At 45.0% G+C, this 49,669-nt stretch carries 33 protein-coding genes, 4 tRNA genes and 2 pseudogenes; 21 read left to right on the top strand and 18 right to left on the bottom strand.

The window, feature by feature from the left end; all coding sequences use genetic code 11:
* Window positions 1–33: 33 nt before the first annotated feature.
* Window positions 34–234, bottom strand: a pseudogene (locus tag AAA952_RS20365) (magnesium chelatase domain-containing protein); the annotation flags it as partial.
* A gap of 217 nt (window positions 235–451) precedes the next feature.
* Here AAA952_RS20365 and AAA952_RS20360 point away from each other — a divergent pair.
* The 4 genes from AAA952_RS20360 to AAA952_RS20345 all read left to right on the top strand — a co-directional run bounded on the left by AAA952_RS20360 (window position 452) and on the right by AAA952_RS20345 (window position 7,179).
* Window positions 452–1,570, top strand: a complete 1,119-nt coding sequence (locus AAA952_RS20360; protein ID WP_338259228.1) for a DUF1963 domain-containing protein — start codon at window positions 452–454, stop codon at window positions 1,568–1,570.
* A gap of 678 nt (window positions 1,571–2,248) precedes the next feature.
* Entirely contained in the window at window positions 2,249–3,277 is a 1,029-nt protein-coding gene (locus AAA952_RS20355) for an ABC transporter substrate-binding protein (protein ID WP_263177015.1), read from the top strand.
* A 45-nt stretch (window positions 3,278–3,322) separates the two neighbouring features.
* On the top strand, window positions 3,323–5,107 hold the full coding sequence (locus AAA952_RS20350; protein WP_338259236.1) for a GGDEF domain-containing protein: 1,785 nt from the start codon (window positions 3,323–3,325) through the stop codon (window positions 5,105–5,107).
* 755 nt (window positions 5,108–5,862) lie between these two features.
* Window positions 5,863–7,179: a hemolysin family protein gene (locus AAA952_RS20345; RefSeq protein WP_105250472.1), complete on the top strand. Its 1,317-nt coding sequence runs from the start codon at window positions 5,863–5,865 to the stop codon at window positions 7,177–7,179.
* Window positions 7,180–7,372: 193 nt separating this feature from the next.
* Here AAA952_RS20345 and ilvY read toward each other — a convergent pair whose 3' ends face one another.
* Window positions 7,373–8,245 (bottom strand): HTH-type transcriptional activator IlvY, encoded by an 873-nt coding sequence (gene ilvY / locus AAA952_RS20340; protein WP_105250471.1) that lies wholly within the window; start codon window positions 8,243–8,245, stop codon window positions 7,373–7,375.
* Between the two features lie 231 nt (window positions 8,246–8,476).
* Here ilvY and ilvC point away from each other — a divergent pair, with 231 nt between their 5' ends.
* From ilvC to AAA952_RS20290, 10 genes are all read left to right on the top strand, one after another.
* On the top strand, window positions 8,477–9,955 hold the full coding sequence (gene ilvC / locus AAA952_RS20335; RefSeq protein WP_338259223.1) for a ketol-acid reductoisomerase: 1,479 nt from the start codon (window positions 8,477–8,479) through the stop codon (window positions 9,953–9,955).
* Between the two features lie 676 nt (window positions 9,956–10,631).
* Window positions 10,632–12,305 carry an acetolactate synthase 2 catalytic subunit gene (gene ilvG / locus AAA952_RS20330; RefSeq protein WP_338259221.1) on the top strand — a complete coding sequence of 558 codons (1,674 nt, stop codon included), beginning with the start codon at window positions 10,632–10,634 and terminating at the stop codon, window positions 12,303–12,305.
* Complete coding sequence (gene ilvM / locus AAA952_RS20325; protein ID WP_006083459.1) at window positions 12,302–12,559, top strand: acetolactate synthase 2 small subunit; 258 nt, start codon at window positions 12,302–12,304, stop codon at window positions 12,557–12,559. Before ilvG ends, ilvM begins: the two co-directional genes overlap by 4 nt.
* 57 nt (window positions 12,560–12,616) lie before the next feature.
* A complete protein-coding gene (gene ilvD, locus AAA952_RS20320; RefSeq protein ID WP_338259218.1) occupies window positions 12,617–14,476 on the top strand; it encodes a dihydroxy-acid dehydratase in 1,860 nt (619 codons plus the stop codon).
* A 17-nt stretch (window positions 14,477–14,493) separates the two neighbouring features.
* Window positions 14,494–16,095, top strand: a complete 1,602-nt coding sequence (gene ilvA / locus AAA952_RS20315) for a threonine ammonia-lyase, biosynthetic (protein WP_338259234.1) — start codon at window positions 14,494–14,496, stop codon at window positions 16,093–16,095.
* Between the two features lie 207 nt (window positions 16,096–16,302).
* Window positions 16,303–17,436 carry a pyridoxal-phosphate-dependent aminotransferase family protein gene (locus AAA952_RS20310; protein ID WP_338259232.1) on the top strand — a complete coding sequence of 378 codons (1,134 nt, stop codon included), beginning with the start codon at window positions 16,303–16,305 and terminating at the stop codon, window positions 17,434–17,436.
* A gap of 1 nt (window position 17,437) precedes the next feature.
* A complete protein-coding gene (locus AAA952_RS20305) occupies window positions 17,438–17,698 on the top strand; it encodes a hypothetical protein (protein WP_263178861.1) in 261 nt (86 codons plus the stop codon).
* A 500-nt stretch (window positions 17,699–18,198) separates the two neighbouring features.
* Window positions 18,199–18,819 (top strand): imm11 family protein, encoded by a 621-nt coding sequence (locus AAA952_RS20300; RefSeq protein WP_338259213.1) that lies wholly within the window; start codon window positions 18,199–18,201, stop codon window positions 18,817–18,819.
* A gap of 47 nt (window positions 18,820–18,866) precedes the next feature.
* Window positions 18,867–19,385, top strand: a complete 519-nt coding sequence (locus tag AAA952_RS20295) for a DUF4303 domain-containing protein (protein WP_219251764.1) — start codon at window positions 18,867–18,869, stop codon at window positions 19,383–19,385.
* A 483-nt stretch (window positions 19,386–19,868) separates the two neighbouring features.
* The gene (locus tag AAA952_RS20290) at window positions 19,869–20,732 is read left to right on the top strand and encodes a Tim44 domain-containing protein (RefSeq protein ID WP_338259207.1); all 864 of its coding nucleotides are present in this window, start codon (window positions 19,869–19,871) and stop codon (window positions 20,730–20,732) included.
* Window positions 20,733–20,974: 242 nt separating this feature from the next.
* Here AAA952_RS20290 and AAA952_RS20285 read toward each other — a convergent pair whose 3' ends face one another.
* Window positions 20,975–22,339 carry a sodium-dependent transporter gene (locus tag AAA952_RS20285; RefSeq protein WP_338259205.1) on the bottom strand — a complete coding sequence of 455 codons (1,365 nt, stop codon included), beginning with the start codon at window positions 22,337–22,339 and terminating at the stop codon, window positions 20,975–20,977.
* Between the two features lie 340 nt (window positions 22,340–22,679).
* Entirely contained in the window at window positions 22,680–23,180 is a 501-nt protein-coding gene (locus tag AAA952_RS20280; RefSeq protein ID WP_113940869.1) for an Lrp/AsnC family transcriptional regulator, read from the bottom strand.
* A 189-nt stretch (window positions 23,181–23,369) separates the two neighbouring features.
* Here AAA952_RS20280 and AAA952_RS20275 point away from each other — a divergent pair, with 189 nt between their 5' ends.
* Window positions 23,370–24,095, top strand: a complete 726-nt coding sequence (locus AAA952_RS20275; RefSeq protein ID WP_338259203.1) for a substrate-binding periplasmic protein — start codon at window positions 23,370–23,372, stop codon at window positions 24,093–24,095.
* An 83-nt stretch (window positions 24,096–24,178) separates the two neighbouring features.
* Here AAA952_RS20275 and AAA952_RS20270 read toward each other — a convergent pair whose 3' ends face one another.
* The 3 genes from AAA952_RS20270 to AAA952_RS20260 form a co-directional block, all read right to left on the bottom strand.
* Window positions 24,179–24,988 carry a phosphatase PAP2 family protein gene (locus AAA952_RS20270; protein ID WP_173913158.1) on the bottom strand — a complete coding sequence of 270 codons (810 nt, stop codon included), beginning with the start codon at window positions 24,986–24,988 and terminating at the stop codon, window positions 24,179–24,181.
* 93 nt (window positions 24,989–25,081) lie between these two features.
* On the bottom strand, window positions 25,082–26,560 hold the full coding sequence (gene creD, locus AAA952_RS20265; protein ID WP_113940863.1) for a cell envelope integrity protein CreD: 1,479 nt from the start codon (window positions 26,558–26,560) through the stop codon (window positions 25,082–25,084).
* Window positions 26,561–26,736: 176 nt separating this feature from the next.
* Entirely contained in the window at window positions 26,737–27,267 is a 531-nt protein-coding gene (locus AAA952_RS20260; RefSeq protein ID WP_263168438.1) for a hypothetical protein, read from the bottom strand.
* Window positions 27,268–27,518: 251 nt separating this feature from the next.
* Between AAA952_RS20260 and AAA952_RS20255 the strand changes: the two genes are divergently transcribed.
* Complete coding sequence (locus AAA952_RS20255) at window positions 27,519–28,691, top strand: winged helix-turn-helix domain-containing protein (protein ID WP_338259198.1); 1,173 nt, start codon at window positions 27,519–27,521, stop codon at window positions 28,689–28,691.
* Here the strand turns inward: AAA952_RS20255 and AAA952_RS20250 are convergent.
* The 3 genes from AAA952_RS20250 to ubiK form a co-directional block, all read right to left on the bottom strand.
* Window positions 28,688–29,035: a hypothetical protein gene (locus AAA952_RS20250; RefSeq protein WP_338259195.1), complete on the bottom strand. Its 348-nt coding sequence runs from the start codon at window positions 29,033–29,035 to the stop codon at window positions 28,688–28,690. The genes AAA952_RS20255 and AAA952_RS20250 overlap by 4 nt on opposite strands.
* A 36-nt stretch (window positions 29,036–29,071) precedes the next feature.
* The gene (locus tag AAA952_RS20245; RefSeq protein WP_338259192.1) at window positions 29,072–29,437 is read right to left on the bottom strand and encodes a hypothetical protein; all 366 of its coding nucleotides are present in this window, start codon (window positions 29,435–29,437) and stop codon (window positions 29,072–29,074) included.
* A 93-nt stretch (window positions 29,438–29,530) separates the two neighbouring features.
* Window positions 29,531–29,785, bottom strand: a complete 255-nt coding sequence (gene ubiK / locus AAA952_RS20240; RefSeq protein ID WP_006083441.1) for a ubiquinone biosynthesis accessory factor UbiK — start codon at window positions 29,783–29,785, stop codon at window positions 29,531–29,533.
* Between the two features lie 234 nt (window positions 29,786–30,019).
* On the opposite strand from ubiK, the gene rep reads away from it, so the two are divergent.
* A complete protein-coding gene (gene rep, locus AAA952_RS20235; protein WP_212600651.1) occupies window positions 30,020–32,032 on the top strand; it encodes a DNA helicase Rep in 2,013 nt (670 codons plus the stop codon).
* A gap of 47 nt (window positions 32,033–32,079) precedes the next feature.
* Here rep and AAA952_RS20230 read toward each other — a convergent pair whose 3' ends face one another.
* A complete protein-coding gene (locus AAA952_RS20230; RefSeq protein WP_338259187.1) occupies window positions 32,080–34,728 on the bottom strand; it encodes a sensor domain-containing phosphodiesterase in 2,649 nt (882 codons plus the stop codon).
* A 206-nt stretch (window positions 34,729–34,934) separates the two neighbouring features.
* Between AAA952_RS20230 and AAA952_RS20225 the strand changes: the two genes are divergently transcribed.
* The 4 genes from AAA952_RS20225 to AAA952_RS20210 all read left to right on the top strand — a co-directional run bounded on the left by AAA952_RS20225 (window position 34,935) and on the right by AAA952_RS20210 (window position 35,482).
* A tRNA-Arg gene (locus AAA952_RS20225) sits at window positions 34,935–35,011 on the top strand.
* 53 nt (window positions 35,012–35,064) lie between these two features.
* A tRNA-His gene (locus AAA952_RS20220) sits at window positions 35,065–35,140 on the top strand.
* Window positions 35,141–35,172: 32 nt separating this feature from the next.
* A tRNA-Pro gene (locus tag AAA952_RS20215) sits at window positions 35,173–35,249 on the top strand.
* A gap of 156 nt (window positions 35,250–35,405) precedes the next feature.
* Window positions 35,406–35,482: transfer RNA gene (locus tag AAA952_RS20210), tRNA-Pro, on the top strand.
* 258 nt (window positions 35,483–35,740) lie between these two features.
* Here AAA952_RS20210 and AAA952_RS20205 read toward each other — a convergent pair.
* From AAA952_RS20205 to AAA952_RS20170, 7 genes and pseudogenes are all read right to left on the bottom strand, one after another.
* Complete coding sequence (locus tag AAA952_RS20205; RefSeq protein WP_105250451.1) at window positions 35,741–37,660, bottom strand: bifunctional diguanylate cyclase/phosphodiesterase; 1,920 nt, start codon at window positions 37,658–37,660, stop codon at window positions 35,741–35,743.
* Window positions 37,661–37,668: 8 nt separating this feature from the next.
* On the bottom strand, window positions 37,669–38,376 hold the full coding sequence (locus AAA952_RS20200) for a transglutaminase-like cysteine peptidase (RefSeq protein WP_287480805.1): 708 nt from the start codon (window positions 38,374–38,376) through the stop codon (window positions 37,669–37,671).
* 19 nt (window positions 38,377–38,395) lie between these two features.
* Window positions 38,396–39,004: an OmpA family protein gene (locus AAA952_RS20195; RefSeq protein WP_105250449.1), complete on the bottom strand. Its 609-nt coding sequence runs from the start codon at window positions 39,002–39,004 to the stop codon at window positions 38,396–38,398.
* Complete coding sequence (locus tag AAA952_RS20190; protein WP_338259178.1) at window positions 39,001–40,422, bottom strand: TolC family outer membrane protein; 1,422 nt, start codon at window positions 40,420–40,422, stop codon at window positions 39,001–39,003. Before AAA952_RS20190 ends, AAA952_RS20195 begins: the two co-directional genes overlap by 4 nt.
* 29 nt (window positions 40,423–40,451) lie before the next feature.
* On the bottom strand, window positions 40,452–41,834 hold the full coding sequence (locus AAA952_RS20185) for an HlyD family type I secretion periplasmic adaptor subunit (protein WP_168825932.1): 1,383 nt from the start codon (window positions 41,832–41,834) through the stop codon (window positions 40,452–40,454).
* Window positions 41,831–44,008 carry a type I secretion system permease/ATPase gene (locus tag AAA952_RS20180; RefSeq protein WP_338259175.1) on the bottom strand — a complete coding sequence of 726 codons (2,178 nt, stop codon included), beginning with the start codon at window positions 44,006–44,008 and terminating at the stop codon, window positions 41,831–41,833. The genes AAA952_RS20185 and AAA952_RS20180 overlap by 4 nt, the downstream gene beginning before the upstream one ends.
* A gap of 91 nt (window positions 44,009–44,099) precedes the next feature.
* A pseudogene (locus tag AAA952_RS20170) lies at window positions 44,100–49,669 on the bottom strand (choice-of-anchor K domain-containing protein); the annotation flags it as partial.

Below are 49,669 nucleotides of genomic sequence, written 5' to 3'. Positions count from 1 at the left end.
TAGATTTATCTGAGTTGTACACTAATCACGATATATGGTTATCCGCCGCATCGGAAACTCGAATCCCGCATTGATCAAGGCACTGCGTACTCGCTCACGGGCTTCTTTTACCGAAGCTTCGGGTAAGCCTACAAGATTAAATGCTGGTAAGCCGTTGCTGAGATGTACTTCAACTGTGACTTGTGGAGCTTCGACCCCACAACTGGCTCGGGTATTGACACAGGCTATCGCCATAAACAAATCCTTTTGTTGTTCATTTCGCGCAGAATTTGAGTGTAGCAGTAATTAATGGGAGGGGTTTCCTATCGCCTAGGTCGTTGCCCTTCTCATTAGCAAGCCGTTGACTCCGGCTTTGCTAATCGTGTGATAGGTTTGGCAATTTACCTTATTTGAAGATGGCAAATAGTTGATAGAAATGATAAAAAGCAAACATTGGAGTCGTGAGGTAAATATGGATATGTTGTTAGCAGAAAATTCCCCCATTCGTCAGCAGCTGCTCGAGCAAAAGCTGGTGCAGTTTAAAGACCCGCATCTTGCCCATACGTTATCTACGTTTATTCGCAGTAGTGTCGATCTCTATCCCAGTGCAATCGAAGACTATGCCCAGTTAGGTAACAGCCGACTGGGTGGATTGCCTGATTTGCCTGTCGGCATGGATTATCCGGTGACTTTGGTCGGAAGGGAGGAGATGCTGGATGCTTACGCTGAGGAATTCGACCACACTCGCGAGTATATCGAGGAGCATTACTGTTGGTCGCAAGATTCGGATTGGGACGAGGCTGCGCAAGCCTTCCGTGTGCCTATGCAATTTATCGCACAGCTCAACTGCAGCGACCTGAAGGCGTTTCAATCTTATTTGCCTCGAGAAGGGCGATTGTTGTTCTTTTTGGAGCGCTGGCGATTCTCGGAAATGCTTCGCGGCCATGTCTATTATGTCGCTGAGGATCAACAACTGAACTCTGGAAAAGCGATTGCCGAACCTAAGTTCGACGATGCGGTATGTGCAAACTATGAGTATGAAGAGGCTTATCAACTTCAGGGAATTGCCAGCATTAAGATGATAGCCCCTGACATGATTAATAGTGACAACCCGCATTTAGTAAAGTTAGCCAAGGCACGTTTACAAGCGCTACCAGAACCGCAACAAGCTATGGTGCTGGAGGCCCTAGCGGTTGTGGATGACGAATTGGCATCTGAGTGGCAAGATCAGCTCTACTTCTTTGACCTGATGAAAATGAATAAGCAGGGGTTAATTCCCGGGCAGATTTTCACTCAAGCGCAGTGGGCGGCACTACCTGAATGGCAGTCATCCAACCTGCAGGAATTGCTCGTTCCCGAGCAGCCGCTGCCCTATTTCGATGGGATAGCCAGCATTAATGGCCATGGTGGTAGCCGCTATAAAGCACCCGAACTCCGCGCCGCAGCTGAATTAGGCGGCAATGCCGAAGATTATCTAGTACTGTTCAAAGTCGTCTACAGTGAGCATTCTATGCAGTTGAATTTTATTATCCACCAAGCGGATTTAGCGCTAGGCAAATTCGATCGCATTTACTGCATTTATGATTATTAGCGTATTGAAAGGTTGGCTACTGCCAACCTTTTTGTTTGGCGATGCGGGCTACACAGCAATAGGAGTACATCGAGACGATTGAAGGTGTATGTTGCGACCGATTAAAAGAAGAGTCACAAGCACAATTTAGTGCCTTTGAATGAATATGAGTTATAAATGATTGATTCTAGGAGAAATGATTACGACTGAATAGATTGAGCACTTGATGATTATATTTAATTATTTCAATCAGTTAATAGAGATTAGTCAACCTATGCCATTATATGAGGGCATCGTTGCACAGTCTCAGTTGGTTGACCCTCCACTGAAAATCATGGTACCCCTCACGACCTTGATTCAACTTGACCGCCAGGCTGCATTAACGTCTGAGTTCTAACTTGTATTCCTTTTAAGTCCCCGTCATTTTCTCCGTGGTTAGGTCGCAAGACTGACCATAAGGCCGCCACTTACATTCTGCTACTGAGCCACTCGAACTCCTTATACAGACAGGGTGTCGGAATAAATAGTCAGCATATAAAGTATACTTTGTATCATTTTGTGGTTTAATCGAAACATCTGCTGCCGATTTTAGCAACATTTTGGGCGGCGATGCGGTAACAAGGTTGTGAATCGATAATAATAAAGTGACCTCTTGTGAAGGATGACATTTGAGGGAACATGGTCGAGGAGAACTTGCCTATGCGTTCGTGGATGTTAGCGTGTGTGTTTATCTGTACTGCGGGTTTTGGTGGGGCAGCATGGGCAAAACTCGATGTGGTTTTCTTTAATCCTGGGGCTGTCGATGACAGTTTTTGGGGAGATGTCGACCAATTGATGTTGGCGGCATCGACGACACTCGATATTAAACTCGATATCATTCATTCCGATCGCAATCACTTCAAGATGATCACTCAACTCGATGAGTTGTTAGCTTCTGCAAAAGCGTTACCTAATTACGTTATTCTGGTTAATGAAAAACAATCCGCGATAAAAATGCTGCAGGCGCTTTATCCTCACCCTGTCTATGTGCAATTGATTTTAAATGATATTTCCCCTGGTGAGCGTGATGCCTTGCTGCAAGATCCCCATTGGCAAGAATATCTGTTACCCGCCATTATTCCCGATAATTACGCTATTGGTTCGGCGACCGCTAAGGCCTTAATGGATGACTTAGAGGGAAAGGCGGCTAAAGTTCTGTTGATTTCGGGCGATAAATCGACGCCTGCTTCAGTGCTACGTACCCAAGGTGCCAGTGATTATTTCTTTATGCAGGCCAATGCTACTCTGACTCAAACGGTTTATGGCCAGTGGAGCGACGCTGTGGCTTATGGTCAAGCGTTAACCCTGCTGAATCGTTATCCCGATCTGAATGTGATTTGGACCGCCAGTGATCGTATGGCGATTGGGGTGCTTAAAGCATTGAAGGAAAAAGGCTTAGTCTCAGGTAAGGATGTATTTGTCAGTACGATCAATACGTCACCTGAGATTTTACAGCTTTGTCGCCAGCACTCTGTGAGTGTTATTGGTGGCGGGCATTTTTTGGTTGGCGCTTTAGGTTTGGTCGAATTGCAATATTATCAGCAGCATAAAAAATATCTCCCCTATGACAATGTTGCCTTGTTCGGTATTTTGCAACCCGATTCGGCATTTTATCAAATGTTAGTTGCTCGAGATTGGCCACAGATTTTCCAGTCTCAGATTTTGAATAAGTTGCCCCTCAAGGCGTAATAACAGGTGTACATGAAGCATCGTAATCATTCTATTAGCCACAAGATGACGCTGATTATTATTGGGGTGAGCTCGTTTTTTGCTGTGTTAACTATGCTGGTACAGTTGATTTGGAACTATCAGGATAGTATCGATAATGCGACTTCGGATATCCGCGAGTATTCAGAATCTATTTTGCCAAGCGTGGCTAAGTCACTGTGGGACGTCGACCGTAGCTTGTTATCGGATTTGCTCTCTGGACTGGGGATGATGCCATTAGTGTCGAGTGTACATTTAGACAGTATCGATGGCGTCACTATGCATCTGGGTAAACCTTTGTTAACCGATGACGAGTCGCAAACTCTATTTCACTATCCTGTGACCTATCAAGAGCAGTCGATAGCGACTTTGACCGTAGGGTTAGATACCAATCGGCTTTACTACGAGCTGTGGCGGCAGTTGATTTTTATCGTGCTTGGTAATGGGTTAAAGACCCTATTGATGATTTATTTGATTTTGACCTTAGTGCGACTCATGGTGACAGATAGATTGTCGGCACTGGAAGATTTCACTAATAAAATCAATCTTAACTCGTTAAAAAAGTTATCTGTGCCCGAGACGGTAACCGCAAGACCCGATGAAATAGCCCATGTGGCATTCTCACTTAAAGGTATGTATCAAAGGATACGTAATGATTTAGCCATCAATAAACGTCAGCAACGTGCACTGCAACAACAGCAGCATTTATTGTCTGACTTAGTCAAAGAACGAACTAAAGAATTAGATTGGCAGTCGCAGTCGAATCAATTGTTGGCCGAGATTTCGTTGCAATTTTTGAGCATAGATACCTGCAATGTGGATAAAACCTTAACTGAGGTATGCCACAAAATAGGTCAGTTATTTGATGTTGAAAGGGTGAGTCTTCTCGAATTCCATCAGCAGCATGCCTATTACCGCAGCTTTTGGACCAGTGACTTACACGCAAATAAGGTCCAAGTGATTTCGGTAGATAATATTGCTCAACTGGCTAAAAAATTCGAGACGGAATCGACCTTAGTGATTGAGGATCTTGAGGCGTTAAAGGCTTTTTCACCACAGGAATATGAGGTAATGAAATCCGTGGGGATATGTTCGATTGCCGCCTTTGCGATTAAAAATGCTGGGGAGTTATTGGGATTGCTCTCGCTGTCGACTGTGTCGCGGCCATTAAATTGGAACGCCCAGAAAAAGAATATGTTGACCCAATTCGCCTCCGCATTGAACGAGTTACTGCTACGCGAACAGAAAGAGCGTCAGATGATAGTGCTACAACAAGCGCTGGTTGCCGCGAATAGCCAATTAAAGGTGATGGCTGAAACCGATGAGTTAACTGGCTTAGCTAATAGACGACCCTTTACCGAAAGATTAGCTACTGTGCTACAAGCTAACACTCCAGCGGGATTGTTAATGTTGGATATCGATTATTTCAAATCCTACAACGACACTTATGGTCATCTTGAAGGCGATACAGTGCTCAAGCGGGTGGCAGATGCCTTAGCACAGTGCGATATCCTGCCGAACAATGCTCTATTGGCTCGCATTGGTGGTGAAGAGTTTGCTTTGGTCGTCGAGCAGGTCACGCCAGCACAGTTAACGGCTATTGCTACGCAACTGTGTTATCTCGTTGAGCAACTCAATATTCCCCATCAAGTATCTCCCTTGGCTGTGGTGACGATCAGTATTGGCAGCGTGTTTTTGCCATTAGATAAGATCTCGGGATTTAAGATGGCAGACGTATTACGCCGCGCCGATGTTTGCCTCTATCGCGCTAAGGATAAAGGTCGCAATAGAGTCGAGGTTGAAGTGATTTAATGGGAGCCGGTTGAAGGTGATGTTACTCTTTCGCCAAGATATCCCAACGCGTTGCTGGATTGGCTACTGAGCTTCAAGAGTCTAGGCTCTATGCTGCAAAATTGGAGACATATTAGGTTTGCATCACTACGCCACAGACGCCCTCAATCATGCTAACTAATTGATAACATTTATATGAAACATAGCGGTAGATAAGTCGCTAAGATAAAAATTACTCAAGGTGAGGTAATATTAGGCGGCAGATGAGATATAATCTGTCGCCTATTGTCGATTTAGCGATGCACTCTGAGTGACATCCATGCTGCCATTCTGGACGTATTTTACGTAACGCAACTAAGCAAAGCCACGACTGCATAGTCAATTCTATTGGCTTAAATGTACGTTCTAGCAGCTCAATATCAAAGCCACCGCGCTCGGATGTCTAATGCCATCGAGTCGAGTAAAATAATTAAATGCTGTATATTCAGTCGCTTCGACATAAAACATTACTTAAATGATGCAAGTGCATTAGCGCTATGCGTGTGCTGCGAGAGCGGAGTCACGCATAACTCGTGAATTTGCAGATATACTGAGTGCACCCTAATGATTGTCATCTAAGCGCTCATTCATCTCAGGGGTGAAAGTGGTCAATACAATCTTGTTGTGCAGCGACCAGACAAAGCAAACTTTGCTCAAATACAATGAATTCAACTGACTCGCGAGCAATAAGGCGCGGGTTGGTCCTAGTTAGTCCAGTGTTAAATGAAAGGTGTTACATGAGTCTCTTTGATAACGTGATGATTATATTGTGTCTAATCGGCGCGAGTTGTTTTTTCTCTATGTCAGAAATTGCACTTGCCGCTTCACGTAAAATTCGTTTACGTCAGTTAGCCGATGAGGGCGATGCACGAGCAGAAAAAGTGCTGCAGTTACAAGCCGTTCCCGGTAGCTTTTTTACGGTAGTACAAATTGGTCTTAATGCCGTTGCCATCATGGGCGGTATTGTGGGTGAGTCGGCATTTCGGCCTTACTTCTATCAGTTGCTTTCCCCTTTAGTTGCCGAGCCTTGGCTGAGCCAATTGAGCTTTGTTTTATCCTTCATAACGGTAACCAGCGCCTTTATTTTAGTCGCCGATTTAATGCCAAAACGCATTGCCATGGCGATGCCTGAGCCTGTCGCTTTAGCTGTTGTCGGGCCTATGTCTTTCTGTATTGTGCTATTACGCCCATTAGTATGGTTTTTCAATGGCATGGCGAGTGGTATCTTTAAACTGCTGCAGATCCCAACTGTGCGTAACGATGCTATCACCTCCGACGACATTTATGCCGTCATGAATGCCGGTGCCGAAGCTGGGGTGCTAGATCGCGGTGAGCAACAGATGATGGAAAATGTGTTTGAAATGCAAACCGTTTCTGTGACTTCGGCCATGACGGCCCGTGAAAGCTTAGTGTACTTTTTACTGCAAGACAGTGAAGAAGATATCAAGCGTAAAATTTCTGAAGATCCCCATACTAAGTTCCTCGTCTGCGATGGTCAGTTGGATATGATCAAAGGCTTCGTGGATGCGAAAGAATTGCTGATACGTGTGATTAACGGTGAGAATATCATCTTAAAAGGCAGTAACTTAATCCATACTTCGCTGATCATTCCCGATACGCTGAGCCTGTCAGAAGCGATGGAATACTTTAAAAATAGTCGCGCCGATTTTGCCGTGGTCATGAACGAATACGCCTTAGTGGTGGGGATTGTGACTACTAACGATCTACAGCGCGCCGTAATGGGGGCTTGGTCATTGCACGAGAGCGAAGAGCAGATCATCGCCCGCGATAGTAACTCTTGGTTAGTCGACGGTGTGACGCCTATTACCGACGTAATGCGCGCCTTTGGTATTGAGGAGTTTCCGCATAATCAGAACTACGAAACCATTGCTGGTTTTATGATGTATATGCTGCGTAAAATCCCTAAGCGTACGGATTTCGTGAACTATGCGGGCTATAAATTTGAGGTGGTCGATATCGATTCGTACAAGGTCGATCAGCTATTGGTGACTCGTATCGATCCTATTGATAAGCTCAACTCGCCGGATGTGTAATCCTGTCATCTTGTGTTGATTGCCTTGCGATAGAAATCCTGTGGCAATAGTTCGTTAGCACCAATTTGATAGCAACTGTTTGATAGTGAAGCGGTTCTCTTTAGCTAAGTTTTTAGTTTTTTGAGAGCCGTTTTAGCTTTATATCTCGTTGAAACTCTTCACTCGCACTTTTATTTTGTATTACTTTCCCCGTTTAAATCACATCCAAAAACGCATTAACGATGGGATCATCAAGTCGTTTCACTTTGCAGCAGCAACCTAGCTCGAACGGTGGAATCGCCACTGGCGACGAGAGTAGCTGAATGCGATCTCGCACTGGACTGTTATTGATCACCACTTCGGGGCTCATGCTCACGCCACAACCTAACGCTACCATAGAGGCGATCGCTTCTTGGCCCGAAACTTGGGCGTAAATATTAGGGCTGATGCCCATTTGTTTGAACCAGTTATCGGCGCGGCGCCGTCCTGGGCCGTGATCTGGGATGATAAAGGGCACGCTCGACCAATCTATAGGCGTTTGACTCACTTGTTGCTGTACTGCACAGCGGATCGTCGGTGCGATAATCGACAGCGGCACATCGTCGATTTTGGCAAAGTGTAAGCTGCTGGGAAACGGATCGGGCAGGGCGGCGATGGCGATATCGGCGCGATTCTGCTGCACTTCTGCTAGCGCGTTGGCTGCATCTCCCGTGGTTAAAGCAATCTCGACGAAGGGATGCTCTTGGCGGAATAGATCCAATAAACCCGGTAAATGACTGTAGGCGGCAGTGACCGAGCAATACAGATTTAACCGACCGCGCAGCACGTCCTGCTTGAGATCGATACTGTGCTTGAGTGTGCTCCAATGGTTCAAAGTCTGCTCGGCGAATCGCTTAAACTCGTGTCCCGCGTGGGTTAAGGTCACGCTGCGATTATCTCGCTCTAACAGCTTAGCGTTCACTTCTTCTTCTAATCTTTGCAGGGCTCGGCTTAAGGTCGATGGGCTCACATGCATCTGCTCCGCGGTCTTGGCGAAGTGCAAACTGTCACATAAGTGCAGGTACAATTTGAGGGTACGAATATCCATAACTTATCCTGTTTAGCCTGAGCTTGAGTGCTGCATATTGCCGCCGATGTTGCTGCCAGTGTTACTGAGCGTTATTGTGGTTGACGTTGCGCATAATGCAATATGAAGTTCCGAATATATCATTTTAAGCAATGATAAGCATGGGTTATAGTGATTTCAATCACAACCAAGTCGTAACATTATGTTAGTTTGGTTGCGTCCAAAATTTCTGACTTATAGGTGGTATATCAGATGGCTAACTATTTTAACTCTCTGAATTTACGTCAACAATTAGCACAGCTTGGCCAATGTCGTTTCATGGATCGTTCTGAGTTTAGCGACGGCTGTAACTACATCAAAGATTGGAATATTGTTATTTTAGGCTGTGGTGCTCAAGGTCTTAACCAAGGCTTGAACATGCGTGATTCGGGTCTGAATATCTCTTTTGCCCTGCGTCCTGAAGCGATTGAACAGAAACGTGCCTCATGGCAAAAAGCAACCGATAACGGTTTCCGTGTCGGTACCTTTGAAGAATTAATCCCTGCGGCGGATCTGGTCCTTAACCTGACGCCGGACAAACAGCATTCAAACGTGGTTAACGCGGTCATGCCATTGATGAAGCAAGGTTCTACCTTGTCTTACTCACACGGCTTCAACATAGTTGAAGAGGGCATGCAAGTTCGTCCCGATATCACTGTGGTGATGGTTGCGCCTAAGTGCCCTGGCACTGAAGTGCGTGAAGAATACAAACGTGGTTTTGGTGTGCCTACCCTTATCGCGGTTCACCCAGAAAACGATCCAAACGGTGACGGTTTAGACATTGCTAAAGCCTATGCTAGCGCAACGGGTGGAGACAGAGCCGGTGTTTTACTGTCGTCTTTCATCGCAGAAGTGAAGTCGGATCTGATGGGCGAGCAGACCATTCTGTGCGGTATGTTGCAGACGGGTGCCATCTTAGGTTACGAGAAAATGATCGCCGATGGCGTTGAGCCAGGCTACGCGGCCAAGCTTATCCAGCAAGGTTGGGAAACGGTCACTGAAGCGCTGAAACACGGCGGCATCACTAACATGATGGACCGTTTATCTAATCCTGCCAAGATTAAAGCATTTGAAATTGCAGAAGATTTAAAAGAAATTCTGCAACCATTATTTGAAAAGCACATGGATGACATCATCAGCGGTGAATTCTCACGCACTATGATGGAAGATTGGGCGAACGATGATGCGAACTTGCTGCGTTGGAGAGCGGAAACTGGCGAAACAGGTTTCGAAAATGCGCCCGTATCGAGTGAGCATATCGACGAACAAACCTATTTCGACAAAGGTATTTTCCTTGTCGCTATGATCAAAGCGGGTGTGGAACTGGCGTTCGATACCATGGTGTCTGCGGGTATTGTGGAAGAGTCGGCTTATTACGAATCACTGCACGAAACCCCACTTATCGCTAACACGATTGCTCGTAAGCGTTTGTACGAAATGAACGTAGTGATTTCAGACACCGCCGAATACGGTTGCTATCTGTTCAATCACGCCGCCGTACCTATGCTGCGCGACTATGTTAATGCCATGTCATCTGAGTATTTAGGTGCTGGCCTGAAAGACAGCGCAACCGGTGTCGACAACCTAACGCTCATCGCTGTTAACGAAGCGATTCGTGAAACGGCAGTGGAATATGTTGGTGCTGAGCTTCGCGGTTACATGACAGATATGAAGAGCATTGTTGAGGCTTAATTGATTGTTAGTTAAGCCCAGCATTGGGGGAGAGGGCTGAGACTCAAAGGACTTGGGTCTCAGCTCAGTTCCCAAGCAAGCTCAAGATAGTGAAACGCGCATCTTGAGCTTGTTTAGTTATAAATCAGTTTAGTGAGAAACAAATTTTTTCCTGTTCAGTGGGTTGTCGAGCGGGCAAAAACGACACAGTTAGTGAGTCTATTGTTCAGTAGGTGAATCGCGCCGACTGAGGCTCAACAGTTAACGTTTTACTTTGTTGTTTTGCATTGTCTCGGCAGGGAAGCTGAATTTTTTTTGACAAAAGATATTTTTTATTGTGTTTGGCCGTTGCTTTATGGTAAAGCTAATAGCTCGCGCTAGGGCAAAGTCCAAAGCGATACTAACTTTCATTCAATACCCAAATTTTAGAAACACCGATTAGGAATCCATATTGATGTTTAGCCAAGCTGCCAAGCTCATTCTCGTGATTATTACCGTCGTGATTATTAAATCACAGCGGGGGCGGCGCATGGCAAACTGATAGACCTAAAAGGTTAAAAGTTTCGAAAGAACCCCCCGCTCCGAAAGGACCGGGGGGTTCTTCGTTTCAGGGCCTAGAGCAAGGTTCTAAGCTTCGAAAGAGTAAAAAATTAGCGTCGATTTTCGGCAATTCAGGACTAACGTAGCGAGAGATAATATGGAACCAGGGCAGATGATCAGAGGCGCAGACGCGGTAATCAAAGTGTTAGCAGCACATGGAGTCACCACAGTGTTTGGTTATCCAGGTGGTGCCATTATGCCAATATACGATGCCCTCTATGGAAGCCCTGTTGAACATCTGCTCAGCCGTCACGAACAAGGCGCCGCCTTTGCCGCCGTAGGATACGCAAGAGCTAGCGGTAAAACCGGCGTGTGCTTTGCGACATCAGGCCCTGGCGCGACTAACCTTATCACCTCACTTGCCGATGCGTTGCTAGATTCAGTGCCTATCGTGGCTATCACAGGCCAAGTCTCCACCGCCGTTATCGGCACTGATGCGTTTCAAGAAATCGATGTACTGGGCATGTCACTGAGCTGCACTAAGCACAGCTTTATGGTGACAAACATCAACGACCTGATCCCAACCTTGTATCAAGCTTTTGAGATCGCCGCATCCGGCCGCCCTGGCCCTGTGTTGGTCGATATCCCGAAGGATATCCAACTTGCTCACCTTGAATACCGTACGCCTTTGCTGGCCGTCATGAACGAACCACAAGCCGAGATGAGTGATATCGAGGCCGCCCGTGCGCTGTTGGCTGAGGCTAAACAGCCTATGTTGTATGTCGGCGGTGGTGTAGGCATGGCGGGCGCGGTCGATCAACTGCGTGAGTTTATCAAAATAACGGGTATACCTTCGGTCGCGACCTTGAAAGGGCTTGGCAGTATCGCCCACGGCACGCCCGGTTACTTAGGCATGTTAGGCATGCATGGTGGCAAGGCGGCTAACTTAGCGGTACAGGATTGTGATTTGCTGATCGTGGTGGGCGCCCGTTTCGACGACAGAGTCACCGGCCGTTTAGCGAGCTTTGCCGACAAGGCCAAAGTGATCCATTTAGACATAGACGCCGCTGAGCTGGGCAAGTTACGTATGCCAGAGGTGGCAATCGCCGGTGACTTACGCCAAATCCTCCCCGCCTTAGCCATGTCGATGAACATCACGCCTTGGCAGGCCGAGGTGGAGCATTTATCCCGTAAGCATCAATGGGATTATCAACACCCCGGCAGTTTGATTTACGCCCCTGCGCTGCTGCGCCGTTTAGCCAATAAGTTACCCGAGGACAATGTTGTTTGTTGCGATGTGGGCCAGCACCAAATGTGGGTGGCCCAGCATATGTGGTTCCGCCGTCCAGAGGATCACCTGTCCAGCGCGGGCTTAGGCACTATGGGCTTTGGCTTACCCGCCGCGATTGGTGCGCAAGTGGCCCGTCCCGATGCGACTGTGGTGACTGTCTCTGGCGATGGTTCTTTTATGATGAATGTGCAGGAGCTGACCACCATCAAACGCCGTAAGCTACCAGTGAAAATCGTGCTGGTTGATAACCAAAAGCTTGGCATGGTGAAGCAGTGGCAACAGCTATTTTTTGAAGAGCGCTACAGTGAAACGGATTTATCCGATAACCCTGATTTTGTCTTATTGGCCTCCGCTTTTGATATTCCCGGCCGCACGATTTTTTCTTCCGACGAAGTGGAAGAAGCCTTAACCGAAATGTTAGCGGCTAAGGGCCCGTATTTGTTACACGTTGCAATCGACGATGCTTTTAACGTTTGGCCACTGGTGCCCCCCGGCGCATCAAACAGCGATATGATGGACGAAATGGAGAAACAAACATGATCCACTCTCTGGAATTAACGGTTCAACAACGCCCCGAAGTGCTTGAGCGTGTTTTGCGCGTGACTCGCCATCGTGGTTTTACGATTACCCAAATGCAGATGCGTATGAATGACGACGCTAGCCTGTCGCTGGATATGGAGGTCGATAGCGAACGTGCCATCGAACTGTTAAGTAATCAGCTGAATAAACTGATTGATGTGACCCAGTGTAAGGTATTGTTACCGCTGAGCTTGCAACAAACGGCTAATGCTTAAGCATTAGACATGTGAATTAAGAATACGATTTTCGATTTGAGATAAAGGATACAGTCAATGCCAAAGTTACGATCAGCTACCAGTACCGAAGGCCGCAATATGGCGGGTGCACGTGCGTTATGGCGCGCCACAGGGGTGAAAGATAATGATTTTGGTAAGCCAATTATCGCTATTGCTAACTCCTTTACTCAGTTTGTACCGGGTCATGTGCACTTAAAAGACATGGGCTCACTGGTGGCGAGCGTCATCGAAGAAGCGGGCGGTATCGCTAAAGAATTCAACACAATTGCCGTCGATGACGGTATCGCCATGGGCCACGGCGGCATGCTTTACAGTCTGCCATCGCGTGAACTTATCGCCGACAGTGTGGAATACATGGTTAACGCCCACTGCGCCGATGCGTTAGTGTGTATCTCCAACTGCGACAAGATCACTCCCGGTATGTTGATGGCGGCGCTGCGCCTCAATATTCCCGTCGTGTTTGTCTCTGGCGGACCGATGGAAGCGGGTAAAACTAAGCTGTCGGATAAACTCATCAAGCTCGATTTAGTCGATGCTATGGTGGCAGGTGCCGACTCGAACGTGAGCGATGAAGACAGTGCTAAAATCGAGCGTAGCGCGTGCCCAACCTGCGGTTCTTGCTCGGGCATGTTTACCGCCAACTCAATGAACTGTTTAACCGAAGCGCTAGGATTATCGCTGCCGGGTAACGGCTCTATGTTGGCAACCCACGCCGATCGCCGCGAGCTGTTTTTGGAAGCGGGGCGCCGCGTGATGGCGCTGGCAAAACGTTATTATCATCAAGATGATGAATCGGCATTACCACGTAATATCGCGAATTTCAAAGCCTTTGAAAATGCCATGACCTTAGATATCGCCATGGGCGGTTCATCTAATACCGTATTGCATTTATTGGCCGCCGCGCAGGAAGCCGATGTTGATTTTACCATGGCGGATATTGACCGTATGTCGCGCCTTGTGCCGCACCTTTGTAAGGTTGCGCCATCGACGCCTAAATACCATATGGAAGACGTGCACCGTGCGGGTGGGGTGATGGGGATTTTAGGTGAGCTAGACAGAGCCGGATTGCTGCATACCGATGTGTTCCATGTGGCGGCCGATGAAGGTGGCAATTTGAAGTCTGTATTGGCGAAATACGATGTGATGCAGACGGAAGATGAAAAAGTAAAACATTTCTTTATGGCGGGACCTGCGGGGATTCCGACCACTAAAGCCTTTAGCCAAGATTGTCGCTGGCCGTCACTGGATAATGACAGACAAGAAGGCTGTATCCGTAGCCGTGAGTTTGCCTTTAGCCAAGAGGGCGGGCTTGCCGTATTGTCGGGCAACGTGGCCGAAAACGGCTGTATCGTTAAAACTGCGGGCGTAGATGAATCTAATCTGACCTTCATCGGCTCGGCGCGCGTTTATGAAAGCCAAGATGATGCAGTGGCGGGCATTTTAGGCGGTGAAGTGGTGTCGGGCGACGTGGTTGTTATCCGTTACGAAGGCCCGAAAGGCGGCCCGGGTATGCAAGAAATGTTGTACCCAACCAGTTACTTAAAATCACGCGGGCTAGGCAAGGCCTGCGCGCTGATCACCGACGGTCGTTTCTCCGGTGGCACTTCAGGTTTATCGATTGGCCACGTCTCACCCGAAGCGGCAGCTGGCGGCACTATCGCCTTGATTGAAAATGGCGATCGCATCGAAATTGATATACCCAAGCGCAGCATCAAGCTGGCGTTAAGCGATGCTGAACTCAATGCTCGCCGCGAAAAAATGCACAGTCTTGGCCCAATGGCGTGGAAACCTATTGGTCGCCAGCGTTATGTGTCACTCGCGCTTAAGGCCTACGCCATGCTCGCCACCAGTGCCGACAAGGGCGCGGTGCGCGATCGCAGTAAACTGGAGGACTAATTATGTTTACTGCATCTATGTTGCCACTTGCATCGCAAACTCAGGCGGATTTAGCCCATTTTCAGTTGGCACAAAGCTATCTGCAAAAAATCCTGTTGTCATCTGTGTATGACATAGCGAAAGTGACGCCGCTTTCCAGCATGAACAAGTTATCGGCGCGTTTAGGTTGTCAGGTATTTTTGAAGCGCGAAGATATGCAGCCAGTGCATTCATTCAAGTTACGCGGTGCCTATAACCGTATCGCCCAGCTGACGAAAGAAGAATGCCAGCGCGGCGTGGTGTGTGCTTCGGCAGGCAATCATGCTCAGGGTGTGGCGATGTCGGCGGCGAGTCGCGGTGTGGATGCTGTGATTGTGATGCCCGAGACGACGCCCGATATTAAAGTCGATGCGGTGCGCCGTTTAGGTGGCAACGTGGTATTGCACGGCCAAGCCTTCGATCAAGCCAATGGTTTTGCGATGGCGATGGCCAAAGAAGAGGGCCGAGTCTATATCGCGCCTTTCGACGATGAAGCTGTGATCGCAGGCCAAGGCACTATCGCCCAAGAGATGTTGCAGCAGCAGCGCGATCTTGAAGTGGTATTTGTGCCCGTGGGCGGTGGCGGTTTAATCGCGGGTATCGCAGCCTATTACAAGGCGGTGATGCCGCAGGTGAAAATTGTCGGCGTCGAGCCAGAAGATGCCGCTTGTTTAAAGGCGGCGATGGAAGCGGGCGAGCCGGTGACGCTGGCGCAAGTCGGTTTATTTGCCGATGGCGTGGCGGTTAAACGTATCGGCACTGAGCCGTTTCGAGTCGCGAAACTTTATGTCGATGAAGTAGTGACTGTCACTTCGGATGAAATCTGCGCTGCGGTGAAAGATATCTTCGAAGACACCCGTGCGATCGCCGAACCCGCAGGGGCCTTGTCCTTAGCTGGGCTTAAAAAATATATCAGCGCTAATGCCAATGGTGATTGCGGCAATGGTGAAAAGGTCGCGGCGATTTTAAGTGGCGCGAATGTGAATTTTCACAGTCTGCGTTATGTGTCGGAGCGCTGCGAACTCGGCGAGCAGAAAGAAGCTGTACTGGCGGTAAAAGTCCCTGAGCGTCCGGGAAGTTTCTTAACATTCTGTGAGTTGCTTGATAAGCGGGTGATGACAGAGTTTAACTATCGTTTCAGCAGTCGTGATCTTGCCGTGGTGTTTGCAGGCATTCGCTTAAGCCGAGGCCAAGGTGAGCTAGAACAAATAATTGCCACCTTAGAGGCTAATGGTTTTGAAGTGCAGGATTTATCCGGTGATGAAACCGCGAAATTGCATGTGCGTTATATGGTCGGTGGTCATCCACCAGAGCCTTTAGAGGAGCGTTTGTTTAGCTTTGAGTTTCCTGAACATCCCGGTGCGCTGCTGAAGTTTTTAACTACCTTGCAGAGTAAATGGAACATTAGTCTGTTCCATTATCGTAACCACGGCGCGGCCTTTGGCCGAGTGCTGGCGGGATTTGAAGTACCCGCGAGTGATGCCTTGCCGTTCCAACAGTTTTTAACTGAGTTGGGTTTTGTCTATCAAGAGGAAACTCAAAGTCCTGCCTATCAGCTGTTTTTAAATGCGGGTAACGGCAACAAGGCGTTACAACCTTAGCGCACCATGCGCGTGATAGTTATGTTAGTCATAACTAAGGCTAAAGGAGGAGCGCACAGGCGCTCCTTTTTGTGGTAGTTTTGTAGACTTAATACTCTAGCCGCCGATTAATACGTCACAGTTAAGTCGCTTACTTAATCCGCTGACGATTGGCTAACGAATAATAACTAGACTTCGACCTACACCTACACGCATTAAGGAGACATGATGTTACCAGCACCGCGTTTTACCGCTTTTAATCCTCCTCGCCGTATTTTAATGGGCCCTGGCCCGTCGGATGTTTATCCCGAAGTGCTTGCGGCGCAGTCCAGACCTACGGTTGGCCACTTAGATCCGCTGTTTGTGGGCATGATGGATGAGCTTAAGAGTCTGATCCAATACGCCTTCCAAACTAAAAACGAAATGACCATGGCGGTATCAGCGCCGGGCAGTGCGGGCATGGAAACCTGTTTCGTTAACTTAGTCGAGCCGGGTGAGAAGGTGATTGTCTGTCGTAACGGTGTGTTTAGTGAGCGTATGCGCCAAAACGTCGAGCGTATGGGCGCCATTGCCGTGCTGGTGGACAATGAGTGGGGCACACCTGTTGATCCTGCAGCGGTTGAAGCGGCACTGAAAGCCAATCCCGATGCCAAGTTTTTAGCTTTTGTGCACGCCGAAACCTCAACTGGCGCGCTGTCCGATGCTAAGACCTTGTGCGCATTAGCCAAAACCTATGGTTGCTTGAGTATAGTTGATGCGGTTACTTCCCTTGGCGGCGTCGAATTAAGAGTCGATGAATGGGGCATAGATGCCATTTATTCCGGCAGTCAAAAGTGCCTTTCCTGTGTACCGGGTTTATCGCCCGTGTCTTTCTCGCCTGCAGCCGTCGAAAAACTCAAGAATCGCAAGACCCCAGTGCAAAGTTGGTTCCTCGATCAAAGCTTAGTGATGGCCTATTGGACCAGCGCGGGCGGCAAACGTAGTTACCATCACACTGCGCCAGTGAATACGCTTTATGCACTTCATGAATCGCTGCGTATGTTGGCGGCCGAAGGCTTAGAGAATGCGTGGCAACGCCATCACGAGATGCACTTAGTGCTGCGTGCTGGGCTGGAAAAGTTAGGGCTAAATTTTGTGGTGGCCGAAGATTCGCGCTTGCCACAACTCAATGCCATTTATATCCCCGAAGGCGTTGATGATGCCGCTGTGCGGACTCGTTTGCTTAAAGATTATAACCTCGAAATTGGCGCCGGCCTTGGCGCCCTTGCGGGCAAAGCATGGCGCATCGGCCTTATGGGCTTCGGTGCTCGCCGCGAGAATGTCGCCTTATGCCTCAAGGCATTAGAAGAAGTGTTGAACTAATATGCCAAGATTACGCTTTGCCCTTTGCGGCCTAATGATCGCTTTGCTCAGTGCCTGTTCTGTGAACAATACCAGCAATGCGTCCTGCGATTTTGTGCGCGGAACCAACAATAATCAAAGTATGCGTGAGGCGAGCGGCCACGATACTGGCAGCGCCGATGAGCGACAAAAAGATGTCGGTATCGGCTTCTTGAATGTCATCTTCGGCGGCATCAGTCGAGCACTTTCTTCCGATAAGTCATCGGATGGAAAGTGTTTGTAACTTAGTTAGTTTTAGTGGTTTTGATTAAACGAAAATCCCCGAAATGCGGGGATTTTTTAATTTTGTTAATAAAGTCGCTTTTGGCAGCAGGTAATATTGATTTAGCACTGTCATTCCAGTGACTCGCCGACTTTAGTTTAAAAAATAAGTTGACCCTATCGGCCCTACGGCGGTATCTGCTGTATATGGCTAGATTTATAACAAGCATAGAATGTCGCGAACACATGGATGTGAATGAGCGACCATGCCGCCAATGGTCACTTCCACGACAGTGCTTAATCCCGTTAAACCCTTGGTATACCTGATAGTCTGTTATTTATAATTATGCATTCCGAGAATTTAATACCAAGAATTTAATAATGGTGGTTCGTTAAGCTTTTTTGACTTGCGAGGAAATATTATTGCTGGCAACAGAGTAAAACGATGTTTAAAATAAATTCAAGTTTGCGCTAATGCTTTCTTAGGGACATTAAACTTTAACCTATTACAGGGTAGTTATTTTGAGTACAAATCTACAGCCATTTTTTATTGTCCAATCAGATCCTGATGGTAAGGGAATACCGTATTTTATGGATAAACATTGGACTCCTGAGCTACCTGACTATGAGTTTTATGACTCACCACCATGTGAGGGTGATTTTTTAACTGCTTATTCTCTTAAAGCAAAAACATATCAACTGAATGGTGATTATTTGGTTGATGAAAATTTAGTTTCTAATGAAATGTTATACTTGTGTGAAAAATTAAATGTTAAGTGTATTCGTATTCCTGTCGATATTAACCTGCATCGAGGAGTTCGGCCGCAGAAAAAGTATTTTTTATTTTTTCCACTAAGTTATTTATCTATCTTAGATAAGAATGAGTCCATTTATACTATTTCGATTGACTTAGATTCTGGGAAATTGAACACGCAAGAGGAACGTGGGTTAAAGAAGACATATTATGAGTCTATAGATAAATTTAAAATAAAGAATAATATTCGTGAACATTTATTCTTTTGTAACGAGATAGCGGCTTCTGTATGTTCTATTCAGTTTAAAAATGAGTACGAAGCTCTTGGTTTAACGGGTGTGAGTTTTAAGGAGATAAATGATAATTATCAGTATTCTGCATGGAGCTGAGTGCATCATAAAATGAAAATATTGAAGCTAAGTACAAGGAGTGAATAATGGACTGGATTGAGTTAGAAGAAAAATGCTTTGAAATTACATACGATACAATCAAGATGTTATTGTTAGAAAATAAAGATGAGGCATTCTATGCGGTATCTCTTTACACTGACAGTAGTGCCATGTCAGCATCATTAAGTGCTAGCTCTGAGGGTAAGCTTAAAAGCATTCTCGCTGCTGAAGAAGATCAAAGCATAGAGTGTGAAAATTACTATAGATGGGCAGTATCTGAGTGGTTTTATGACGGATATAATGCGGGAGCCTTCTCCAAAATAAGTAAGATGCTTCGAGAGGACTCATCTCGAGAAATAAACTTTGCAAAGTTTAAAAATAAACTAATTCAGACATTATCAAACGTACTGGTCAGAATAAAAAGAGAACTGCCTATTGAGCTAAATTCGACAGTGTGTTTTGTTTCAATTACTGACGACGATGAGTCTGAGGAAATAGAAAACTCTTCTGCAAAATTAATAAACGATGCACCACTTTCAATGGCATTTATTTTAAGGTTTGACTAATTAATCGTACAGATTTATCTATAAAAATAGAAACATAATCATCTTTTTTAAAAAGATGAAAAAATAGGACAAACGCATATTTTCTTCATGGCGATTATTCTAAATCTTGATTCAAAAGATATGACTGCTGAGATGGTTATCCCTATCTGGGGATTGGACTTCGGTTTGGGTCGTTCTGGCTATCAGAATGTACGGTAGTTTATGGGATTAAGCACTGGCATGTAAGTGACCGTTGGCGGCCTGGACGCTCTTTCACGTCCTGTGTTCGCGGCATTCGCACTTCCGTGTGCAGCAGATGACGCCGTCGAGCCCGCATGGATGACTTATTTTTAAACCAAAGTTGGCGCGTCACTGGAATGACAGTGCTAATCGCAACTCACTAAATATACACAGGACAATCAGCCTTCGCTTTTTGCTAATTGACATATAATGTCATCCCGCTATTATGGCAGCACCTCAGATTACACGAACAAGATCCTATAAATGAAAAAGTTATTTATTATGCTGGCGATGATTTTTGCGGTTAGCTTAGTTACTAGCCCAGTCGTTGAAGCGAAAAAATTCGGCGGTAGTAAATCTATCGGCAAAAGCCATCAAACGGCTCCGGCTCAACCAGCGGCGACCAACACACCGACTACGGCGCCAGCGGGAGCACCGGGCAAAAAAGGTATGATGGGCGGCATGTTAGGCGGTTTATTAGCAGGTGGCTTATTGGCTGCGCTGTTTATGGGCGGTGGTTTTGAAAATATTCAAATCATGGATATTTTGATTATCGGTTTGCTGGCATTCGTGCTATTCAAAATCGTCCGTACTGTGATGGCCTCAAAAGCGGGTGCGCAGCCAAGACCAGCCTATGCGGGTGCTGGCCAACCCAATCCGAATATGCAGCGTCAACAGACTGAACAAACAGGTTTTGCCACCAATGCAAACAGCGGCACCAATGGTTTTGGCCAAGCGACAAGCGCAGTTCCTTTTGATTTGCCAGCCGGTTTTGATTTACCCGGCTTTTTGGAAGGTGCTCGTAGTCACTACAAAACCTTGCAATTGGCGTGGAATGAAAACGACTTAAGCAAAATCCAAGAGTATGTTTCTATTGATCTTTACAATGAACTCAGCAACCAACGTCGCGAGTTAGTTGGCGATCAGCACACAGAAGTGATGTTTTTGGATGCAGAACTTGTCCGCGCCACACACAATGCAAATCTTGCGGAAGTGAGTGTTAAATTTAGCGGCCGCTATCGCGATACCGTTGAAGGCGTAGAAGAGGACATTAAGGAAATCTGGCATTTAGAGCGTAACGTAACACAAGCCAATTCACCTTGGTTAATTGTGGGTATCGAACAGTAATCAGCTCAGTGTTTAAAGCAGCCTTAATCTCTTAAGGCTGCTGTTTACATCCCCTTTCGTTTCAATCCAGCCTTCCCTAACAGTTCAATGTCATCGATAGATTGAAAAAATCCGGCTGTCATCGCATTCACTATTGGCGGCAGCAAGACTTTGCTGATTATTTGAAAATAGTTAATTAGTGCATCAATTGCTAAATAAAAAATCCCCGCCATTAGCGTGTATTTTGTTATTTGTTCAAAGGGTTATACAAATTGTCTGATGGCTATGGCGATAATCAGCACTGGGCAAACATACTTTACATACCTTGGCCAAATGCGCCAAAAAAGTCCTGTGCTATCGACACCTTTTTGCCCACTAATTGCCTTGAGCAGCTGGGTTTGGCGCCAAATCCAACCTAAGTAAACCGCAATACCGAGGGCGACCAGCGGCTGGGCGATTTGGGTGGTCAGCATTATAGTGAAACTAAATAGCGTCTCAAAAAATACCGCCAGTAATAAGGATAATGAGGTCAACAATAGGCCGATGATCAAGGTGGCGCGTTGACGGCTGAGTCCGAACTTTTGCATCACATAACTCGTCGGCACTTCGGCGATGGATATGGCCGAGGTTAAACCCGCGATGATCAGCAGAACAAAGAAAATCACGCTGATGATAAGGTTAGCTGTGTCACCTAAGGTGGAAAATAACGCGGGTAAGACAGTAAACACCAATGCATCCGAATCGAGTAACTTGCCCTCAGCATTAAAAATCTGCACGCCATTGTGCTGGGCCACATACATGGCTGGGATAATCAAGAAGGCGGCGAGAAAGGCGATGCCGCTGTCGGTAAAGGCAACCCAGACGCTCAGTTTAGCAATATTCTCTTTTTGGCTCAGATAACTGCCGTACACCATCATGGCACCTGTGCCTATGGTAAGGGAGAAGAAGGTTTGTCCGAGCGCGCTGATCAAGGTATCTGGCGCCAGCGCCTTGGTAAAGTTAGGTGTGAGTAGCGCGCTTATCCCTTCGCTCGCACCATTTAGGGTGAAGATATACGCCACGCCCGCGATCAGCATGATCAGTAATAACGGCATTAAGCGTTTCGACCATTTTTCTATGCCTTCTTGCACGCCTTGCAGTAATACCAGAAAAACCAGCGTGCTGAAGATCAGTGTAAACACCAGATTACGTGACAGCGAAAAATCCACTAGCCAAGCGGCGGTATCATTCGAGCCAAAGGCAGTGGCGATAGGCACGATGGCAAAGCTGACAAACCAGCCGGAGAGAATGCTGTAGAAGGTATAAATCAATCCCGCTGTCACTATGGAAAGCAAACCTATGGTCTTGCCTAAACCGCGGGTGAGCGAGTTGAAGCCGAGTTTGCCCATGGCATCGGCGGGGTTAGTTTGCCCGTGGCGGCCTATCATGAGTTCAGCCATCAGCATGGGAATGCCTAGGATGAAAATCAGCACTAGGTACACAAGTAGAAAGGCGCCGCCACCATGGGTGGCCGCTTGGGTGGGGAATCCCCAAATATTACCGACGCCAACGGCGCTACCTGCGGCCGCCATGATAAAACCTAAGCGTGAGCTGAAGTGGTTAGTTGAACTTGTATTGGCCGATTGCATTGTGCCTCCCGTAAAAAGAAGGCGTATCTTAGGCGGATAAATTAGGATTTCAACGCAATTTTAGTGCGTTAATTTGGTGTTAATTGGCAATAATTTATCGGTTTTTGGCTATAAGTTAATGTTGTGTGCTGCCTATCTGTTTTGTGCGAGATTTTATTGCTATCAGGTGCGGCGGATGGTCGAGATTTGGCGAATCATTGCGATGATAAAAATTCATTGAATTGTGATCTTATGGTCAAAAAATACCGTATGGCAGATGTCTAACCGCTATTTTGTGCTATGACTGTTACTTGTGCCGATGTCTTGTTTGTGGTGTTTGCTGTGACTGTTGAGTGTTGGCTTATGCTTGAATGTTGACGTGCCCTAAGGGAATGGCCGTGTGGTCCTTAACCTTTTTGAGGACAAAGCTGGAATGCACCCCTGCGATATGCACGTTGGTCGTGAGTTTATCTAACAGGAAAGTGCGAAAGTGCGTCATATCTTGTACTAGCACTTTAAGTTGGTAGTCGGCCTCTGAGCCAGTGATCAGCGCGCATTCTTGGACTTCTTCGTAGGCGAGTGCATTGGTTTCAAATTGATTGAGAATCGCCGGCGTATGTTTCTCCATTCGAACATGGATATACGCGGTCAAATGCAGGTTGAACTTATCCGCCGACAGACGCGTTGCATAATCGGCAATATAACCCGCTTCTTCTAAGGCTTTAACACGGCGCGAGCAAGGAGATGGCGATAGTCCGACTTTATTGGCCAGTTCGAGATTCGATAATCTGCCGTGGGTTTGCAGTAAGCGCAGAATTGTTAAATCGAGTTGATCGAGTTTGTAGGGGTGAGTGTCTGTCATCGAAAGCTTAGGGTTAACTGAGTCAGCCCCTAGTTTGCCAGTCTTAGCGGACTTTGCCAAAAATCTTGATCAAATGAGACATTTTAAGGTTGTGACAGTGATAACGGATAGAGATTTTGGGAGTCGCGCGGTTTGGAACTCCCGTTATTTACCGCTATTGTTATGATACTAATAAGAGTGAGACACTGTATGCGTTTGATTTTGTTGCTAATCTGCTTATTCATATTACCGACTTATGCATTTTCTGCATCGTTAACCATTGGTAGCGCTCTAAATCGACCGCCTTATATTATCGAAGATGCTGAATCAGGGCTTGAGATCGATATTATTAAGGCCGCGTTTAAGGAAATGGGGCAGCCAGTCAACTTCAAATTCTACTCTCGTAAACGCCAAGTTTTATATTTCAATAAAGATCGATTAGATGCTGTAATGACGATGAACCCTGCAAATGGCGTTGATGGTTATTGGTCCAATGATTATGTTGAATATACCAATGTGGCGATCAGTTTGGCCGAGCAACATCTTGAAATAACACGTATTGTGGATCTTAAAAAGTACAGTGTCGCCGCTTTTGAAAATGCTCGCTTCTTACTTGGCCCTGAGTTTAATGCCGTAGCGCAACAGACTATTTATCGTGAAGTCGATAGCCAATTAAGCCAGAACCGTATGTTGTACTTAGGTCGCATTAATACTGTGATTGCCGATCGTTATATATTCGCTCAACTGAATAAGTTCGTTGAGGATGATGTTGATACCCAGCAAGCATTAAGCTACCACTTTATTTTCCCCCCAACATCCTATCGAATGGTGTTCCACAACTCAGTGGCGCGGGATACTTTCAATCAAGGGCTCACTAGAATTAAGGCCAATGGGATTTATCAGGCCCTAGTGGCAAAATACTTAGGCAGTGCTTAGCAATGCCTAAGTATTTAACTTCATAGTGTTTGAAGCTGTCGTATTCGAGTCGACAGCCAAATCGAGACGCTGAATTCACAGTGTTAGCGCTCAGATCCTTTAGCAAACGCATGGGAGAGTGGACGCAACTTACTGACAAAGAACACGCTACATCCGCTGATGATGGCGGCTAAAAAGGTTGAAAACAGCACATCCTGAGGCCAATGCATGCCAAGCAGCATACGGCTTAATCCCATCAAAAATCCCCAGCTCCATAACGCCATGACTAAGCTAGGTAATCCAGCAAGTAGCAAATAGTAGCTGGCGGTAAGCACTAGCGTTACAGCAAAAATGGTATGTCCCGAAGGAAAAGAATAGCCGATTTCATCTTCCCAATGCTGATGGATCCGTGAGTCGAGTTTCAAGGCGGGTTCTGCAGCGATCAAGCCATCGAGTGCATTGGCAATTGTCTTTGAACGTGACTGTTTATCCAATTGATAAAAGGCATCGAGTGAAAGCGGTTCATGCTTAGGCAGTGCTTGTTCTGCTAGAAAAACGAGATTAGGTCTGGGTTCTTTAAAATAGGATTTGAGGGTGTGGCTTAAGCCTAAACTGATAACTTGGCTGAGGCTGATGGCAAAAAATAAACTTATAAAGAGTGGTTTAGGCATATGACGATAGGCGATCGCCAATACAAACAAGACTGTTGCGACGCCATAGGGCGCAGTGCCAGTCATGGTAATCCAATATAAGGTTTTGGCTAAGGTAGAGTGCAGATCGATCAGTGGAAACAGCTGATTCTGTGTCAGTAATAGTAAGCCCGGAATGGTTGCCAACAGTATCCAAGCTAAACCTAAACGGCGTAAAAGATAGACGCTATGGGTCAAAATATAAGCCTCTTCATAAAACGCCATAGGCTACAACGCGGCAATGGTTTTGCCAATAAAAAAATCCCGACAGCAAAAGATGGCGCTGTCGGGGGTCTTCAAGGGTGGAGCGGTAGGGCGCTATTGCGCCGTGTTCTTAGGGTGATGCCTAGTCACGAACATCAAAATTAACAGTACGACTAACAGTAAACCTGAACCCATCAATAGGGCGTAATCTTCCAGTTGCAGTATTGAGTACAGCACTGCATATAAACTCACCAGCATAATGCCCACTAACGCACCGCGCTTAATACTTGCTGTGGCACTCCCTACATAAGCCGATACCGACAGCACGGGAATACAAGCGGCAATTAAATAGGCATGCAAGAAGGCTAGATGCTCAGATAGCGAGAGTAGTAGCAAATAGAACAAGGCCATGGCGCTGCCGACTAACACATATTGAATCGTGCTGAGGCTGGTTTTTTGTCCGATTTCGAAGATAAACAACATGATAAAAGTCAGCACGATAAACAGTAGGCCGTATTTTACCGAGCGATCAATCTTGCCGTAGTGAGTCACTGGTTCGAATAAAATCGCATTGGCCGACACTTCAGTGAGAGTCGATTGATTACTCTTAATAAACTCTTGTGGATAGTTACGGGTTAAGTGGCTGATATTCCAACTTGCAGTAAAGCCTTGCGCGTTGATGTCCCGTTCAGCGGGTAATAATCCCTTAAAGCTTGGATGCGGCCAGTCGGCGCGAATATTGATTAGCGTTTGCTCGCCTAGTGGCAATGCGCTGATAGACTGAGAGCCGCGTAGTGTCATGGCAAAATCCACACTAAAATCACTCGCTTCGCTGACTTGGATCTTTTGATTAAAGCCTTTTTCTAAACCGCCAGTGGTTAACCCCGTGCCCGACATCAGTGATCCAGAGAGTAATGTCGATTCACCGGTGATTTCAATTTTTTCTACTTTATCAATTGCTTGATTCGATGACACCCCAAAGACTAACCGGGCATTTTTGTTATCGAAGGCGATAAGGTTAGGAATATCATAACGGTTAAGGCTGAAGTCGGCCTGACCTTGTAGAGCTGCGTTATACACCAGCGATTGATAAATGCCACGGGTGCGAAAATCATGTTTTAGGTCTAAGTCGAGGGTGAGCTTTTTCGGTAGGATCACTAGCTCATCTTGATAGGTACGCTTCACTTCATGGCGAGTTTTACCGTCGTTACTGACTTCTTCTTGCAACACAAAATAGCTGTAAGGGATCACTAGCGCAGGACCTGAGAGGGTTTGCTGCTCACCCCATGAACGGCCGATTTCATCGACAACGCTGTGGTAAAGGGCTTGGCGATCAGAAGTCATATCCATAATGATCCCCAGCGGGATCAACGCGAGGATTGAGAGTATGCCAATGGTTAAGGCTTTTAATAAGGTGGTGTTTTTTAATGCAGTTCCCTTTGCGGTGGCTGCTGCCCACGGTTCTTGTGCTGACATATCGATTCCTTGACTTCGATTAAATTTTTTGAGGAGTGCGCGCACCACTAAATAGGCTGCGCTACCAAATAAGGCCAAACTAAGTAGGGTGAGTACCCAGAAAATAATGCTGAACATTGAATTTCATTCCCTATGAAATACGACCGAGACTTATCCGCTAAGATTGTGCAGAGTTAACTCGGTATCACGGCGGGTATTAAAACAGATTTTCTTACAAAAGTTGTGGGCAAGTTGCTGATCAATAGTGGCAAAATTATGGCAATTACCGCTAAACCCATACTCATTATGCAAGTTTATAAATCTGATAGTGGGGTGTCTTTGCCAAATTTGGGGTGTTTTTTCTCGTAGTCATTTTCTTTTTTAATATGCTTGAGCAGTGCTTCGAAGCTTTGTTTAAAGACGTCAAGTTCTGCGGAATAGACTACGGCATGGTGGGAAAACCAGTGGTGTTTTTCTCGATCACGGTTACTGTAATCAGGCCAAATACGTAGCTCATACTCATCACCCATGACGACAATGACATAGGCAATGGCGCCATTGCTAAAGATGATACATTGGGGCAGGTACACCAGCTCTTCGCCTTTAAATAACTCATACTCTATCGCTTCGGTGCGCCAACTCACTATCGGTAGCGGCGCCTTGATAGAGCAACCAATCGACTGATGCTGATTAAACAGTACGGCGTTAATGTCATCCATTGAAAAGGGCTGGTGATCGCCATTTTTAGCAGCAAGTGAATACAAGATATTCATCAAAAATGGCAGCTTAGTGCCATTACCCGTTTTGCGGCCGCAGAGTTGTGCTTGGCGATAGTAGATATTCATCATCAATCCTTAATGAAGAGCCTATGCCAGATAGGCTCTATTTCGAGTCGTGAAACTAACGGGCAGGTAAACCGATAGCCGTTAAGGTATAAATGGCTTATGTTATCCGAAGATACTGCCTAGTGAGTAGACTTGTGCGTACATTTCACAAACCTACTCGTTGAATAGTGTGATAAATGCTTTTATTTTCAGTTTGTTATGTTTTTTTTGCTCTGGTTTGGTATTTGCTTGTCGTTGAATTTGGAGAATCGATGTCTAATCCCTTTTCACCCCGCGAGTGGCTGCAATTAAATATGCAGCAGCAAGGATTATTGCAACCATATACCTCTGTCACCGAGGCAATTTCACGTCTCAGTTATGTACAAATTGACTCTATCAACGTGGTTGAGCGAGCGCATCATCATGTGCTGCATAGTCGTATGCCAGAATATCAGCCAAAGATGCTCGATATGGCTTTAGCCAAAGGAGAGGTCTTCGAATATTGGTCCCATGCGGCAGCTTATTTACCGATTGCCGATTACCGTTTTAGTTTGCAGCGTAAACAGCAGCTGCAAAATGGCGGTAAGCATTGGTTTGAGCCCGACGATAAAATAATGCAGGAAGTGCGGGCGCGAATCCTTGCAGAAGGGCCACTCAAGGCCAGTGATTTTGAACACAGTGAAGCTAAAAACGGTGCCTGGTGGGATTGGAAACCCGCGAAAAAAGCCCTAGAGCAGCTCTTTATGCGTGGTGAGTTGATGGTGGTGCGGCGGGAGAAATTTCAAAAGGTTTACGATCTTACCGCGCGAGTGTTGCCACAAGATGTAAATGCCAAAGCACCGACAGATAGTGAATTTACCCGCTATCTAATTGATCGTTATCTTGATGCCCACGCCTTCGGTACTGCGGCGCAAATGGCTTATTTACGCAAAGGTATGAAATCAGCTGTAGCCCAAGAATTGGCAGAGTTGTTAGCTCACGGGTTATTAGCATGTTTTAAGGCTGCGGGCCAAAGCTACTTTTATCGCCCTTCATTACAGCTAAATGCACCATTACCTCATAAAGTGTGGCTGCTTAATCCCTTCGATAATTTATTGATCCAACGGCAAAGGTTAAAGCAATGGTTTGATTTTGATTATCAAATCGAAGTCTATGTCCCAGCCGAAAAGCGTCAGTATGGTTATTATTCTTTAGCAATTCTGTGGCGCGACACTTTTGTTGGCCGCGTGGATGTTAAAGCCGATCGTCAAGCTAACCTATTGCTATTACAGCAATTGATTTTAGAAGAGGGCGTGATGGTGAATGGCTTAGATGAGGATTTCTGTGCGGCCTTTGATATCGCAGTCAGTGAATATGCTCGTTTCAATGGTTGTGACCGCTGGAAGTTAGTTAAGGCTAACCATAAAGGCCTTAAGCAAAAGTATGCTCGCCAACAAAAGCTTTAATTATTTGTCTCTTTAGTTGGAGCATCCATAAAGCGAAAGCAGCCATACAGTAAGATTAGATACAGCAGTGGCAACGCAGCAATGACTAAAGATGAAGAAGTCGCAGTGCTATCGCTCGTAATGCGATAACAGGGGATATACACGGCGGGATAAACTAGGCTTCCCCATAGAAAACACTGATTCATCAATCGATAGATAAAAGCGGGTTTAATGCTTGATTGACTGGCCAGTCCCATCAAACTGGCGAGAAGCACACCAGGATAAATGAGTAGCGGCAGGCCACCAAGCAACAATAATCCCCAAAGAAGATAGTCCTGATAGTGTGTGCTGATTGTGACTTCCATTGTAGCTTCATTCCTTGATTGTTCGACGCTAAAGCATTAATTCTGTTTATGCTCTGGTTGCAGCGGTGGCTTTACTGCCAGCCCTTGCTGCATCTTAAGCCAAAAGCTTTGCTGACATAGATTGCTAAAGGATTTTTGCTGCGGTGAAATCGCAATATGAGCTGTTACAACCCGATAGCTGAGCCAATAATCTTCACAAACCATGTCTGACTCATAAGCTTGTTTATCTTGCTCGCTTAGCTTGCTAATCACAACCCCGTTATCGAAGTGATAAAGCGTTATTGACTCACAAATCTCCACATTATCATCGTGATAGGTTTGCTGCTCGTTTGATTGGCTTACCACGTAGACAGGGCTTGGATAGCCTTCAATAGCAAGGATATAGCTGGCGAGTTGTTGCATTATTTCCCCAAGTGACTCAATGCTTGAAGTGTTAAAAACAAAAAGCACAGCTGCGCTATCGCTAACTGTGCTCTTTCAAACATGCATGATAAGTTAGCCCGCTGCGTTGAGCTTTTTTTCTAACTCATTGACTTGAGCTTGTAGGGCTTCTAATTTTTCGCGGGTTTTCAGTAGTACATGTTGCTGCACATCAAATTCTTCACGGGAAACCATATCCAACTTGAGCAATTGATTTTGCAGTACTTGCTTACTGCGCTCTTCAAATTCACCGGCAAATTGCTTTAGACCGCTGGGCAAACTTTCGCTCAATTGTTTCGCCATTTCTTCGATTTTCTTTGGATTGATCATAATCTTGTCCGCCTCTTTACTGAATAGCTCGATTGTAACTCAGTACGTTAGCTTTCAAAAGTAAAGCAGACGCGTGAACACTTTAGTTGGCTGTTGTTGGGGTTTATATCACGGAGAGGCTTATCTACAGAGTTGAGTTCTGCTCAACCTAAGCGGGGATTTGTTAGCCTTAAAACTGTCGATTCTGCTATGATCCCATCCCTTTCTGTCGACTTGTTTGGATATTGCGCAAAGATGAAACTCAATCCCGCCCAAAACGATGCTGTTCATTATGTTTCAGGCCCTTGCCTAGTCTTGGCGGGTGCGGGTAGTGGTAAAACGCGCGTCATTATCAATAAAATCGCTTACTTGGTCGAAAAATGTGGCTATAAGGCGCGTAATATCGCGGCGGTGACCTTCACAAACAAGGCTGCCCGCGAGATGAAAGAGCGGGTCGCTCAGTCGATGGGCCGCAAGGAAGCCAGAGGTCTGTGGATTTCGACCTTCCATACTTTAGGGCTTGAGATCATTAAACGCGAGCATAAGGTCTTAGGCTTAAAACCGGGTTTTTCGCTGTTTGATGATCAAGATACCTTGGCACTGCTCAAAGAGTTAACCCAAGACGAGTTGGATGAAGATAAAGATTTACTCAAAGCGCTTGCCAGTACGATTTCAAACTGGAAGGGTGGCTTAATTATTCCCGAGCATGCACGCAAAATCGCTAAAGATGAGCAACAGCACTTATTTGCTATGTTGTATCAGCGTTATGCTCAACATATGAAAGCCTATAACGCTTTAGATTTTGACGATTTGATTCTGATGCCAACTTTATTGTTACGCCACCATGAAGAAGTGCGTACGCGCTGGCAAACCAAGATCCAATATTTGCTGGTGGACGAATATCAAGATACTAATACCAGCCAATATGAAATGGTCAAGCTGTTAGTGGGTGATCGGGCACGCTTTACTGTGGTGGGGGACGACGATCAGTCTATCTATTCATGGCGCGGTGCTAAGCCACAAAACCTCGTGTTATTGGGTAAAGATTTTCCGCAGCTTAAGCTGATTAAATTGGAGCAGAACTACCGTTCTAGCCAGCGGATCCTACGGGCTGCGAACATTCTTATTGCTAATAATCCCCATGTTTATGATAAAGCCCTGTTTAGCGAGCTTGCCTATGGTGAGCCGTTGCGGGTGCTGTTTGCCGCCAATGAGGAGCAAGAGGCTGAACGTGTTGTTGCCGAAATTGTGCGGCACAAGTTTGTTGGCCGTACTCAGTTTGGCGATTATGCGATTTTGTATCGGGGTAACCATCAATCACGGTTACTCGAACGCGCACTGATGACGAACCGTATTCCTTATAAATTGAGTGGTGGTACGTCATTTTTTGCTCGTGCTGAAATTAAAGACATCATGGGCTATCTAAAGCTCGTGGTGAATCCCGATGACGATAATGCTTTCCTGCGCATCGTGAATTTGCCTAAACGTGGCATAGGCCCATCAACCTTAGAGCGCTTAGGTAATTTTGCCAACGAGAAGCATATTTCTATGTTTGCGGCGATTTTTGAGCCTGAACTGAATCATCATTTACCGCCTGCGGCTATGTCATCTTTATATCAATTTGGTCGTTTTATCGTGGAGACTGGGGATCATGCTGAACGTGGTGAACCCGTCGAGGCGGTGAAGCATTTGATCCGTAAGATCAATTATGAAGATTACTTATACGAAACCAGCACCAGTGCCAAGGCCGCTGAAATGCGGATGAAGAATATCTCAGAGCTTTACCGTTGGGTGACTGAGATGCTCGCGGGTGATGAGTTAGATGAAGCTATGACCTTGCCAGAGGTGGTGACTCGATTGACGCTCAGGGACATGATGGAGCGCAATAGTGAGGATGAAGGCGGCGATCAGGTGCAGTTGATGACCTTGCATGCTTCTAAGGGCTTAGAGTTTCCCTTCGTGTTTATGGTTGGAGTAGAAGAGCGTATCTTGCCCCATCAAACCAGCATAGACGAAGATAATGTCGATGAGGAGCGTCGGTTGGCATATGTGGGTATCACTCGAGCTCAACGAGAGCTTTGGTTCACCCTCTGCCGCGAAAGGCGCCAATTTGGTGAAACCATGCGTTGTGAACCAAGCCGTTTCTTACTTGAGTTACCTCAAGATGATGTGGTGTGGGAAAATCGTAAGCCACAACAAACGGAACAGGAGCGGATGCAAACGGGGCGGGCAAATATTTCTAGCTTAAGAGACATGTTTAAAAAATAGCGAGCGGTTTCGCTTACTATTCTTTTAAATCAGCTACTTATTTTTTACTAGGCATATTCGAGCTGAGCACAGATCTGTGGTTGGGTTTCACATAAGGTAAAAGTGTCGGCTAAAGCAGCCCCCTGGCCCAGCTGATAACCCAGTTCATTGAAGATACGTTTTTGTTCAGGGTTATCAATGCCATCGACAAAGGTTTGAAGCTCTAAGGTTGATGCCGTTTTTTGATAGGCAGACATTAACTTAAGCTGTTGCTCGCCTTGTATTTGTTTGGTGAGGTTGGCATCGAGTTTTAAGCCTTTTATCGGCAGAAACAATAAGCTATTTAATGCACTATAGCCGCTACCGTACTGGCTGATACCGAGTTTTACCCCGAGCTTCTGCAACAATTCAAAGCCATTGATATGATTTTCAGTTTCCTGCACTAGGGCTTTTTCATTGAAGAATAACCACAAATGGCTCAGGTTTAACTGGGTTTGCTTGAGAGTGTTTTTCAAACTGCGCAGTACATGCTTATGCTTGAGATGTTGGCTCGAAAGCATGACATGTAATTCAACAGATTCATCATATTGCTTGAGGAGTTGGGGATAGCTGCTATCTATGATGTTGATCGTATATTTATCGAGCTCAACGGTAAGGTGTGACTGTTCAGCAAGCGTGCTAAGTTGTTCCTGCTGTAAGAGCCCACGCTGCGGATGTTGCCAGAACAGGCGGCTTTCTAATGCATGCACTTGACCTGTTTTAAAATTGACTACTGGTAAGTAACTAAGCTGTATTTCAGCATGGTGTAATGCATGTCTAAATTCAGTTTCTAACTCGACATCCTGCATGGCCTGATGTTGGGCGTTATCATCAAAAATAACATAGCAGCCTTTACCATTGGCTTTCGCCTGATACATGGCAGTATCTGCATTACGTAACATAGATTCACTGGTATCAATTCTGTGTTTGCCACTGATGGTGATACCGATACTGGCTCCAGAACTAAATTCCATTGTGCCAAGTCGATAGGGCTGGGATATTTTTTGGATCACTCTTTCTGATATATCTTTTGCGTCGTTGATGTTGTTAATGCTATCGAGCAGTATCACAAACTCATCGCCACCGAGTCGCGCTAAGGTGTCGTTATCACGTATGCAGGACTTGAGGCGGCTTGCCGTCTCAATTAAGAATTTATCGCCCTCTAGGTGTCCCATAGTGTCGTTAATCTGTTTGAAGCGGTCGAGGTCGATAAACAGCAGGGCAAACTGTTCTAAGCTATGGCGACGAACATGTTTGATCGCTTGAGATAGACGCTCCATAAACATAGCGCGATTAGGCAGGCCTGTAAGTGCATCATGTTTGGCATCGTGAACTAGCTTGGCTTCCATACTACGGCGTTGTTGAATTTCTTTCTCAAGACTTTTATTCAGTTCGGCTAACGCTTTGGTACGATCAATAACCTTTTCTTCTAGCTCTTCATAACTGCGTTGTAAGGACTCTGCGGACAGCTTTTTCTCGATAGCCGAGCCTATATGTTGTGATACAAATGTCAGTAATTCTAAGTCTTTAACTTGGTAATTCTGTGTCATGCTAAAACTGTAAATCGTTAACGCACCACGAACTTGATCATGGATAAAAAGCGGGATTCCGATCCACTGATGCATGGTTTGAGTATGATTTAACGCTGGCGCTTGGGAATACAGCTCACCAGAGGCAATTAATGCATTGATACTGCTTTGATCTAGCAATAGTGGGCGCTTATGTTTGAGCACATATTCGGTTAAGCCGTCTTGTAGCGGCCGAGTGCCTGGGTGCTTATTGGCTAATTGCGATACATAAAAAGGAAACGTGAGGTGGGTTTCTGTGTCGTCTAATAGGGCGATATAGCAGTTATTGGCCGGAATTAAATGTCGAATAACATTATGCAATTGGGCATAAAAGTCTGGGTTGTCTGCACTGGAACTTGCTAGCTCGGCGATTTCGAACAGTGATTTTTGTAAGCGTTCAGCTCTACGCCGTTCATAGACTTCTAGTTTTAACTTATCGTAGGCTTGGCTGAGTTCTTTTGTCCTTTGCTGGATAGCTTGCTCTAATTGTTCTTGATGTTTTAGCCGTTCCATTACCCCAGCAATATGGTGACAAATGAACGTCATTAACTCGAGTTCGATTTCACCATAACTGATATTAGTGTCATAGGTTTGCACCACTAACACACCCGTTACTATATCATCTTGTTTGATGGGCACGCCCAGCCACAGATGACAGGGAGAACCTAAATTAACAATTTCTCCAGCGGCAATCAGTTCATTGACTGTGTCATTGTTACACAACAACGCTTTCCCAGTTCTGAGTACGTAGCCTGTTAATCCTTGCTGTAATAATGTAGATAGTGATTGTTCAGGATAAAGCTCCGCTGGATGGGCATCTTTCTCATCAGCGAAAAAGGGGATGGCGAGTTCACCTGTGTGAGTATCCAGGGTTGAAATAAAAAAATTATCAGCGGGAATGAGCTGTTTTAGATGGCTATGTACGCCAACATAGAATTCTTCGAGTGAAGAAGCATGAGTCGCAATATTGGATATTTCGAGTAATGCGTTTTGAATGATCTCAGCATGCTTATATTTATGCGCTAATTGTTTTAAGCGAATAATTTTTTTGCGTAAGCGTTCAGTTTCACTCACACGCGGCTGGCCAGTTTCATCTTCATCCTTAAACATGATACTCACTAGTTAAATATATGTTTGCTTTTACCAAAGTCTATAATTAGCATGAAATACTGTAACATCCAAGTCATATTTTGGCTGCATTCCGCTTTAAAAGTCAGCTAATGTGATAAAACTTGAGCAGTCAGTAAAAAAAGTGCAAAACAGCTATAGACTCAAAGGGGATTTGACCCTAGTATATGCGGCGCTAACCAAGGCGAGCGCCCATAGCTCAGCTGGATAGAGCGCACCCCTCCGGAGGGTGAGGCCGAAGGTTCGAATCCTTTTGGGCGCACCACTTCCGAACAGAGTTGTGAGCTTTAAGGTTGGCAAAGTAAGTGAAAATCAGTGGTGATTGTAGCTCAGTTGGTAGAGTCCCGGATTGTGATTCCGGTTGTCGTGGGTTCGAGCCCCATCAGTCACCCCATTCATTTACTTTGATATAAAGATTTTCATTCTCGGTGATTAGCGCAGTCCGGTAGCGCATCTGGTTTGGGACCAGAGGGTCAGAGGTTCGAATCCTCTATCACCGACCAAATTCTTCGCGTGACTAGCGAGCTTAATGTAAGTTAAGTAAATAGTTAATGTTTTACGGTGATAAGCGCAGTCCTATAACGCATCCAGATGTTTTGGATGAAAGTGGACGAGAGGGTGAACCCTCTAAGCGTATGTAAATAATAGTGCAAAATTTACGGTGATTAGCGCAGTCCGGTAGCGCATCTGGTTTGGGACCAGAGGGTCAGAGGTTCGAATCCTCTATCACCGACCAAATAAGTAGAAAAGCCTCAGCATTCATTAATGAATACACTGAGGCTTTTTTGCATTGGCGAAATGGAACTACTCACTGACATTATCATGTTTGTTGTCGCTTGATAGCGCATCCTTAATGAGTATAGAAGTTGGCTACAGTTCTTATTTACACCTGGCAGATTTGCTGAACTGTATCGGCATAGTCACTCAACCGTAGAAAAACAAAAAGCTCCTTACGGAGCTTTTTGTTTGCAAAACCACTTCTTAATAATACGGCTTAGTCAAGATTCACTGGCGGGGCGATAAAGCCTTGATAGGCATCTGTTCTAAGCTCGTTAAAACGTTCTAGCTGAGCTTTTTCTTGAATACCCGTAACTATGACTTGAATGTCCAATCCTTTTGCTACGTTGATTAGGGCGCGGCACAATTCGCTATTGTGGTGTGTCTCATCATAGTAGGCGAAGGATTGATCCAGCTTCACATAGCTAGGTCTTAATTCCTGTAGATAAGACATAGAGCCAAACTGACGACCAAAGTGGTCAATACCAAACTTAGCACCGTTATCGCGAATGATGTTACATAAGTGCTGGCATGACTTAAGATCACTATAAACCCCAGCCTCAGGGATTTCGAAGCAGATGCGCTCAATAAATGTGGCATTTCGCAAAAATTGATTTAGCCACTCATGGAACTGAGGATCGTTAATACTTTGGTGTGTTAAGTTAATTGCGAGCGGTTCATAGCTCCGCTCGAGCAGTTTTTGCTCGTAGACAGTTTCAATTAAGCATTTATCGAGTAAGGCACCAAGTGATAATAACTCGATATACGGCATAAATTGCCCTGCATGGGCGAGTTGATCGCCAAGCTCTAATTGGCAATACAATTCCCGTTGCGCTATGCCATCACCATCGCAAAATTGGATGGGTTGCCATCTAAACTTAAACTTCTTATTGCTGATGGCATGGCTTAGGTTATCGCGCCATTGCTCGCGGGTGAATAATTGCTGCTCTGTGGTTTCAAACCAGTGGAAGGTTTTATTTTCTTGTAACGCTTTTTGAAGGGCATTGTCGGCTTGGGCCAAAATATCCGACACATTCATTTGCCCAATACGTTCCGCAATACCGATAGCAAAGTCTTCGTTGGGCTTACAACCTGCTTTTGACATTTCTTGATTGATGGTACGGATAAGTGTTTGTAAATATTTACTGATCTGATCGTGTTCAACATCGGTCACTAAAAATGCAAATTCATAAGCGGCAATACGCCCTATGACCGAAGGCGTTATTTCGTTTAATTGCTGTTGAAACTTTTCTGCGAGGATCCGTATGGTTTCATCTCGAACTTGATAGCCATATTTACTGTGCACTTCTTCGAGCCAGTCGAGTTTGGCGAGGAATAAAGCACCGCTGCTAGGTTCACTTAACCAACCATTTAAACGACTTACTACATATTGGCGGTTAGGCAGGCCTGACGCGGGATCGACAAGATTCTTCTTACGTAACGCGCCAACCTCTTCGTCAAGAGAATGGAACACTTGTTTCAATTGAGCTGACATGCTGTTAAATGCAGTTACTAAGTCTTTTAATTCGGTTGTTTTGGGTAGTGCCATGTCTGGACCAAATTGGCGTGCTGCGATACTTTTCGCGTGTTCAGACAGGGTGTGGAGAGGTTTCAATATCCATGTTAAGCCTACTCTTGCTGTAAAAATAGCAACGAGAAAAAGTAGTGAGAAGGCTATGATGGTATTGGACATGATTCGCCATAGTTCATGATAACCAAAACCAGGATGAGCAGTGATTTCAAGCTGTGCTAGCTGCAGCCAACCTGAGGTGATAGTGCTTTGTTTTTTGATGGTTTTAAACAGATCTAGATTGATAAACCATTGAGGGACATCTTCAATTTTTAAAGGATTATTCCACTCTTGTTGCTTACCATCGACCATCCAAGTCAATTTTACATTTTGATAGTAACCACCTTCAAAAATAACATTCACTAAGGTTTCTGCCGCTGCGGTATCGCCGGCTTCGAGTGCTGGGGTAAGCATTAGACCGAGTGAAGTGCTGGCATTGTTTAGATCGGACTCCATTTGCTTTGTTAAAAAGCTTTGAGTCTCAGTGAATTGCACATAGCCAAGGCTTGCAACTACAAGCAAGAACAGGCTAAAAAGCAGCGAATAAATCTGTCTAAACAGTGTCATTTTTGGTGCTACTCCAGTTTTAATTTTGGTTGCCTAAGACGGTCAACACCTAATCTATGGTTAAGATCGTTCCATTTTTCTAATCGTTTTGAGGACCCTGCCAGTACGCCTCGACCTTGCTCTTTATTGAGCCATAACTGTTTACCGTTAAAGCTATAAACAGGCAGTAGATCTTTTCTTTTTGTGGCGGGTTTTATTTCATGGTCAAGATTATCGAGCACTAAAGGAATTGATGATGGTGTTTCATAGTAAGCCAATACCATATGGTATTGATTAACCGTAGTGGCTTTAACCATAGTGATCCGCATCTTGTCCTCTTGAACACCAAGTTGGAGTAGGGTGAAGTATTTTGCGATCGAAAAGTCTTCACAATCACCGCCATTCACACCAATAAACTCCATCGGCGTTGCCCAATAATTCGAGTCTCCCCATAATTTACTGTCATCCACAAAACGGAATAAATTAAAAAAGTTATTCACCTTCAATAACTTTTCTTTTTCATCTAGCGTACTCGCTTCCGATAACACTTTGAACCAAGCCCTTGCTCGCATTCCAGCACGTTCGCCGTAATGTTTTTCTAGGGTTGAAGTTATCTTCACTTCATCAAGGTTTTGTGTGGGGGCCGCATATAGGCAACATATGCCTAGGGCTGACGCTATTAGGCTAAAGCGGCAGACTCGCAATAATGAATCTTTATAATCAAGTCTGCCGCTCATAACCTAATGTGTTAGTCCTTTATTTTGAGTTGTCATCGACCGAGTAAATTGTCCATTTCATGTCTGCTGCCGTATCATCACCAGTGACTTCTGCAACAACACGACGGTTACGAATTTCTGCTTCCGGCGTCTGTTCTAAAACAATTGGGCGGCTAGAACCATATCCAATAGCAGTTAATCGACTTCTATCAATACTAAAGCGTTCAGCCAGTACTGCGGTGACAGCATTTGCACGTTCTTGAGATAATACTGTATTTCGTTCATCGGTTCCTGTGCGACTCGTGTGACCTTCGATAGTCACTTTGGTCGTTGGATACTGGCGTAGAAAAATAGCCACCTCTTCAATTTGAGGATAGTACTCAGGCGCAATATAAGCAGAGTCATTCGGGAATAAAATATTTATTTCCTTTCGCTCGTTAATCGCTTTTATTTTGCCACAGCCATAGTTATCAATACCTGCTCCTTGGGCGGTGTCGTTGCAGCGTTCACGGGCTTCAATGACACCATCGCTATCTTTATCAGATAGATCATAGGTTTGAGTTGTGACCATTTCGTCAATATTAACCGTATCGCGCATCGAACAACCAGCTAAAAGAGTGACACTTAGAAAAAATGTGAGAGTTTTCATTTGTTAGCTCCTCCTTCATAATTGCGCTCTCCGCGCCACGCATCAGGTCTAGTGACTTTAAGTGAGTCTAATAATCGCCCTGTAGAATTGAGCACGCGATACTTAGCAATAACTTCATCATATTCAGCTTGTAAGTAGTCTTTACGTGCCTCGAAGAGCTCATTTTCGGTATCTAATAAGTCGAGTAGACTGCGTTGGCCTAAATTAAACTGTTGTGCATAGGCTGTTTGAGTATCCTTTGCGGCCACGACATGATCGCGAATATATTGTTTTTGCGGCGCTAGCATTTCAAATGCGTTCCAAGCTAGGTTTACCCCTTCAACAACTTCACGTTGGGCGCGTTGGCGGATTTCTTTCGCTTCACCTAACTTGTAAGCAGTTTCTTTTTCACGGGCAAGATCTTTACCCCCCGCAAATAAGTTGTATCTCACCCTCACCATGGCGACGAGATCGTTACTATGACCACCCACATCACTGCGGAAAGCACCAGCACCTGATATTCCATCTTCGCCGCTGATATCGTTATTCCAGTTACCATTCAGTTCTAAAGAAACCTGAGGATAGTAATTGGATTGTACTGAAGAGCGTTCATTTTCTGCGGCACTAATATCGTTTGCTGCAGATTTGAGTATAGGGTGATTCTCTTGCGCAACAATAATGCCAGAGCTAAGATCCTTTGGCAGCATGTCTGCATCTGGCACTGGTAATATTAAGTCTGCCGGTGCCGCCGCTACAATTTTGACGTACTGTGCTTTTGCATCAAGTAAATTGTTGCGAGCAGAAATAACGTTAGCATTAGCACGCGCCAAACGTCCCGAGATTTGGGATAGATCTGCGATTGAGCCTAAACCTGAGTCAGTACGTTGTTTAATCTGGTCATAAATTTCTTTATGGCTGTTAAGGTTTTTCTCGGCTAATTTTAACACTTCATCGGTGCGTAAATAGTTGAGATAGACTTTACTGACATCGAGTGCCATATCTTCAGCTGCAGCAAGCAGTGCCCATTGGTCTGCGCTAGCTTCAAAGCTATAACGATCAACTTCACTGCTGGTGTAGAAACCATCGAAAAGCATTTGTTTTATGCTAACACCAAACTCTCCGGGATTTAATTCAGCCACCCCTTTGCTATTGACTTCGCCGATATTGGGTCGTCTACGTGTCGATACGCTGTCGGTTTGTTCGTAACCGTAGCCACCATTGACATCAATAGTTGGCATATAGCCTGCTATCGCTTGATTAACTTGTTCTTCTCGCGCTTTAAAGCGGTTGAATGCCACTCGTAAATCTGGGTTTGTATCTAGCGTATGTGCAACGGCTTGTTCTAACGTCTGACTTTGAGCCGATAAAGGTAACAGGATTAATGACAGCACTATGGCTATCTTTGAACATTGAAATTGTCGTATTGCTGAAGTCTTCATGACCAACCTCCCGGTTTATAAAAAAAGGCTTAGTGCTCTCTGAGCGCTGTGTCCTTAGCCCTTAAAATTGGATTTAAAATGTACTCAAGTATGGATCTTTGCCCCGTGATAACGTCAACTGAAGTTAACATTCCCGGAATAATTGGCATCTGTGTGCCATCGTTTTTGGTTAAACTAGATTCTGCAGTCCTAACTCTGATGAGATAGTAGCTATTGCCTTCTTCATCTTGAGAAGTGTCGGCACTAATATGTTCGACAGTTCCTTTAAGGCCGCCATAGCGGGTAAAATCATAGGCGGTAATTTTTACTACGGCGGGTAATCCTGGATGTAAGAAAGCGATATCTTTAGGCAAGATTTTAGTTTCTATCAGCAGTTGATCTTCCGACGGTACTATCTCGATAATATCGATCCCAGGTTGCACTACACCACCCAGTGTATTGATATGCGTGGTTTTAATGGTGCCATTAACAGGGGAGGTGATAATCGCCTTACTGACTTTATCCTGCGCGCCAACTTGTGCTTCATTCATGCGAGAGAGGCGGGTTTGAGTTTCATTGAGCTGCGCGCGCAGTTCTGCAGCGTAAACAAATACGGCTTCACGGCGTTTTAAGATAGCCTCATCTAATGCAGCTTTCACTTTAGGGCGGAGTAAACGCATTGAATTCAATTCACCTTGCAAGTCGTTTACCGTGCGTTCGAGTTTGAGTAACTCAACTTCAGGAACAATACCTTTTTTGGCTAAAGGTCGAGTGAGTTCAAGCTCGCGGGATATTAGCTGCATGCTCGTCGTTAATGTTGTTGTTTTAGAGGCGAGATCATCAATTTCTTGCTGTCTTTGTTGAATTTGACGTACGAGGATCTCAAGTTGGTTACTTAAGTTATCTAAGCGTCCGTTGTATTCCTCTTGTTGTCTTTTCACTAAGGCGGGTTCCGCAGCAATGATAGCCTCAGGGAATATCAATGCTTCTTTAGTGATAAGCACTTGCTCACGCCAATCAGAGGTCATGTCTGATATCAGAATGCTGTCGAGTTCGGCGCGCATGCGGATAGCATTGGTTTTTAAGCCATAAACCTCTTGCTCTTGTTGAGCAAAGTCGGAGCGAAAGCGGGTATCATCAATACGCACTAAAGGCTGCCCTTTTGTGACTATCTCACCTTCTTGAACGTAGAGTTCTTGCATTATGCCGCCATCTAGACTTTGGATAACTTGAACTTGTGATGAAGGAATCACTTTTCCCGTTCCAGTAGTAACCTTATCTAATTGAGCAAACCCCGCCCACAGTAAAAAACACACTACCATAGCAGCAAGTGCCCATATGATTAATCTGTGTCCGCTGGGAGCGTCTGTCATCATGGCGCCATAGACATCATCAACCATGTCTAAGTCGTTTGTTGTTAAATGTTTACTCATCTTTTAGCCTCTCCGTTCACTAGGCCAAAATTGAGTTTTTCTAGCACTTCTGCTTTAGGTCCATCGGCAACCACATGGCCGCGTTCAAGTACAATAATGCGGTCGACGAGTTGCAATAAATGCATCTTGTGGGTAATAAGAATTAACGTTCTATCTTTGCTGACATTTTGCATTGAACGAATAAATTGTTGTTCAGCGCGAGCATCTAAACTCGCCGTAGGCTCATCCATCAGTAACACTGGGGGATCATTCAGTGTGGCGCGAGCAAGAGCGACAGTTTGTCTTTGCCCGCGACTGAGTGACATGCCGCCTTCACCGACCTGTTGGTCTAGGCCTTCTGCTTCTAGGTTGGTGAATTGACTCACACCAGAAAGCTGTACCGCGCGGATGAGTTGATGTTCAGTGACTTGACGTGTACCAAATAAAATATTGTCGCGAATAGAACCATGGAATAGGGTGACATCTTGGGGTAGGTAGCCAAAATTACGACGTAAATCACTCGGATGAATCTGTGCTGAGTCTAAACCGTCGTAGCGCAAGCTTCCTGCCGTGGGTTGAAATAGCCCGACCAGTAGCTTAGCTAGCGTACTTTTACCTGAACCATTTCGACCGATAATGGCAATGCGTTCGCCAGGATTAATCGTCAGCGACATCGGATGCAGCACAGGCCTTTCAGAACCTGGATAACTAAAACCAACATGATCAGCATTGATCTTGCCTATGAGTCTTTGTTTGCTAACTAAATGTCCTTTATTTTCAAACTCATCTTCTTGAGTCATGATTTCATTCAGTTGGCGTAGTGCACTGGCTGTGTGGTTTGCTCTCGTCATCAGGCCTGCAAGTTGTGCCATAGGTGAAATGGCGCGGCTCGATAGCATGACCGCAGCAATAATTCCGCCCATAGATATCGCATTATCAGCCACACGATAAACGCCCAAAATCACCACGCAGACAACGGTAAATTGCACCGTAAAGTTCGCTACGTTCGATACTGAGTTGGAGAGCTTTTTTGACCTTAATTGCCAGTTTGCACTGTGGCCTATCATCTGTTGCCAGCTTTTTTGCACAATTCCTTCAGCACCATTAGCTTTAATTGACTCTAGCGCTGATAAGCTCTCGATTAAATGCCCATGTTTTAAGCTTGAAAATTTATTGCCTTCTTCGATTGCCGCTTTGAGTTTAGGTTGAATATAAAGCGTGAAGCCAATAATGATGATGCCGCCAATGATTGGAACTATAGCGAGATCACCAGCGACAATAAAAATAATAATTAAGAAAAATATCGCGAAGGGGAGATCGACTAAAGTTGTGATCGTTGCCGAAGTTAAAATTTCACGAATATTATCGAATTCACCTAACTGCTTCGCCATGCCGCCGATACTAGGAGAACGTTTTTCTAGGGGAATACCTATCGCTTTAGCAAAAAGTCGCGAAGACACAATAATATCTACTTTTTTTCCTGCAACATCGATGAGGTAACTTCTAAGTTGCCGCATGATAAGATCGAACATATAAGCAATCGCCGCACCAATCGCTAAAACCCAAAGGGATTCAAAGGCGAGGTTTGGGACAACTTTGTCATACACATTCATAATAAATAACGGTGAAACTAAGGCGAATAAATTCACCAATACAGAAGCGATTAATGCATCACGATAAATGGGTGCTGAATCTTTGAGGGTTTGGACTAACCAGTGGGTTTTATTATCGTGTAGATAAACATCAAAGCCCATGTCGCCACGGTATTCTTGTTTGACTAAGAATAAATACCCCACATATAAGGCTTCGAGCGACTCAATTGTCAGTGTCTCTTCACCGCCCGTCTCGGGTAATTGAATAATTGCTTTATCTGATGCAACATCAAGTTCTCGCAATATACAGGCTTTTTTGTCTTTTAATAATAAAATACATGGGAGCAATATAGGTGATACTTCGTTTAAGCCTTTTCGAGATAGCTTAGCCGCTAGACCCGCTCTTGAAGCCGCCTGAGGTAATAAGTCAGGTGATAATACGGTACCTGACAAGGGTAAACCTGCCGCAAGCGAATCGCTCGAGCACGGATTGCCAAAATGCTCAGTGAGTAACACTAAACAATCCAGCAAAGGATCCACTAACACTCTTTGTGAGGCAGAAATGGTCCATTGATCAATTTTTTCAGAAGCTGCAGCAGACACCTAATTACTTATCCTTTGGATTTTTATATGGTTATGACAAGTATCGGTCATGATGGCCTATATTTCTATAGGCCATCTGAACTGATTTTATTTAAGGGATCACATTGCCATTGGTATTAGGATCATCAGTAAATCTAGTTAATCCCTGCGGTGTTTCTGGATTTACAGGCTGGGTATCGATAATTAACGGCCCACTACCATTGGTACCGAGTAAGCCATTAATAATACCCGCATTATCAGTTGCACCATATTGGCTATAGAGGTTAACCCCATCAAGCACAATATGTTGATCAATAACTCCATCTTTATTTGCATCTATATCGATAACGGTAGAGCCATTGCTATCTAGGCTAAAGTTCAGATAGCTTTCTAACGTATTAGCCGTTTCTCCTTGGAGTAAATCACTCAGATCAAGCTTATCTTCACTTACATTGAAGTCCATGATGTGGTCAGTACCTTGGTCTGCATCCGTATAGCGCCATACGAAGGTGTCAGCGCCGCTATCACCACGCAGGACGTCATCACCGAGTCCACCAATTAAGGTGTCGTTACCGTCTCCACCACGAAGTGCATCGTTGTGGCTACCACCATCAATATAATCATTACCAGTATGACCATAGAGAATGTCAGAGCCAGATTGACCATAAATTCGATCATCACCGCTGCCAGCATTTACAATATCAGCGTTATGTGAAGCGACATCATTAGCCAATAATAGGCCGTTACTATCAACCATTCTGTTAGAGCCAGTTAATTCGCCCGTCATAATATGGTGATTTAGGAGCGTATTGACTGATAGCTCAAGAGCATCATCGGAACCATATCCAGTCGAGCCTGTTTTACCCGCATAGATAACATCGTTACCTTTGCCGGTTTCAATATGATCGTTACCTTCGCCGCTATTAACGATTTGGATATCCGTAGTGCTATAGCTCTTATTGTTAGCTCCAGAAGCAATAACCTCTTTGCCGTTACTGTTTGTGATGATACCGCTTTGGCCCCCCCCCAAAACTGACGTTTAATATTTTTTGGTTTTGGTTATTAGCATTTTCACCATTAACAACGACCATAGTGTCATTCAGACTAGAACCTTGAGTGGTAATAAGGTTGGCGTCCGCAATATTAATACCATCGCTATTGACGGGATTAACGTTGATTTTCAAGGTTGCACTTGATACATCACCGTCACTATCTCGAATGGTATAAGTGAAGGTTTCTAACGCTCCTGCTGCTGGTAATTGGCTTGCATTTGCTGTGAGTTGGTACTTATAGGTACCATCTGCATTTAGTACCAGAGTGCCATATAAGCCCGTTATGGTTGAACCTACTTGCCCAGATACACCGCCTGTATTGGTAAGATCGCCCTTGGCCACCCCAATAATGGTCAATGGACCATCAGCTCCAACTACATCGTTTGTCAACACATTACCGTCAGTGTTTGGTAAGGTATACCCATTACCGGCAACCATACGTACAACCAGTTGGTAACTTGTCGCAGCATCTTCATTCGTGTAGATAGATGTGACAATGTTGCCATTAGTGTCTTTAAATCCAATAACTTGCATTGTGTATACTTGACCTTCATAGTTGAAGGTCACACTAGTTTGCCCTACAGTGACAATATCGCGTGAAGCAATTGGGTCGTTCGTATTAGGTGTTTCGTTATGATTGAAGTTAAGTGTTAAGGTTACAGGTGTGGTTACTCCGTATGCATCTGTGACGTTAAAGGTCACTTGCATTGTGGCTGCAGTAATAGATGTACCTGATGTAATTGAATAATTGTAGTGGGTAAATGTACCCAAAACGATATCCTGGTTGAGCGATAGCGAGCCCTGTAAAGCTGCATCGTTATCCAAAAAGCCATAGCCTGATTGGCTTCCATACCAACTAGATGGGTCACCCCAACGAATCTGATCTAGGCCTGTATCGTTATCTGGACCATCATATTTAGTGATATTTGTACCACCAGTAGTACCTTGCCAATTAGCAACAACTCCAGAAAACTTAAATGAGTCAACAACAACATCCAGTTGGTCTGTATCATTTTTTGCAATATCCACATCATCAGCAACATTAACAGTGACAGTGGAATGTGCTGTATTACCCGCACCATCGATAGCAACAACTTTAATTCCATTTACCGTAAGATTATCCACATTTACGCTGTGGGGTAAATTAGTGAGTAATTCTGCGGTAACTGTGACATCTCCCTGTTCTCCTGCATTAATACGATCCCAATCTAAAGTTAAGCGAAGTGCTTCGCGTCCATAAACGGTACCGATTAATTGACCTGCAGCATTTATCACCCAATGAATTTGAGCATTAATACCAGTTACGGAAATACTACTAAAATCACCAAATTGGAAGCTACCAATGGAGTTGCTACCGGACTTAAAGCTGAGTGTTTGTACGCTCATATCAGGGGCGCCAGCCTGCAAGTCAGCTTCGTTAAGGCTTGCAATAGCGTTAGTGGTTAGAGCAACAGGTGCGATTGGGGTTGTATTGGGTGCTTCAAGATGGACGTTAAATCCGCCAGTATTAGTATCACCATCACTATCTGTGACTGTTACATCAAAATGTAAATCGACATTTTGAGTGGAGCTCACAATTGTTTGTGCAGTTGTGCCAGTAAATTGGAAGTTTGTCCCTGCTAAAGCTGATAATTCAATATAACCAATCGAACCTAAGTTCTGGATGACTTGGCCGCTGGTAATATTTCCTTCACCTAGCAGATTACCTTGTTCATCATAGGCTTTAAAATGAATTGATGTCGCGCCTGTAAAATTAAAACTCGCAGTCGCAGCATCTTCAGAGTAATTAACAATTAAAACTTCGTTACCACTAACACTTGGATTGTCAACTCCAAAGCCGTTGTTGGTGCCATTGACACGGCCAAGATCACCATTTTGATCTCGGGCGGTCAGTGTGAATGCAATATTCTCCCCTGATGGGATTTTAGAAATATCGTTATAGACACCATAGCCACTCGCTGAGTTATTGCTCGTGACGTAGACAGCATCACCGATACCGCCCTGTCCACCAACTAAGCCTGCGATTTGGATAGTCGAAAGTTCATCAATGCTTTGATTGATATCGAAAGTGTACTCATTGCTATTAGAATTAGTCGTTAATGTAAATATTAACGTTTGGTTGGCTGCTCCTGTATAGGCAGAGGCTGTACCATTGGTATCTGTATATGCAATAAGCACATTTGGATTAGCTGGATCAACGTAGTAAAAGACAGTTAATCCATCGGCCGTAATACCGGAGTTAGCGAATGTAACCGTTGTTCCATTCCATCCCGTAATATTCGTTGTAAGGCTTATGCTGTAATTATCATCAAGGGTATGATCATTACCATCGGCTCCAATAATATTGAGGGCGCCTACTATGTTGTCAGCAGTAGAGCTATTTACTCCAGAGGTACTTACAGGGTCGATGGAGATTAGATCGTCATTAATAACTATGCTTAAATTACCAGTCAAAACGCTACCATCGGCGCTAACAGCTTCAATAATAATACCATTGATCAGTGAATTTAGATTTGTGCCATCGAGAGCATTCAAGTGTTTTATGTTATCGAGAAGTTCAACATTAATTGTGACATCACCCGCTGTACCAGCAGCAATTGAGCCGCCGCTGAGGGTTAATTGAATCACGTCAATACTATCTATCGAACCTATTAGCGCGCCATTTGCGGCAATGGCCCACACTATGCTTACACCAGCAGCAAGGTTGGTCGCAGCGTTAATGGTGGACTCATTAAAACGGAACTGTGTCAGTGCTTGGTTTCCTGCGGTAAAACTAATTGTACTTGAGACAACATTAGGAATATTGTCACGAAGATCACTTTCATTAACAACGATTTGGCGATTATCAGGCAGATAAACAGCTGCACTGTCAGAGCCGGAAGGAGAAGTATTTCCGGCAAAGTTTGTTTGGGTGGCGGTTACTGTAATGTTTTGGCCTGCCGCAGGTGTGCTTTCGGTCCAACTGATGACACCATTACTATAACTAAAACCTGTTGCTGGAGAACCATTTGCAAGTTGCAGTTCACCGTTGACCAGTTTGAGTTCGACATTGGTTGTTACACCACTGTTTGTAATAGTGAGTTTGACATAGCCTCCAGCAGCAAAATCCGCAGCATCAATTTCGACTTGTATTTGAACGTCGTCATTTCCTACTTCAGTAGGACTTAAATACGAGTCATTATTAGTGTCATCGATAATGGTCACTTCTGGTGCAGAAGGTGGCGCTATGTATAACTGCGGAATAACCGAGAAAGAACCGTCGGTGTAGTCACCATCACGATCTGTTGCTCTTACTGTGAAATCAATATCGCCATCAGAAGGTTGGAGCATTTCTTGGTATTGGAAAAACTCCCAAGTGCCTGTTCCAGGTGTAAATTCTAATCTAAATACTAATTCACCATTTTCATCTATACCAGTAAGCGTATTCGCATTTTGAGTAATGGTAATTGTGCTGCCTGATGCTGTAAGCAAATTGTTTTCTGTACTGCCAGTCAACGTTAATGAGCCTTTACCATCAGCCCCCCACTCTGGGCTGATTACTCCCGTAGCAAAAGCGATTGCTGGAGGGGTTGGTGAACCAGTAAATTCAATTGCCGTTATTGTAAAATCACTATTATCGTTGCTGTGAGGCCCTTGACCATTATCTAGCGCCTTGATAACCATGGTATCAAATCCGCCTTGTAAGACTTGGAAATTAGCAGCATAGTCACCACTATTAGCGTCAGAGCTAAATGTTTGAGTGGCAATAAGCTGACCATCACGCCAGAACTCAACAATTCCTACTTCTAGCTCGCCGCCAAACATATGGGAAAACTGGATATTCACGCCGTAGGCAACAGTACCTGGATCGAGAGTAATGATGATTTCTTCAGATGCAGAACTTCCATCTGCAAATTTACGGAAATCGACTTCGTTCGCGAGATTATGATAAGGAGCCCCTACACTGCTAACTCCTATCCCGTTACCACTTCCATAAATTGCGGCATCAATTAAATTAGAGTTTGTTGAAGAGGTAAATCCTCTGGCTGTGATCGTAAAACCATCAAAATCAAGAAGATTGTTGTTGCCACTATAGCCAGTTAGAGAGAATAGACCGACTAAAGTATCAGGAATATCTATATTCGTTACTTCGACAGGGCTAATAGATGCGATTTCAGGTGCGTCATCTTCAACCGTAACACTAAAGCTACCTGTAGAGGTGCCACCATGATTATCATTAACAGTAATACCTATATCGAATGTAATAGTATCTTCAGATGTAGTGTCTGGATGATCAAGTGGTGCCTTTAAAGTCACATCATAGGTCCAATTGGAATCACCAGAAGTTGGAGCGGTTAGAACTACAGCCATAACTTCAACATAGGAAGAGCCGCCAATAACACCTGTGTAGCCTATTAGTGTTTGTGTATTCGCATCCCAGAGCCAATTTACAGCTTGTCCGCCTGACATTAATTCTGTTGGGCCAGAAAGTGAAACGCTTAAAGAGTCACCATCAACATCATTAATATTTATTGTGCCGCTAGCAGAAACATCATCTGTAGTATCAGAATTACCAATAACATCAATTATACCGTTAAGTAGCCCCTCTTCAGATACTGTAGCATTTGATACGGAATTTATTATTGGATAG

This window comes from Shewanella sp. M-Br (assembly GCF_036245925.1).
Taxonomy (GTDB): domain Bacteria; phylum Pseudomonadota; class Gammaproteobacteria; order Enterobacterales; family Shewanellaceae; genus Shewanella; species Shewanella oncorhynchi.
Note: the sequence above shows the minus strand (reverse complement) of the source record. Positions and strands in the feature narration are given on the sequence as shown.

Excerpts from the sequence above, each read along its gene's own strand:
- ilvY (WP_105250471.1), bottom strand. The coding sequence starts at position 8,245 with ATGGATATTCGTACCCTCAAATTGTACCTGCACTTATGTGACAGTTTG.
- AAA952_RS20255 (WP_338259198.1), top strand. The coding sequence starts at position 27,519 with ATGTCTAATCCCTTTTCACCCCGCGAGTGGCTGCAATTAAATATGCAG.
- AAA952_RS20295 (WP_219251764.1), top strand. The coding sequence starts at position 18,867 with ATGGACTGGATTGAGTTAGAAGAAAAATGCTTTGAAATTACATACGAT.
- AAA952_RS20285 (WP_338259205.1), bottom strand. The coding sequence starts at position 22,339 with ATGCAATCGGCCAATACAAGTTCAACTAACCACTTCAGCTCACGCTTA.
- rep (WP_212600651.1), top strand. The coding sequence starts at position 30,020 with ATGAAACTCAATCCCGCCCAAAACGATGCTGTTCATTATGTTTCAGGC.
- AAA952_RS20270 (WP_173913158.1), bottom strand. The coding sequence starts at position 24,988 with ATGGCGTTTTATGAAGAGGCTTATATTTTGACCCATAGCGTCTATCTT.
- ubiK (WP_006083441.1), bottom strand. The coding sequence starts at position 29,785 with ATGATCAATCCAAAGAAAATCGAAGAAATGGCGAAACAATTGAGCGAA.
- ilvM (WP_006083459.1), top strand. The coding sequence starts at position 12,302 with ATGATCCACTCTCTGGAATTAACGGTTCAACAACGCCCCGAAGTGCTT.
- ilvD (WP_338259218.1), top strand. The coding sequence starts at position 12,617 with ATGCCAAAGTTACGATCAGCTACCAGTACCGAAGGCCGCAATATGGCG.
- AAA952_RS20185 (WP_168825932.1), bottom strand. The coding sequence starts at position 41,834 with ATGAGTAAACATTTAACAACAAACGACTTAGACATGGTTGATGATGTC.
- AAA952_RS20190 (WP_338259178.1), bottom strand. The coding sequence starts at position 40,422 with ATGAAGACTTCAGCAATACGACAATTTCAATGTTCAAAGATAGCCATA.
- AAA952_RS20310 (WP_338259232.1), top strand. The coding sequence starts at position 16,303 with ATGTTACCAGCACCGCGTTTTACCGCTTTTAATCCTCCTCGCCGTATT.
- creD (WP_113940863.1), bottom strand. The coding sequence starts at position 26,560 with ATGTTCAGCATTATTTTCTGGGTACTCACCCTACTTAGTTTGGCCTTA.
- AAA952_RS20355 (WP_263177015.1), top strand. The coding sequence starts at position 2,249 with ATGCGTTCGTGGATGTTAGCGTGTGTGTTTATCTGTACTGCGGGTTTT.
- AAA952_RS20305 (WP_263178861.1), top strand. The coding sequence starts at position 17,438 with ATGCCAAGATTACGCTTTGCCCTTTGCGGCCTAATGATCGCTTTGCTC.
- AAA952_RS20275 (WP_338259203.1), top strand. The coding sequence starts at position 23,370 with ATGCGTTTGATTTTGTTGCTAATCTGCTTATTCATATTACCGACTTAT.
- ilvA (WP_338259234.1), top strand. The coding sequence starts at position 14,494 with ATGTTGCCACTTGCATCGCAAACTCAGGCGGATTTAGCCCATTTTCAG.
- AAA952_RS20230 (WP_338259187.1), bottom strand. The coding sequence starts at position 34,728 with ATGTTTAAGGATGAAGATGAAACTGGCCAGCCGCGTGTGAGTGAAACT.
- AAA952_RS20350 (WP_338259236.1), top strand. The coding sequence starts at position 3,323 with ATGACGCTGATTATTATTGGGGTGAGCTCGTTTTTTGCTGTGTTAACT.
- ilvC (WP_338259223.1), top strand. The coding sequence starts at position 8,477 with ATGGCTAACTATTTTAACTCTCTGAATTTACGTCAACAATTAGCACAG.
- AAA952_RS20360 (WP_338259228.1), top strand. The coding sequence starts at position 452 with ATGGATATGTTGTTAGCAGAAAATTCCCCCATTCGTCAGCAGCTGCTC.
- AAA952_RS20260 (WP_263168438.1), bottom strand. The coding sequence starts at position 27,267 with ATGAATATCTACTATCGCCAAGCACAACTCTGCGGCCGCAAAACGGGT.
- AAA952_RS20290 (WP_338259207.1), top strand. The coding sequence starts at position 19,869 with ATGAAAAAGTTATTTATTATGCTGGCGATGATTTTTGCGGTTAGCTTA.
- AAA952_RS20200 (WP_287480805.1), bottom strand. The coding sequence starts at position 38,376 with ATGAGCGGCAGACTTGATTATAAAGATTCATTATTGCGAGTCTGCCGC.
- AAA952_RS20250 (WP_338259195.1), bottom strand. The coding sequence starts at position 29,035 with ATGGAAGTCACAATCAGCACACACTATCAGGACTATCTTCTTTGGGGA.
- AAA952_RS20345 (WP_105250472.1), top strand. The coding sequence starts at position 5,863 with ATGAGTCTCTTTGATAACGTGATGATTATATTGTGTCTAATCGGCGCG.
- AAA952_RS20245 (WP_338259192.1), bottom strand. The coding sequence starts at position 29,437 with ATGCAACAACTCGCCAGCTATATCCTTGCTATTGAAGGCTATCCAAGC.
- AAA952_RS20280 (WP_113940869.1), bottom strand. The coding sequence starts at position 23,180 with ATGACAGACACTCACCCCTACAAACTCGATCAACTCGATTTAACAATT.
- AAA952_RS20205 (WP_105250451.1), bottom strand. The coding sequence starts at position 37,660 with ATGACACTGTTTAGACAGATTTATTCGCTGCTTTTTAGCCTGTTCTTG.
- AAA952_RS20195 (WP_105250449.1), bottom strand. The coding sequence starts at position 39,004 with ATGAAAACTCTCACATTTTTTCTAAGTGTCACTCTTTTAGCTGGTTGT.
- ilvG (WP_338259221.1), top strand. The coding sequence starts at position 10,632 with ATGGAACCAGGGCAGATGATCAGAGGCGCAGACGCGGTAATCAAAGTG.